Below are 57,671 nucleotides of genomic sequence, written 5' to 3' on the forward strand. Positions count from 1 at the left end.
GCCCCGCATGCCGTGCGATGGCTGGCTCGATCAATTCATGAAGGTCGCGGTTGAAACGCTCGCGCGTACCCTCCTCGTCGGTACGGCTGTGCTTGCCATAGCCAACAACATCTGCGATCAGGATTGCTGCCAGCCGACGTTCCACCGCGCGAGGCTCCGAAAATCGTGCCCAATCTAGCACAGACCGCGATGATGTCACCGCGCCCGCCAGATTGGGTTGCGGGACGGAAATTTATTAGCGGGGCTTATAACCACATGCGTCTATAACGCCTAGTTCAGCAATGTTATTGGCCTAAACTAGCAGGAATGTAGGTGCTTGCTAAAGGCCGGAACGATGCGATTTGACCAGCCTGCCTCTAACAATCCAATCGACCAACTCAAGGTGATTGGCCAGCCGATTGAACGCATTGATGGCCCCTTGAAGGCCACCGGAGCGGCCACTTATGCCTACGAATGGCATGATGCCACCACGAATGCCGCCTATGGCTATATCGTCGGTTCGGCCATCGCGAAGGGTCAAATTGCGTCGATTAACCTCGACGCGGCGTGCTCGTCGCCTGGCGTTATCTCGATCGTAACTGCCGAGACTGCAGGAGCACTCGGTCAAGGGGAGTTTTTGGTCGCCAAGCCTCTCGCGGGACCTGAAATCGAGCACTATCATCAAGCGGTTGCCTTGGTTGTGGCGGAAAGTTTCGAGCAGGCTCAAGCCGCGGCGTATCTGATCGGTATCGACTATATTGAAGAAGCTGGCGCCTTTGATCTCAGCGAAGCGATCGAGACAGCCTGCCCTTTGCAAGATGCGAACGCTGATACTGCGGTTGGCGATTTCGATCGAGCCTTTCAAGACGCCCCGTTCCGTCTGGAGGAAATCTACACAACCCCCGACCAATCGCATGCAATGATGGAGCCGCATGCCACTCTTGCGGTGTGGCAGAATGATCACCTGACCCTTTGGTCGTCCCAGCAGATGATCAATTGGGGGATGCGCGACCTGTCGAAGATATTCAATCTGCCAGAAGAAAATCTGCGTCTGATCTCTCCCTTCATCGGTGGCGGTTTTGGCGGCAAGGCAACCGTCGGTGCCGATGCGGTTCTTGCGGCGCTCGGTGCGCGCGCCTCGGGTCGGCCGGTGAAGGTTGCCCATACGCGACCAATGATGTTCAACAACACGACCCATCGCGCGGCAACCAGACAACGCATCCGGCTCGGCGCGGAACCGACGGGCAGAATTACCGCCATTTCGCACGAAAGCTGGTCAGGCAATCTATCAGGCGGCGTGCCAGAAACCGCTGTTATTGCCACTCGCCTCCTCTATGCTGGCGAAAATCGCTTCACCGCGATGCGACTTGCAACGCTTGATTTGCCTGAAGGCAGTGCCATGCGCGCACCTGGCGAGGCCTCTGGCCTGATGGCGCTCGAAATTGCCATGGATGAAATGGCGGAGAAGCTTGGGATCGATCCCGTTGCCTTTCGCATTGTGAACGATACCCAGGTCGATCCGGAGCATCCCGAGCGCCCGTTTTCCACGCGTCAGCTCGTGGAGTGTCTACGGACGGGTGCAGAGCGGTTTGGTTGGGCAAAACGCATTGCCACACCCGGTCTTGTTCGGGACGCAGGATTGCTGATCGGGATGGGCGTCGCTTCGGCTATCCGTGGAAATCGCGTCCGTGATTCTGGGGCGCGCGTGAGGCTCAACGCTGAGGGCCGCGTGACCGTTGAGACCGATATGACGGATATCGGCACCGGCACGTACACGATCATCGCCCAAACCGCAGCAGAGATGCTGGGACTGCCCATCAGCATGGTCACGGTCCGCCTTGGCGACTCTCGCTTCCCCAGGGCGTCGGGATCCGCAGGTCAACGCGGCGCAAATTCTTCGACCGCAGGCGTTTACGCAGCCTGCATCAAATTGAGGGAGGCGGTTCTCAGAGCACTCGGCTTTAACCTTGCGGCGGCTGAGTTTGCTGACGCCCATGTCCACTCCGTTGGACGACGCATCCCGCTGGCGGAGGCGGCCAAGGATGGCGACATAGTTGCAGAAGATAGGATCGAATTCGGCGATCTCGGCAAGACATATGAACAACAGACATTCGGGGCGCAATTTGCCGAGGTTTCTGTCGATCCCTATACTGCCGAGATCCGCGTCAGACGCATGCTTTCAGTGTGTGCCGCCGGCCGAATCCTCAATCCAACGACTGCGAGAAGTCAGATCCTGGGCGCGATGACCATGGGTATTGGCGCTGCCCTGACAGAGGAACTGGTCGTCGATAAACGCAGAGGGTTTTTCGTCAATCATGACCTTGCCAGCTACGAGGTCCCCGTGCATGCCGATATTGCACAACAGGACGTCATTTTCCTCGATGAACTGGATCCGCTATCCTCGCCTATGAAGGCGAAAGGCGTGAGCGAACTTGGGCACACCGGTGTCGCCGCGGCAATTGCCAATGCTGTCTACAATGCCACCGGCGTTCGCATTCGGGATTATCCGGTGACAATCGAAAAATTGCTTTCACATCTTCCGCAAGCACCGTGACGCATCAATATAGCAACTGGATCCGTTGGTTTGGCGCGAACGCCTACTTTGCCGCCGGACGCCTCATGGTCGATTCTTGGGTTCAAGATCTTGCCCAAGAGAGTAACGCGCCCGTGCCGCTCAGCTCGCCATCGCTTCTCCCGTCGCCAAGGACAATTGCTGCAAGGTCCTGTTAGCATCCCCGCACGCTGGCGCAATTCCGCGACGACCTCGGTGCCATCGATCTGTTCGAGAAAGTAGTCGCGCACGACCTGCGCGCTGCCTTCTCCGAATTCTGGGTGGATCGGCAGATCGATGCATTTGTCTCCTCATTGGATCACAGGCGGCGATAGCCCGCAAAACGACATCATCGTGCAAAGATAAGACCTTCTCATCGGGCGTAAACACATGATCCCGCGGTCGTCTTGTGGCGGTCGCAAGGCGGATCGGCCAGCCACATCGGACATGTGTTCGAGCCGTTCCGCGATCTGACTGGGAGGCCGATATCTCGTTGCAAGATAAACGCGCCAAATCGCGTTGATCCAGCCTGAACACCATTGGGTCGACAGCGTCGCCGTAGAGGTCGAATGCTTCGCGGTCCGGATCCAGGCGACCACCGCCGACCGACTAGCCGCGATCGCCACTTCAATCCAACCTGTGCACTTTCAGTCAAAACTAACTGCAGACCTGGACACGACGGCTCCACTGCTTGTGGCCATAATGGCTTCAAGGATGAGAGGAGATTTCATGCGTTTCGCGGATAAGACCGCCCTGATTACGGGTGGGGGAACAGGAATTGGGGCTGCAGTCGCGCGCCGCATTCGATTGGAGGGAGGAAATGTTGCGCTCGTTGGGCGCCGTCCTGACCCGCTTCACGCCGTCGCCGAAGAGATCGGAGCAACCGTCGTGGTTGCCGACGCTGCTGACGGCACCGACATGAAGGCAGCCGTCCTTGCCGTCGCCGAGAAGTATGGCGGCCTGGATATTCTCGTAGCCAATGCAGGCGGTCATGGTGTCGGTCCGACGGTCAGTATGTCAGACGAGACTTGGGACTTGGCGGCCCGGCTCAATCTTAACACCGCCTTTGTCAGTGCGCGCGAAGCGCTGCCACATCTGATCGAGTGCAAAGGCAACATCGTTATACTTGCCTCGATAGCCGGGCTTTTTGCGGGTCCCGATGCCGCAGGCTACGTTACCATGAAACACGCCTGTATCGGCCTGGCAAAGTCGCTTGCTCGAGATTACGGCCGCCTCGGCGTTAGGACCAACACTGTCTGCCCAGGTTGGGTGACGACAGCCATGGCCGACGAGCAGATGGAATTTATCGTGAAGAAATTCAAGTTGAAGAGCATTGAGGAAGCCTATGCGCTTGTGACGAAGGACGTGCCGCTTGGCTGCCCCGCAACGCCTGAAGATGTCGCAAATGCCGTTTGCTTCTTGGCCTCGGCGGATGCGGCGATGATCAACGGCGCTATCCTGACAGTCGACGGCGGAGCCGGAACCGTCGATCTACCCACGCTCGCATTCGCTTAAGGAGGAGACATTATGGGCCAGAATCCGAAAGACTGGAAAACCTACGATGAATTTGCATACGGCATCGATACGAACCGTTTGCCGCCGACGAATGCCTTTGCCGGCTCATCCCACCGGATTGCTTTTGACGATGGCCGCAAGCTCGAACTCGCCTTTCAAGAGGATAAGGTGCAGTGGTCGGACGGAAAAGACAGCGCAGCTGACAAGGTTGAGGTCATCGAGGTCGGGCCCGACACCTTCTTCATCGAGATTATCTTTTCGGGTCGACCCAAAGAAGCCGAGACGCTAATCCTCAATGTTTCCAGACGCCGCGCTCTGTCGATCTATTCGAAAGTGCGCGAAAGGGAAGACGCCGTCGGAGAGCCCCAGGTGGCGCAGATTTTTCGGCCCGGCATTGTCGAAGGCGGGGCGGTCAGCGGACCGGTGCCGGCCGAAAGCCGCGACCTGATCGGGCTGAGAGCGCATTTCACCTATAGCCCGAACCACGTCTACGAGCATACCTATCTCTCGTCGCAACGTTATGCTTGGCAATGCCTCGTCGGCGTGCAACGCGGGCACGGCGACGTCGACTTGACGACAACATATAAGTTCGATGAAGACCAGTACATTTTCACGTTTCGGGAATTCAAAATCGCAGTTGCCTCGACATTCTTCTACAATTTCAAAGATATGCGTTCGACCGGCAAGTTCCTCGGCATCACCGGTGATGGCCGGATCCAGAACAGCCCGGCCGGCGCCTTCATCCGCAAGGCGTCGATGACCTACTACCTTCCCGGACAGGAACCAGTTTGAAAGGCAGAATGATGCGCACAGCCTATGAGATCGTAAAGGCACACTACGACGCCAACGAGCGCCGTGACATGGACGGCATGCTAGCCGACATCGCTGCTGATTGCCGATGGACGGAAATGGATGGCTTTCCCTGTGCCGGCACTTATGTCGGTCCGCAAGAGGTTTTCAAAAATGTCTTCGTTACACTGGGAGAAGCTTTCGACGGATATACTTTCACCCTGGAACGCCTGCTGGATTCCGGCAGCGACGTCATTGGCATCGGTGATTATGCAGGGACTCACAAGCAGACCGGCAAGTCCTTCAAGGCACGTGTCGTCCACGTCTGGGGCGTCGCAGACGACAAGATTCGGCGTTTCGAACAATTTACCGACACGCTGCGTGTGGCGGATGCAATGCGGTAAATGCGGAAGCACCGCGTAACCGAATTCACGCGGCACCGATCTTTCGCCATTTGGAGGGCGAAAGCGCGTAACGGCCGCGAAACGCCCGGGAGAAATGCGCGCTCGAAGAGAACCCGAGCGCAAAGGCAATCTCGGATATTTCGCCCGGGCGGCATGTAGCGTCCCGTAACCGGGACGCGGCTTTTTCCAGCCGCAGGCTCCAGATATAGCCGGCCGGTGTCGTGCCCTCGACCTCGAAGGCGCGATAGACATAGCGTACGGAGCACCCCATACGGCGCGCGATCATGCCGACATCGAGATCGGGCCGTGAAATGTGGTCCGAGACGAAGTCCTTCACACGCCGTCGCAGCAGGTCGAGGGAATGGGCGATTGATCTTTCCCGCTGCGGATCGACGCCGATCATGGTGCGAACGAGTTCGATCATCGTCTGGCCGAGGCTGGCGCGCGCTGTGTCGTCCAACTCGCCGATCTCTCGGATTGTCGCATCCATCAGCGAAAGCAGGATCCGCTGCATCCCCGCGTGCTCGGGCATCGCGACAAACGGCTCCATCAACCGGGTGACCGCTGCAGCTGGTAGTGCGCGCCGGGGCAGTTGCAGAAGAAGCAGGCGGACAGCTGTTCTGTTGGTCAGCACGTAGGGACGGCTTGGATCATAGATGACGATCGCGTCGGCACCCACGGGGACGTGGCGGCCATTCTGGGTGAGGGAGGAACAACCGTGTGTCTGGACGACTAGTTTGATGGCATCGGGATTGTCCGAGCCGAGGGTCACACGCCCGCCAAAAACGGTATGCGTGTCCGCTTCCAGCCGCGTCAGGCGGCAGGTACCGAGCATTGCCGACACCAGCCGACTTTTGTCTTCGTCGCCACGTTGAAAATCGAGCCGCACATTGCCGAACAAACTGCGGGCAACACTTGGAAAGTCTTTCCCTTTTGCAACTTCAACGGATGAGAAAACCTGTTCCACGATCTCTCCTCATGAGGTCAGGTAGCCGCCGTCGACCGGCAGGCAGGCGCCGGTTATGTAGCGCGCCGCCTCGGACGACAGGAACACAATCGCGTCGGCGACTTCCGCCGCCTCGCCCCATCGTCCTGCCGGAATGCGATTTCTGATCGGTGTCGAGACGATCTCATCGGCAAACAATGCGCGGCTGAGTGGTGTTACGATCCAGCCCGGCGCGACAGCGTTGACGCGAATATTTTCCGCAGCAAATTCCTGCGCCAACGACTTGGTCAATTGGACGATCGCCCCTTTGCTCGCCGAATAACCTGGCCGGTCGGCCGCGCCAAACGTCGAATACATGGAGGCAATGTTGATGATGGACGATCCGGATTTCATCCGTCCACGACCCAGGCGACAACAATCCATGACCGACGTCAGGTTGATTGCGATGACCTCGTCGAATTTCTTCTTCTCCCATTCGTCACGATCACGGCTGACGCCGGTGCAGTTTACAAGGACGTCGATCTGATCGAGGGTCGCAAAGAAATCGTCGAGAGCGCCGGGCTGAAGGACATTGATTTCCCGGCTCTCGATGCGCTCGCTGCGCGGCCCGGTCATGGCGCCAAGGCCACAACAGACGACGTGGGCACCGAGCTCGGCAAAACGATCAGCCGTCGCAGCCCCGATGCCCGATGTTCCGCCGGGAATAACGACCGTGCGGCCGGCAAAAGGATCGTTGGCAAAGGTCATCATCTCTCCTTGAGATCAGCTGGCGAGATAGGCGCCATGCAGGATTTCGGGATTGGCCTTCAACGTCGCGGAGGCGCCGTCATAGACCAGCCGACCGCGCTCCATGACCATCGCGTGATCGGCAAGATCGAGAGCAAGATTGGCGAACTGTTCGATGAGAAGCACACCAATGCCGTTTTGGGCCGCCATCTTCAGCGCTTCCGCCAGCCGTTTGACGACAGTCGGCGCCAGCCCAAGCGAAAGCTCATCGACCACCATGAAGCCCGGCTTGGCGATGAATGCCTGTGCCATCGCAACCATCTGCTTCTGCCCCCCTGAGAGATCGGAAGCTAGCTGGCGTTTGCGCTGGGCAAGTTCCGGAAATATCTCATAGGCTCTTTCGAGCCCTTCGCGGCGGGCGGATGGCGAGCCGTCGAGCGCGGCAACGAGAATGTTGTCTTCCACCGAGAGCTGGCCGAGCACCCGATGCCCCTCCGGCACCAGCGCGAGACCGGCCCGGCGGATGCGATCAGGCGAAAGCCCGTTTAGTGACATCGCGTCGAGCCGCATCGCGCCGCGAGCAACAGGCAGGACGCCAGCCAGCGCCATGACTGTGCTGGACTTGCCTGCACCGTTAGCACCCAGTAACGCGGTGATTTCTCCGCTCCGTATCGCAAAGGAGAGATCGTGAATGACCCGCTTGCCACCGCGCTCGACGGCGAGGTTTTCGACGACCACGGATGAGATCGCTGCCATCTCAAAACTCCCCTAGATAGGCGCGGCGGACATTCGGGTCTGCAAGCACGATTTCCGTCGGCCCCAACGCCAGCAGTTTTCCATAGTCGAGCACCATCGTTTCGCTGCACATGGCGCGAATGAGCTCGACGTCATGATCGATCACCAGCACTTGCGCCCCGACTTCGGCGGGGATGCGCAATATGAGTTCGCGAAACATGCCGCCCTCCTCTTCGGTCAGGCCGGCTGCGGGCTCATCGAGCAGGATAAGCTTGGGATTGCCGATCACGCATTTGCCGAGCTCGACCAAACGGCGCTGGAAGAGATTGAGCGATTGGCCGAGCTTGTCGGCCACTGTTCGAAGACCAACAAAGGCAAGGGCGCCATCAATGGCCGCAGTGCGATGTAGCGGCGCGACCACGTGGTCTGCAATCGCGGCGAGATTGCCCGACACCGTAAGATCCTCGACGACCTGCTCTGTCTGGAAAGAGCGGCGCAGGCCCGCACGCACGCGCTGCAGAGGGGTAAGGTCCAGAAGTTGATCGCCATTCAGCGCAACGCTGCCTTCAGCCGGCCTGACGAAACCGGAGAGAACATTGAGGAGGGTCGTCTTCCCCGCGCCGTTCGGGCCAATCAGGCCGGCGATCGGCGCGGCGAGTGTTCCCGTCAGATCATTGATCGGCCTGACCCCACCGAACTGGACGACGAGATTGTCGATGGCGATCATCGTGCTCTCTCCTTTGCCGAACGGAATTGCAGCCGGGCAGCCAGCGATGCGATCTGCCCGGCAATGCCGGATGGTGCCGTGGCCAATGCCTGGAACAGCGCGACACCAAAAATGCCGATGGTCACATAGCCATCGACGCCGAGATCGGTCAGCAATGCCGGGACCGCTCGCAGCAGCAGCCCGGCAATCAGCGCCCCGTACCAGTTGTAGACACCGCCAACGATCGCCAGCGCGAAGAGATTCAAGCTCTCGAAAGCGCCAAAGGCACGACCATCGAGCTGACCGACGTTTCCGGCCAGAAGTGCACCGGCAACACCCGCGAGGAACCCGCTAAGCGCGAACGCCCACGCCTTGTAAGTCAGGACATCAACGCCGCTTGCAATGGCAACCGTCTCGCCCTTGCGGATCAGAGCCCAGGCGCGGCCGGGTCGTCCCAACTTGTGCCATTGGGCGATCAGCAGAGCGATCGTCGCGGCAAGACAAACATAGAGGAAATAGCCGACCGCTCCCTCGGCAATCTCGGGCCGAGGCAACATGGCGCGGCCGGAACCGTCGGCGCGGCCGAGAAAACCGTCGCCGCCGTCGGGAAAGCCCCAGGCGCTGATGATGATCTGGAATGCACCCGCCAGCATCAGAGTGACAAGGGCAAGATAAAGCCCCCTCAGGCGCAGAGCCGGCAAGCCGAAGGCGAGGCCGACCACGGAAGCGATGATCCCTCCGGCCAGAAGGCTGACTTCGAACGGCGGGTGAAAGGCGTGGCCGACGCGAAGCGTTACCCAGCCGCCAACCCCGACAAGCGCGAATTGGCAGAGTGAGACGAGGCCGAGCTGCCCATAGAGGATCGCCAGACCCGCCACCGAGAGCGACAGTGCCACCGCAGAGGTCGCCGCCGAGAGCCAATAGGAATTGGCAAAGCCCATGACCACGGCGGCAAACAGAGCCATCGTCGCGGGGACCTGGAGAAGCTGTTTGGGAAAGCGCGTCACCGGGACGCGTTCCGGTAATGCCTGTATGATCGGCTGCGAAGTCATCATCGGTCCTTCAACACGGCCTTGGCCGTACTCCCCAAAATCGTGACCGCGACGAGCGCGATAATGAAAGGCGCGGCCGCGCGATAGGGCGATATCCAGCCGAGCGGAGTAAGCGCAGCCTCGGCAATGCCGATCAGAAGCCCGGCGACAGCCGTTTGCCAAAGCGAGTGCAACTGACCGAGAATTGCGGCCGCGATCGCTGGGATCACCAGCAACGTCAGGAACGTGCCCTGCAGGCGGACGAGGTCGGCAAGTAGCAGGCCGGCGAAACCGGAGAAGACGCCAGTAATGACCCAGGCGGCCGTCTCGGTGTAGAGGATGCGAACACCGAGGATTGCGCTCAGGTCGCGGTCGTTCGCCAAGGCTCGCATGTCAAGGCCAAGGCGCGTTCGATTGAGCAGCAGCGTGATCGCGCCGACCATGACGACCGCAAGCAGGATGGCGATGATGCGCGTGTAGGTCAGGCGAACGCCGAAGAGGGAAACAAACATCTGATCGGTCGGAAACTGCAGGCGACGCGGCAGCTCACCCCAGATCACTCCCATCAAGGCGATCAGCACCAGAGCCGGCGCCAAGGTCCCGACGGCACGCACGACCGTGTCGCGATGCGACAGCATGGGTGCGAAGATGCGTCCGTAAAGGAAGCTTATTGCCGTGGACACGACGACGGCTGCCAGGATAGCAACGGCAAGCGGCATTTTCCATTCGAGAAGCTGCCAGGCGCAGTGCGCGCCGATAGCACCAAACGCACCAAAGGCGAAGTTGAGTACCCCGGTCGCGCGGAAAAGAACGACGAGGCCGACGCCTGAGAGGGCATAGACGGCCCCAATTCCGAGACCCGATATGAGAAATGGTAAGAAGGTCATGAGCGGATTCCGATGTGGCGGCCGAAGAGATAGCTGGCAAGCGTATCCCGTGGCTCAGGCCACGGGATGATGCGTGATGCCTCGATTTACGGCGCAAGTCCGGCGCTCTTTTCAAAGGCGCGGATATCGGCCAACTCCGGATCGGGTGATGGTGCGCAATCGGAAATCACCTTCCACTTGCCGCCTTCGCTGACCGCCATGCGCGTCGTTGAATTCGCATTGTGGCGCGGCTGACCATCGCCGAAATACCAGGGCGCGCAGAAAATGTCGCTGGCAAAACCCTTGACCTGCCGGACAGCGGCGCTGGTGCTTTCGCGCGTGATGTCCTTGGGATCGAGTGACATCAGTGCCTTTTCCGCAATGCGGGCGGCAAGATATCCGGCCTGGGCGAACGTGTCGCGCGGATCGGAAGGCTGGCCATATTGGTCCATGACGGCAAGCCAGTTCTGATTGTCGGGCGTCGCAGCCTCAAGATCGTTGAACTCCATATTGACATAGAAGTTTCCATCCCAGCCTGCGCCGATCGTGCCGGGCACCGAAAGATCGTAAGCCGACGCGGCACTCAGGAATTTGATGGTCTGGTTGAGCCCCTGTTCTTCGGCCGCGGTCAGAAGCGGGATTGTGACGCCCTTGGGAAGGCCGAGGATAATCACATCAGGCTTGGAAGCCGCGGCTTGCAGTATGGTCGAGGTCGAGTCGGCCGTACCGGGATCCATCAGGATCGTTTCGGCAGTAAAGCCTTTTTCCTTGGCCAGCGATGCAATACCGTCGCAGGACCAAGTACCGACGTTCGGGATGTTCGGACCGATGCAAACGACCGACTTTGCCTTGAGATGATCCAAGGCATAGCCCATGGCGCCCAGCGTGGAGACGCGCGGTCCGGCATTCGTGGCTGCGTAGTTCTCGGCAAAGAAGCATTCGCGAGGAACACCGACGCCAGCGACGACGACAATGCCGGATTTCTTGTAGAAATCGGCATTTGCGCCACATTCGACAAAGCTCGAATTGCCGACCATCAGCACCGCCTTCTCATCGTTGACGAGCTTGGCGGCCAGCTGAGCGGCCGTCTCGGGATTCCACTGATCGTCTTCCACCAGATATTTGACAGGTCGCCCCTTGATACCGCCATTGGCGTTCAAGCAGTCGAAATAAGCCTTGGCGGCCCTGGTCGAGTTCGAAAAATCATCCGGACCGGTTTTGCCGGTGATCGCACCGATGACGATCGGCTCGCCGGTCGCCGGTTTGCCGGTATTGTCGCCGCAGGACGCGGCCGAATGGGCACTGAACGCCGAAAGCAGCGTCAGGCCGAGACCGACGACCAGCCCCCTCATATCTATTCTCATCGTTTCCTCCTCCAGTTTTCGTTGCTGTCCGCACTCCCCGCGGACGTCTTCCATGGTGGAACCCCTGCCTCAGCCGGTAATCGCCTTGCCTGTCATGAAGGCGGCGGCGCGGGCTGCGATCATCATCACCGGCGCATTGGTGTTGCCCGATACCAGCGTCGGCATCACCGACGCGTCACATACCCTCAGCCCTTCGACGCCGCGCACCTTCAGATCGGCTCCGACGACCGCCATCGGATCGTCTGCGCGGCCCATACGCGCCGTGCCTGCCGGATGGAAAACGGTCTTGGCAGTCTGTCGGATATAGTCGCGCAATGCCGCAGGATCATTTTCGACCCCCGGCTTCGGCAGGATGCGTCGCTTGACCAGCTTCGCAAGTGCTGGCGCATCCAGAATGCGGATCGCTGTCTCGACGCCACGCACCAGCGTATCGAGGTCAGCCGGATCGGAGAGAAGATTGGCGTTGAAATCCGCCCTGTCGTTCGGATCAGCGCTTCTCAGGCGAATGGTGCCGCGCGAGCGCGGCCTGAGGTAGCAGGGGCCGAGACTGAGACCGTGACCGGGTTCGGGATCGCGATCGACGAAGCCCACAAGAACTGGCAGCACATGGAACTGGACATCCGGCTGGCCCGTGCCTGCAGTATCGACGAAACCACCGCATTCGACGACGTTCGACGCGAGCAGGCCGCGATGCGACAGCAGGTAGCGCGCCATATGTCCGACCGCGCGAATCCCGCTGTCATGTCCGAGAATGGAGATCGGCTCGTGCGTTTCGCCTTGAACCGGCACTTCGAGATGATCCTGATAGTTTGCGCCAACGCCTGGCAGGTCCGCCACCACATTGATGCCGTGAGAGCGGAGATGCTCGGCCTCGCCAATGCCGGAAAGCTGCAGGATCTTGGGTGTCGCGATCGCACCTGCCGTCAGGGCGATTTCCTTGGAAGCGGTGAAGACGGTCCCGTCCTGCAACGCCACACCCGTCGCCCGCCGGCCTTCGAACAGGATGCGGGCGACCTTTCGTTCGGTCAGGACCGTGACGTTCGGCCGTGTCTCCGCGTCGCGCAGAAACGCCTGCGCGGAACTCCAACGACGCCCCTTGTAAGTCGTGCTCTGGTAGAATCCGACGCCTTCCTGGTTGGCGCCGTTGAAGTCCGGATTGTATGGAATGCCGATTTCCGTTGCAGCCTGAACGAAGGCTTCGCTCAGCGGATGACGATGGCGGGGATTCGAGACGTGCAGGCCACCCTTCCGGCCATGGAACTCGCCATTGAGGCTCTCGTTGTTCTCAAGTGACCGGAAGGCAGGCAGCACATCGTCGTAGGACCAGCCGTGACACCCCATCTGCGACCAGGTATCGTAGTCATTCTTGTGGCCACGGATGTAGATCATCGCATTGACGGAACTGCCTCCGCCAAGCACATTTCCTTGCGGGGTAATGCAAGGGCGGCCGTTGAGGCCTTTCTCCGGTTCGGATGCATAGGGGTGAATGTCGACCCCCTTGCCAAGAACCTTGAAGAAGGTTGCCGGAATGTGGATCCAGGGGTCGGCGTCACGCCGGCCGGATTCGACCAGCAGTACCTTGTTGGCCGGGTTCTCGGAGAGCCGGTTTGCCAGCACGCAGCCGGACGATCCGCCACCGACGATGATATAGTCGAAGTTCGTCATGGTTCAGCTCAGCACCGTCTGGATCGTGGTAAATTCCTTCAGCCCTTCGGCGCCGAACTCGACACCGATGCCCGATTGCTTGACGCCGCCGAAGGGCGCGTTCGGCTGGATCGTGCCGTGCTTGTTGATCCATACCGAACCGCATTCGAGCTGCATTGCGTAGCGTTTGGCTTTTTCGGCGTCCGCCGACCAGACCGAACCGCCAAGCCCCGCCGGATTGGTGTTGGCGCGGGCGATGACCTCATCGATATCGGTATAGCGAATAATCGGCAGCGCCGGCCCGAACTGCTCCTCGTCGACGAGGCGTACCCCGTGGTCGACATCGGCAACAAGTGTGATCGGATAGAAATAGCCCGGCCGATCGATCGGCGTGCCGCCGACGAGAACGCGGCCGCCATTTGCGCGCGCGTCATCGACGAGTTCGCGAACTTTGTTGAACTGCATCTCGTTCTGGACCGGACCGAGAATGCTGGTTTCGTCAAGGCCGTCGCCGATGACGATCCTGCCGGCATAGTCGGCGAGCCTTGAACAAACGTCTTCGTAAATGCTGTCGTGCACATAGAGGCGCTTCAGCGCCGCACAGGTTTGGCCGTTGTTGATGAATGCGCCCCAGAACAAGCCTTCAGCGATCTGTGCGGGATCGGCATCGGGAAGCACGATACCGGCATCGTTGCCGCCAAGCTCGAGCGTCAGACGCTTCAAGGTCGCAACAGCCGAGGCCATGATCTTCTTGCCGGTCTCGGTTGAGCCCGTGAAGGTCATTTTGGCGACACCGTCATGAGACGACAGCGCCGCACCAATGCTGTTTTCGCCGGTGATGACATTGACGACGCCGGGCGGCAGCACTTCGTTCATGATCTCGACAAGGCGGATCGTCGAGAGGGGTGTCAGTGGAGAGGGTTTGATGATGACCGTATTGCCGGCACGCACCGCCGGCACGATGTGCCAGCAAGCGATCATCACCGGCCAATTCCAGGGCGTGATCGAACCGACGACGCCGATGGGTTTACGATGCAATTCGACACGGCCCTCATTGTCGTCCTGCAGGATTTCAACCGGCAGGTTCAGTTCGGCCGTGTGGCGCGTCCAGGCAAGCGCGCCGCCGATTTCGAACCGGGAACCGAGACCATTGAGAGGCTTGCCCTGCTCCAGCGTCAAAAGGCGAGCAAGCTCCTCGCCATTAGCTGCGATCTTTTCGGCAATAGCACGGCACGCTACCTGGCGCTCTTCTTCCGACACTTGACTCCAGGTCCGAAAGGCGGCCGAAGCTGTGGCGACGGCATGGTCGAGATCCGCCGGCGTCGCCAGCGGCATCTGACCGACGACTTGGCCAGTCGAAGGGTTGCGAACGTCGGCATATGTTGCGGTCTCGATACGTGTTCCGCCGATGAACAGACTGTACTGCTTCACGATTGGCACCTCCCTGAGCTTTGGAAGGAGTATGGCGGGGTAGAAGAAAACCGTCTTGGGCAGGAGCGCGCCACGACTTGGCTTGAAACGCAACAGGTCGTGGGCTCGTCAAGTATTCATGTCGCGCTATTGTGCGGTTGATGTCAGCGGTCTGAGCAGATCGGTCGGCGCGCAGTCGAACAGATCCTTGAAGCTGCGATTGAAATAGGAAATATCATTGAAGCCGGCTGAATAGGCGACTTCCGCAATCGTTCTTGCGCTCTTTTGATCTTTGATCTGTGCGATCTTTTCACGCACGAGGCGTAACCGCTTGTCACGGATGACCGTCGTGCAGGTCATGCCGATACCCTGAAAATCCTGTTGCAACGTGCGGATGGATACACCGATCCGTGTCGCCAGCCACTTGGCGCAAAGATCGCTTTCCGTCAGATGTCGGTCGATCAGTATGTCGACCATTTGCAGTCGCCGCGACGCGCTGTCGTTAAGAGCGGACATGGCGTCGCCATTTGAGACGAAGGCCTGCCGCGTCGCATTGAACATCAGGTGCCGCAGATTGGCAGAGGCAGCATCCGATGCCGACGTCGACATGATCTTCGCCACCAGCGCCTGCAGCATCATTGCCATCGGATCATAGGCTTCCAGCTTGCGGGCGATGTCGAAATCGATCGGGCTTTCGGCATACATGATCTGGCGCGGCAAATGCAGCGATAGATGATTGCTGAACTGCCCGCCGAAATGGAATGTCGTCGGTCGGGTCGAATCGACGAGAATGCAATCTCCGACATCCAGAATTGCCTGCTGGCCGACATGCTCGACGCCGCAGGATCCTTCGAGCTGCATGATGAGAAAAAGATGTTCGTTGGCGTCTCGGCGAATGTCGTCCCAATCGCGATGGACGCGGTCGAGATCATTGGAGACATGGGCAAACTCCATACCGCAGACATCGATACGCCGGGCAGCCCCCGTCACGGCCTTGCCGCTTTCCATCGCTTTCGGATTGAAGTTGCCGCAGATCGACTGGAGGTCATTGGTCCATTGATCATAGGAAACGGTTGCCCACGCGCTTTGCATCAGGGCCTGATTATTCAAGAGTTCCAACTCTGCCTCCCAACAGTGTCAGTCGACGATATTTCGTCTCGCGCAAATCTCCCATAAGCGCAAAAAGGCGGCAACCACCTGAGACTGGTAAAATGGAAGAGTGTCGAAGATCCGTCGTACTGTCAATATACTTCACATGTTAAATACAATCCGTCATTCGCGTCTATCCGCATCGACTATGTTTTGCCGCCGCCATTCGCTGGGCGGCATGCCGGTTCGCGTACGGAAGAAGCGCGAGAAATAGGCGGCATCCTTCAAACCTACCTCGTAGGCTATGTCTTCAAGCGGACGGATGGTGAAAAGCAACAGCCGCTTGGCCTCGATCAGACGGCGCTCGGCAATCATATCCTTCACGCCCCGGCCGAAAGCCATATGCGCGGCCTTGGCAAGAAGATGCGGCGTGGTGCCAAGGCTCGAAACGTAGCGCTCGACCGGCCAGTTCTCACGAAAATGCCGGTCGATCAGCCGTCGAAGTTCGGTAGAAAGCAAGCGTTGCGGCGATTGCGCCAGCATCGGCGCGTCCGAAGCCAGGCGCCCGATCTGGGTCAGCGCGGCAGCGGTCAGCGGTGGGATGATCTTGTCGGCCTGCCCTCTTTCCTCGGCATACTCCTCCAGGATCAATCGCATGGTGCTCCCCAGTCTCTGCCAGAGCGCCTCCGCGCCCTGTCCCGTCACCATCACCGGGCGATCGGTCGGCAGGGTCGTCTGACCGGCGATCGATGGCAGCAGACTGTCTGCGATCGACACGACGATCGCGTCTGAGACAAGCGGATCGACGTTGAAACCGTGAACCACGCCGCTCGGGACGAAGCTGACGGCAGGCGCCAAAAAGTCCAAACGTTGATCTTCTATAAAATAGAAACCGCTGCCGCTGGTCCAAAAAGTGACCTGCATCATCCGATCATGCTTGTGGGCTCGGACCTGGCCGGAATGGAGATTTGCTCGCGCCATCACCGTTTCCACATGAAGAAAACCGATCTCCAAAGGACGATCCGGTTCGCCATAAACAAAGAAACTTGGGACGATATCGCTCATGTCGGTCACCGAGAAAAGTACAAGTGATTTCTCTATTCTGTGCATGGTGGAGGGCGGACGCAAGGACTAGCTTTGACCGACATCATAGGAGGAGACGATGAGAGCAGAAGAGTTCCGGGCCGATACCAAGCGGCCTTTCACAGGCGAGGAATATCTAGCCAGCCTGCGCGACGGCCGCGAGGTCTACATCAATGGCGAGCGCGTCAAGGACGTGACGGCGCATCCGTCGATGCGCAATTCCGTGCGATCGCTTGCAAGGCTCTACGATGCGCTGCATGCGGAGAAGACGAAGGATCGCCTGACATCGCCGACTGACACCGGCTCTGGCGGTTACACCCACAAATATTTCCGTGTCGCAAAGTCCTCCGCCGATCTCGTTGCCCAGCAGGGTGCGATTGCCGATTGGGCTCGCATGTCCTACGGATGGATGGGTCGCACCGCCGACTACAAAGCGGCATTGATGAATACGCTGGGCGCCAATGCCGACTGGTATGGTCCCTTCAAGGACAATGCGCTTGCCTGGTACAAGCGCGCCCAGGAAGCGGCCCTGTTTATGAACCACGCGATCGTCAACCCACCGATCGACCGCCACAAGCCGGCGGATGCCGTAAAAGACGTGTTCGTGCATATCACCAAGGAAACCGATGCAGGCATCTATGTCTCGGGCGCCAAGGTAGTGGCGACGTCCTCTGCGCTGACGCACTACAATTTTCTGGCGCAAAGTTCGGCGACGGTTACAGAAGACCCGTCGCTGTCAGTGATGTTCATCGTTCCGATGAACGCGCCTGGCATCAAGATGTTTTGCCGCGTTTCTTATGAGGAAACCGCAAACCGCGTCGCCACGCCATTCGACTACCCGCTCTCTTCCCGTTTCGATGAGAACGACGCCATCCTCGTTCTAGACAATGTCTTCATCCCTTGGGAAGACGTGCTGGTTTTGCGCGATGCGCCGAAGATCCTGTCCTTCCATCCCGCTTCCGGGTTCATGCACGGCTATTGCTTTCAGGGCTGTACGCGTTTTGCCGTCAAACTCGATTTCCTGGCAGGTCTGCTCGCCAAGGCTTTGCGGGCGACCGGTGGGGATGCCTTCCGGGGCAATCAGGCTGCACTTGGCGAAGTCATCGCGTTGCGTCACATGTTCTGGAGCTTTTCCAATGCGATGGCCTACAATCCGATCCCTTGGGCGAGCGGCGCGGTGCTTCCGAATCTCGAAGCGGCCCTTGCCTATCGCACTTTCATGTCGGAAGCCTATCCCCGCGTAATCGAGACGGTTCGCAAGGTCGTCGCCTCGGGACTGATCTACCTGCCGTCCTCGGCTAAGGATTTCGGCAATCCCAACATCGATCGTTATCTCAGCCAATATGTGCGTGGCTCCAACGATATGGGCCATATCGAGCGCATCAAGATCATGAAGCTTTTGTGGGACGCAACTGGGACCGAGTTCGGCGGACGACATGCGCTCTACGAGCTGAATTATGCCGGGGCACCGGAAGAAGTCCGCCTTCAGGTGCTCAAGGGAGCCGAGCGTGGCGGTCGACTGCGCGAAATGGAGGCCTTGGTCGATACGTGCATGAGCGACTATGACGAGAACGGCTGGACCGGCGATACCTGGTTGCCGCCGATCGGCGATGCAGACACGTTCCAATCGGCAGCTGAATAGGAGGCGACCATGGAGGAGGCCGTTTCCAAGACCGAGTTCCGCAACGCTATGGCGCGCGTCTGCGCGCCGGTCAACGTCATCACCACCAACGGACCCGCCGGACGCGGCGGGTTCACGGCAACTGCCATGTGCAGCGTGACCGACGAGCCGCCGACACTGCTCGTGTGCATGAATAGTCGATCCGCCCAAGCTGCAATGTTTCTGGAAAACCACCGGTTCTGCGTGAACGTGTTAAGCCATGACCACAGAGAACTGGCAGGGAAATTTGCCGGGTCAACCGCCGATATGGAGGCGCGCTACGCCTCTGCGGACTGGATCGCAATGCCTTCAGGCACGGATGCTCTCGCCGATGCGATCGTCTCGTTTGATTGCGAACTGTCGGAGGCAAGACTCGTCGGCAGCCATCACATCTTCATCGGGCGGATCGCCGGCATCAGATCCCGCCCCGATGGGAATGCGTTGCTTTATTTTGACCGGAACTATGTCCATGTCCCGACGCAACTTGGCAGCTTCGGGGGATGAAGCGGGAGAGTTGTCTGCCGCCTTGCTTTACCAAGGCATGGGAGGCATCCGGCTACTTGTTCAGCGTCGCCAGTTCGTCGAGCATATCCAGCAGCATATCGATCCGTTCCCGACCAAACCGCTGCTCTAGCGCCGTGTAAATCATACGGCTGTCGGGGCTGACTTCATTGATGACCTTCAACCCGGCGGCTGTGATCTCGAGCAGAATGCGGCGACCGTCTTCAGCATCCTTGCTCTTGGTGATGAAGCCACGTTCCTCCAGGGACCGGATGATCCGCGTCAGGCTAGGCGCTAGAATGAAGGCTCGTTCCGATAGCTCTGAGGCATCCAATGTTCCGGCTTCCGCCAGAATGCGGATCACCCGCCATTGCTGTTCCGTTACGTCATGCAGCGCCAGCATCGGACGGAAATGCCCCATCACCGCCTCACGCGCCCGAAGCAGCGCAATGGGCAGCGAGCGGCGAGTGTCACGGGGAAGAAGAGCGTCCTGCACTATGCCATGCGTTTCAGGGGATTGTCTCGTCATAAGGGTTCTATGGATCAATTTTTTGCGGCGCGCAACGAGCCGCGTGACCGTCACCGTTGACAGGGCCACAAATATTGTTAACATGTTAAATATATAAGGCACAGTGGCGCGGGAGGAACGATGCCGCATTTCACGATGGATTATTCGGCCAATCTAGATCGGATCGTGGACTTCGACGCGCTTTGTCGCGTGGTTCATGCGGAAATCCTGAAAACGGGCCTGTTCGAGGTCGGCGCGGTGCGGGTGCGCGCCATTCGGTGTGAAGCCTATGCGATCGCGGATCTTCTTGCTGAGAACGCTTTCATCGACATGTCCTTCCGTATCGGCGAGGGGCGCAGCGACGATGATAAGCGCCGGACCGGTGAGGCGATCTTCCAGGCGGTGACGCGGCACCTGGACACTCTTTTTCAGACGCCGCACTTTGCCCTGACGTTCGAAATCCGTGAGATCAATCCCGCACTCAGCTGGAAGAAGAACGCCATTCATCCGCGCCTTCGCAAAACGAACGGCTAGGTAGCCCCAGCCGGAATCCAGACGCGACAGTCGGCGAAACAGGGCTTCAGCTGCCGCCTTTCAGGCGCTGCAAGATCAGCAATATCGGAGAAGAAAATGTCGACATTTGAAAATAACGTTGCGAAAGCAGAATCTTATTTAGCTCGCTTCCGTGAGCAAGGCGTATTGAACCATATCGATGGGGAAGCGGTTCCGGCTGCCGACGCTACGACCTTCGATGTCATTTCTCCGGTCGATCTGAAGGTGCTGGCAAAAGTTGCGCATGGTAAGGCAGCCGATGTGAACCGCGCAGCGAAGGCGGCGAAGGCAGCCTTTCCAGCTTGGGCGGCAATGCCGGGCGATGCGCGCAAGGCGCTGCTGCACAAGATAGCTGATGCCATCGTGGCGCGTGCCGAGGAAATCGCCTTCACCGAATGCATGGATACCGGCCAATCACTGAAATTCATGGCAAAGGCTGCGCTACGCGGCGCGGAAAACTTCCGTTTCTTCGCCGATCGCGCCGCAGACGCTCGCGACGGAAAGAGCTTGCGCGCCAACGGCCAAGTCAACATCACCAGCCGCGCGCCGATCGGACCGGTCGGCGTCATCACGCCCTGGAACACACCTTTCATGCTGTCGACCTGGAAGATCGCACCGGCGCTCGCGGCCGGCTGCACCATCGTCCACAAGCCGGCGGAATTCTCACCGCTCACGGCGCGGCTGCTGGTCGAGATCGCCGAAGAGGCGGGCTTGCCCAAGGGTGTCTGGAACCTCGTCAACGGCCTCGGTGAGGACGCCGGTAAGGCGCTGACCGAGCATCCTGATATCAAGGCAATCGGCTTCGTCGGCGAGAGCCGGACTGGCTCGATGATCATGAGACAGGGTGCAGATACGCTGAAGCGCGTGCATTTCGAGCTTGGCGGCAAGAACCCCGTCATCGTCTTTGCCGATGCCGATCTGGAGCGCGCGGCTGATGCCGTCGTCTTCATGATCTATTCGCTGAACGGAGAGCGCTGCACCTCCTCCTCTCGCCTGCTGGTCGAAGAGAGCATCTACGACCGGTTCACTGCAATCATCGCGCAGAAGGCCAAGCGCATCAAGGTCGGCCATCCGCTCGATCCCGAAACCGTCATCGGTCCGTTGATCCATCCCGTCCATGAACGAAAGGTGCTGGAATATATCGCGATCGGGAAACAGGACGGTGCGACAGTGGCGGCAGGTGGCGTCAAATTCGACGGGCCAGGCGGCGGATGCTACGTCGCGCCGACCCTGTTCACTCGGGCAAATAACCAGATGCGCATCGCCCAGGAGGAAATTTTTGGGCCCGTGTTGACCGCGATCCCCTTCAAGGACGAGACTGATGCGCTAGCGCTCGCCAACGACGTGCAATACGGGCTCACCGGCTACGTCTGGACCTCGGACGTCACCCGCGCTTTCCGTTTCACCGAGGCGCTGGAGGCCGGAATGATCTGGGTGAACTCGGAAAATGTGCGCCATCTGCCGACGCCCTTCGGCGGCGTCAAGAATTCCGGCATCGGACGAGACGGCGGCGACTGGTCCTTCGATTTCTACATGGAAACCAAAAATGTTGCCTTTGCCACTACGGCGCATCCGATCCAGAAGCTCGGCGGCTGACCGCGCGGTGCACACTTAAACTACGGAGGAACCTTCATGCCCCTGCCCACACCCAATCTCTACCCGCCCTTCAACATCGTGCGCCTCAGCCATGTCGAGCTTGCCGTCACCGATCTTGCGAGGTCTCGTGCCTTTTACGTCGATACGCTCGGCCTGCAGGTGACCGATGAGACGGCGGACACGATCTATCTGCGCGCACTCGAAGAGCGTGGCCATCATTGTCTCATCCTGAAGAAGGCTGGCATTGCCGAAGCAGGCGACCTTGGTTTCAAGGTGTTTTCCGACGAGGACCTCGATAAGGCGGAACATTTTTTCAAGGCCAAGGGCTTGCCGGTCGAATGGATCGAACGACCCTACCAGTCGCGCACCTTCCGGACCCGCGATCCGCATGGCATCCCGCTGGAATTCTATTCGAAAATGGACCGGCTTGCGCCGATCCATCAGAAATACGCCCTCTATAAGGGGGTAAAGCCGCTCAGGATCGACCATTTCAACTGCTTTTCGCCTGACGTCGACGAGAGCGTTGCCTTCTATAATGAGATCGGTTTCCGAGTGACGGAATTTACTGCCGACGAAGAGACGGGCAGGCTCTGGGCCGCCTGGACACACCGGAAGGGTGGCGTTCACGACATCGCGTTCACCAACGGCCGCGGCCCGCGCCTGCATCACACCGCGTTCTGGGTACCGACGCCGCTCAATATCATCGACCTGCTCGACCTGATGGCGACGACAGGTTGGCTTTCGAATATCGAGCGTGGGCCAGGCCGGCACGGCATATCCAACGCCTTTTTCCTCTACATTCGCGACCCGGATGGCCATCGTATCGAGATCTATTGCTCCGATTATCAAACGGTCGATCCCGATCTGGAGCCGATCAAGTGGGACCTCAAGGACCCCCAGCGCCAGACGCTTTGGGGTGCGCCGGCGCCAAAGTCCTGGTTCGAGGAAGGCAGCCTTTTTGCGGGAGCGCCCGTGGTAGATTCCGTCCTGAAGGCTCAGCCCATCGTCGCGCCGTAACGACCTGACGGTTTCGCCGCAAACCCGGCGAAGCCAAGCCGCCTATCGGCTCACCATAACAGATCGGACCTGGATAATGATCTTGAAAGACCCTTCACTGTTCCATCAGGCGGCACTCGTCGCCGGCGAATGGATTGCAGCCGATCCCTCCAATGCAATCGAGGTGAACAATCCGGCGACCGGTGAGATCATTGGATATGTGCCGAAGCTGGGTGCCGTCGAGGCCAGGACAGCCATCGAGGCTGCCCGCGTGGCGCAGAAAGGCTGGGCTGCCCGCACGGCCAACGACCGCTGTGCGGTGCTTCGCAAGTGGTTCAATCTGATGATCGAGAACAAGGAAGACCTCGCTCGCATCCTGACGCTGGAGCAGGGTAAGCCCTTGGCGGAAGCAACCGGCGAGATCGTCTATGGCGCAAGCTTCCTCGATTGGTTCGCCGAAGAGGGCCGCCGCATCTATGGCGACTTGATCCCCGGCCACCAGCCCGACAAGCGCATCATGGTTATGAAGCAGCCGGTCGGCGTCGTCGCAGCGATCACGCCTTGGAACTTCCCAAATGCGATGATCACTCGAAAAGCCGGTCCCGCCTTCGCAGCCGGCTGCGCCATGGTGTTGAAGCCCGCCTCGCAGACGCCGTTCTCGGCGCTCGCGATTGCGATCCTGGCCGAACGTGCCGGCCTGCCGAAGGGCCTCTTCAGCATCGTCACCGGCTCTGCCGCTGCGATCGGTGCCGAGATGACCTCCAACCCCGTCGTACGCAAGCTGACCTTCACGGGCTCGACCGAAATCGGCACCGAACTCTACAAGCAGAGCGCGCCAACCCTCAAGAAGCTCGGCCTTGAGCTCGGCGGCAATGCGCCATTCATCGTCTTCGACGATGCCGATCTCGACGCTGCGGTCGAAGGAGCACTGATCGCCAAATATCGCAACAACGGCCAGACCTGCGTCTGCGCCAACCGCATCTATGTGCAGGAAAACGTCTACGACGCTTTTGCAGCAAAGCTGGCGGCCGCCGTCGCCAAGCTGAAGACCGGTAATGGCTTTGACGAGGGCGTCATCCTCGGCCCGCTGATCGACAAGGCCGCCCTTGCCAAGGTCGAAGAGCATATCGCCGATGCTTTGGGCAAGGGAGCGCGCATCCTGCAGGGCGGCAAGCCACATGCGCTCGGCGGGACCTTCTTCGAAGCAACCATTCTGACGGATGTCACCAAGGATATGGCGATCGCACGAGAAGAGACTTTCGGTCCGCTGGCGCCGCTCTTCCGCTTCAAGGATGAGGACGACGTCGTTGAGCAGGCAAACGACACCGAGTTTGGCCTCGCTTCCTACTTCTACGCCAAGGATCTCGCCCGGGTATTTCGTGTGGCCGAGGCACTGGAATACGGGATGGTCGGCGTCAACACTGGGCTGATCTCGACGGCCGAAGCTCCTTTTGGCGGCGTCAAACTGTCGGGTCTCGGACGCGAGGGCTCGAAATACGGCATCGAGGAATTCACCGAGATCAAATATGTCTGCCTCGGCGGCATCGGCTGAACTAAATAGGGAGACAACGATGTCCCACTCAAAATTTGTCAACTTTACCCGTGGCGGACAGGCCGGATATGGCTTTCTTGCTGGAGACGGTATTGTCGACCTTTTCGCACGCCATGGCACAAGGTGGCAAACGCTGCGCGAGGTGATCGCCGACGGCGCGCTGCTGGCGCTCGCTGACGAAGCGGCGGGCTTGCAGCCGGATTTTCCGGTCTCGGAGATCTCGTTCGAAATCCCCGTTCCCGCGCCGGAAAAGATCATCTGCGTCGGGGTGAACTTCCCCGACCGCAACGAAGAATACAAGGATGGGCAGGCCGCCCCTTCCAATCCCTCCCTGTTCATCCGCTTTCCGCGCTCGTTCACTGGCCACGGCCAGCCGCTGATCCGCCCGCCGGAAAGCCCGCAGCTCGACTACGAAGGCGAGATCGTCATCATCATCGGCAAGGCCGGCCGGCGCATCCGCGAGGTTGACGCATTGACCCACATTGCGGCGCTGTCTCTGTGTAATGAAGGCACCATCCGCGACTGGGTCCGCCATGCCAAGTTCAACGTCACCCAAGGAAAGAATTTCGACCGCACCGGCTCGATCGGCCCTTGGCTCGTCCCTTATCGTCACGAGAGTCAGCTTGCCGACATCAAGCTTCAGACACGAGTTAACGGCGATGTCCGTCAAAACGACCGCACCAGCCGAATGATCTTCTCGTTTCGCAAGATCATCAGTTACATCTCGACCTTTACCACGCTTGTTCCGGGCGATGTGATCGTCACCGGCACACCGACAGGTGCGGGTGCCCGCTTCGATCCGCCGGTCTGGCTCAAGCCCGGCGACATCGTCGAGGTCGAGGCCGACGGCATCGGCATCTTGCGCAACACGATCGCTGACGAGGTATGAAATGCTGACATCCGACGAGATCAGACAGGCGGCCGAGCGTCTCGATATTGCTGAGCGGACGCGTGAACAGACCGAGCTTCTGTCGCTACGGCATCCGCATATGACGATGGACGACGCCTATGCCGTGCAATCGGCCTGGGTGAAGAAGAAGGTCGCTGCCGGGCGCAAGGTGATCGGTTGGAAAATCGGACTCACGTCAAAGGCGATGCAATATGCGCTCAACATCGACACGCCGGATTCCGGCGTACTGCTCGACGACATGCTGTTCGAGGACGGAGCCACCGTGGCTGCCGACCGTTTCATTCAGCCTCGCATCGAGGCGGAGATCGCCTTCATCATGAAAGGCCCAATGAAAGGCCCCGGCGTCACCGTATTCGACGTGTTGAACGCCACAGATTACATTATCCCAGCCCTCGAAATTCTCGATACGCGCATCCTCAGGGCCGATCCGGCAACAAAGAAGGCCCGCACCATCGTTGACACGATTTCTGACAATGCGGCCAATGCCGGTATCGTGCTCGGTGGTCGCATGGCTCGGCCCGACACCGTCGACATGCGGTGGATCGGAGCAATCGTCAGCCGCAATGCTGAGGTTGAGGAGACCGGTCTGGGTGCCGGTGTCTTGAACCAGCCGGCGCGCGGAATTGCCTGGCTTGCCAATCGGCTGGCCCAGTATGGCGACGGTATCGAGGCGGGACAGATTGTCCTTGCGGGCTCCTTCATCCGACCGATCGAGGCGCGTCACGGCGACACCATCGTTGCTGATTTCGGACAATTCGGAACGGTCAGCAGCCATTTCGCATAGGAGAATTACCATGCCCGCGCCCAGAAACGCCTTCAAGAGGGCCTTGGCCGAAAAGCGCCCGCAACTTGGACTCTGGCTGGCGCTTGCAAATCCCTATACGGCGGAGATCTGTGCTGGTGCCGGCTATGACTGGCTGCTGATCGACGGAGAACATGCTCCGAACGACCTGCCGCTGATGACCGCGCAATTGCAGGCGCTCAAGGGATCGCTGAGCCACCCGGTCATCCGTGCACCTGTTGGCGAGACCTGGATCCTCAAACAGATCCTCGATATCGGCGCGCAGACGGTCCTGGTCCCAATGATCGAGAGCGGCGAACAGGCAAAGGCGATGGTGCGCTCGGTGCGCTACCCGCCACACGGCGTGCGAGGCGTCGGGGCAGCGCTTGCCCGTGCTTCTGAATTCAATCGTATTCCAGATTACCTGCAGACCGCCAATAATGAGGTCTGCCTATTGCTGCAGATTGAGAGCCGTGCCGGGTTGGACGCAATCGATGAGATTGCTACCGCCGACGGCGTGGATGGGGTCTTTATCGGTCCGGCCGATCTCGCCGCCGATATGGGTCACCTCGGCAAACCTGGCGATGCAGAGGTTCAACAAGCGGTGGAAGCGGCGTTGATCCGTATCCAATCGCATGGCAAGGCCGCCGGCATCCTGACCGCCGATCAGTCTCTTGCCAAACACTATCTCGCACTAGGCGCCACATTCGTGGCCATCGGAAACGATGTCAGCTTACTGGCGAGCAGCGCCTCGCGCCTGCTGTCAAACTTTCGCAACGCGCGTCCCGATGGCGGCGGAAGCGCGGCCACGGCCGGCATCTACTGAAGCAGGTGGCGAACTCGCCCACTGCTAAAGACGCGGCCCGATCGAGCCAATGCGCAAGCTTGAACGTTTCGAGGCATCAAAGCGGCCGGGCTTCATGGAAAAAGACCGGAAAAGCTGGTGTCATCAGCTTCGCGCAATTATTGAACGCCTCGGGACGAATTGAGGGCAGTCGCCCAAATCTGACTGAAGATGGGCCGGCGAATTGAAGAGCCTTTTGAAAGATTAGAACTGGCGCTGATCAGACTCGCGCACGGACAGATCACCGCATCTGAAGAATGATGACCTCGCTAGTTGCTGCATCACTATGCTCACGCATCGCGCCGACTGCTTGGGCGGCAACAGGGGGCGCCTCGTTGCCCCAAGAGGATCGGATATATGTCATGAGATCGGCGATCTGCTGGTCCGACAATTGTTCGCGGAAAGAAGGCATCCTGTATAAGTCCGGGGTGCCGCCGCTGACGACACGGAGCGACCCGTTCAGGGTTATATTGATCATCGATGCGGGGTCCTTGGAGAGGACTGCACTGGTCCCGGCAAGCGGCGGCATCCAAGGGCTCCTTCCCTTGCCGTCTGGTCCGTGGCAAAAACCGCACCGGGCTGCGTAGGCTTGCGCGCCCGGTAGAACGGACATTGCTCCGGTGGTGGAGGAAGATTGCAACAGGCCGGGTTTGTAGACCCATGGCTTCCCGTCCCGCTCGGGGTCGCCCTCAAACGACTTCAGATAATGGGCAATGGCTGAAAGATCCTCGTCTGAGACGAAGGCTGTCGAATTGTTGACGACTTCGGCCATCGGACCGAACACGACACCATGCTGGTTACGGCCATCCTTGAGATAGGCGACAATGTCCTGCTCGCTCCAGCGCCCGAGACCGGTATTGTGATCATTTCGCAGGCTTGGCACGTACCAGCCATCAAGATTGGTGCCAGACAGGAATTGCGGTTTGCCACCGTCTAGCGACACTTCCTGCATTGCCAGGCCGCGCGGCGTGTGGCATGCACCGCAATGACCGGGACCTTGGACCAGATAGGCTCCCCGATTCCACGACGCGTCCTTCGTCCGATCGGACCGGTATGCCCCATCTGTGAACAGGCTGTTCCAGAAGGCCAACGGCCAACGCATGTTCAATGGCGGGGGAATGCGCGAAGGGCGGTTCGCCTGATGGACCGGCTCAACGTGATTCATGAAATAATTATAAAGTGCCAGGACGTCACCATCGCTTAGCTTTTCATATGACGGGTATGGCATTGCGGGGTAGAGCCGGCGACCATCTGGAGCAACACCTCGACGTACGGCATTGTCGAAATCGGCAAGCGTATAGTTGCCGATGCCGGTCTGCTTGTCGGGCGTGATGTTCGTGGAAAAGATCGACCCGAGCGGCGTGCCCATTTCAAGTCCGCCGGCGAACGCAGGCCCGTCCTTGATGCTGTGACAGGCAACGCAATCGCCCAGGCGCGCGGCATATTCTCCCTGTTGCAGGGTGATGGGTGGCCTCTCGATCGCGGCTCCGTCAAATGGAGAAGAGGGAATGCGTGTTGCAAACCAATAGAGCCAGGCTGCAACGACGATTACAGCGATGGCGAGAAACGCAGGAATTTTTTTCAAGATCGTCTATCCGTATCGAGCCGCATGTTTGGTAGATGGGTGAGATCGTGATCGACGCGGAGACCGAGGATCGACGCGCCAATCAGTTCGCACAGGCTACCGGAGCGATGTCTGCTCGGATTGGCCTGGCACCCTCAGCTTGTGATTTGACAAGGGAAGGCTGCGTATGCGCGCACCAGTGAGTGTCGAAACAGCGTTTGCTATGGCAGCGGGAACACCTGGAAGCCCCGGCTCGCCGATACCCCCCATTTTGGCGCCGCTTTCTATAATTCGCACGTGGACTCGCGGCATATCCGCTAATCGAAGGATCGGATAACCGTCGTAGTTGCGCGCTCTTGGACGGCCATCCTCGTAGACAACCTGCTCGAAGAGCGCAGTCGATACTCCCAATCCGACCGCCGAATTGACCTGCGCTTCGATAATCGCGGGATTGACGATGCTGCCGGGATCAATTGCCACCCAGACATCGTGGACGACGGCCCGCTCGTCCCTGACAGAAACCTCGGCGATGGTCGCAACTTCGGAACCAAAAGGAGAGGCCATGGCAATACCGCGGGCTCTGCGCGTGCCGTCGCCAGCGTCAAATGGTCCGCGACGCCAGCCGCCGGAAAGCTCACCGACAGCGGTGAGTAGCGTCGTCAGACGTTGATTGCCTTTGAGCAATTCCAAACGCCACTCATAAGGGTCTCGTCTTCCCGCATCCGCCATCTCGTCGAAGAACCCCTCGGAGAAGAAGTCCGTCATGGAATGGGCGACCGATCGGAAATGTCCAAGCGACACAGGGTGCGGCACAACCACATGGGCGACGCGCTTGTTGGGAATGGTGTAGGCCTTTTCTGTCAGGCCCTCGACGATCGTCGGGTCGAAAGCCCCCGGTTTGAGGCCGCTCAGATGCCCCCGCGATCCCATGCCGATGGACTCGGCTTCATATGCGAGCGGCAACCCCTCGGCATCCAAGCAACCCCGGAAGCGAACCACACCCATCGGCCGCATCGCATCTCGCAGGAACTCGTCTTCCCGCGTCCAAATCAGCTTGATCGGCTGTCCTGCTGCCTTCGACATCAAGATGGCGTGCTGGAACGGATTGCCGGGTCCATAGAGAAAATGGCGGCCGAAGAATCCTCCGAGCATCGGCGAATTGATTTTCACCATTGCAGGCTCGATCCCAGCGACCTTAGCGGCCGCTGTCTGAAACGCATCCGGAACCTGGTTCGGAAGCCAGAGCTCGAGCGTGCCATCTTCGTTCCATCGCGCCACAGTCGATGAAGGCTCGAGCTGCCCATGCACTAGGTAGGGCGCGGTGTAGGTGGCCTCTATGACGGCGGCAGCACCGTCGAGGATGGTCGTTGCGTCACCAATCTTTTCAGCGTTAATTCCCGGGCCAGGCGTTGCAGCAAGCTTTGCTCGAAACGCGTCCGTGGAAAAATCCGCGGGCAGTGCGCCTGCCGTGCCGGGCGCTGCCTCGTTCCATTCGATTTGCAGCGTTTCGGCCGCCCTGCGCGCGCGCCACCAGCGATCAGCCACGACACCAACTGCGCCCGGCAGGATGTGAATGGAGTGCACGCCGGGCATCGCTCGGACCTGGGCCTCATTGCGGATTGAACGCGGCTCTTGACCGAGCCGCGGCGCATGTTGCACGGCAGCAAGCAGCATGCCGTCCACTTTTATATCGATCGAATAAACGGTTTTGCCGGTGGATTTGGCATACACGTCCAAGCGTGGGATTGGTTTGCCGATCCAACGGAAATTCTTCGGATCCTTCAACTGTGCGTCTGTTGGAATCGGCAATCGCGCGGCATCGACGGCGAGATCGCCGTAGGCCAGTCGCCGGCCAGTCGAAAGGTGGAGGACTTCGCCGGGTTCGGTCGTCAGCTCACCGGAGGGGACGTCGAAGCGGACTGCCGCCGCCTGCAAGAACATCTGGCGCGCAAGAGCGCCAAGGCGTCGCATAGTCGGATAACTGGTCTGTACCGACAGACTGCCACCTGTCACACGCGCGCCGTTCATAACGCGGTAATCTGGGCCGGGAGGAGCGCATTCGACGATGAAACGTGCTGGATCGACGTCGAGTTCTTCGCCGACGATCTGGGCCATCGCCGTGAAAATCCCCTGCCCGCCTTCGATGAACGGGCTTTTCAGCATGACAGTGCCATCCTGGCGGATTTCCAGAAAAGCCGGGATGCGCGTTCCGGGGGCGGCATTCGTCGCGCTTGCGGCACCCTGCGCACGCGCCGCGCCGGGTGGAAGCATGACACCAAGCACCAGGGCGCTCAGCGTCCCACCGAGAAGCGATCGCCGCGAAAGCTGCAGGGGGAAATCGTGCGCGACATCGGAGATGTGGGCTGTCAGCATGTCGAGCGTATTCACGGCGCATCCTCCTTGCGGTCGGATGCCCGGAGGACGGCAGCCTTTATGGCGTTATAGGTTGCGCAGCGACAGAGATTGATCATCGCGTCTGCAATGTCCTGCTCGCTTGGGACAGGATTATGCTTGAGCAGGGCGGTCGCGGCCAGCACTTGTCCAGATTGGCAATAACCGCATTGGGGTACCTGATTGGCAACCCATGCCTCCACCACGCGCTTGCCGATCGCATCCGCTTCGACGCCTTCGATCGTGGTGATCGCTGCGCCGCGAACGCTGTCGAGCGGCGTGACGCAGGAGCGCACCGGCAGACCATCAATGAGCACCGTGCAGGCACCGCATTGCGCAAGCCCACAGCCGAACTTCGTGCCGGTCAGCCCAAGTTCTTCCCGAAGCACCCACAACAGGGGCGTATCCGGTTCCGCATCGATATCATATCGAGCGTTGTTTACGGTGATGTCCATCGACCTTTTCCATTGAAATATCGGTGTGGGATTTTCGCGCCGAAGGCCACGCACGCCGAGACAGGATTATGGATCCGATTTCCAAAACGGCATCCATGTCTCGCAAGTCGATCGGTTCGTCGCAGGAATATGTTCTGGCAATCCTCAAGGCCGCGTGGATCAGTCGCGCTGCGTGCCGTTTGTCCGCACCAGGTGCCGATCCGCGACCCGGGTTTGGTGAAAGCCTTTGCGTTGTAACCAAGGTGGTTTGATTGTGCCGCCAAGGGCGCTGCGGGTGATGCGATTTGGGCGAGCGCAAGGCCTTTGGCGCGAGGCGTGGCGTTCACAAAAATCAAGACAACATTTGTCGACAGCACTGGCCCGCCTCATTGAATTCAGCGATAGGATACGCGGGCAGACGGGGGTGGATTAGATGCAAACTTCTAATTGAGGCCATAAGGGACGCTTATTAATCCCGTTGCTTGATTGACGGTCTTGGCGGTGATGATGCCGCGACGCGCATCACAATAATTTTTCACCTTGACCGTCCGGCCCCGAGGCGGGACCCTCGTTGCGTGGCCGCAGGTTCGTTTAGGCGTCAGTGCAATTCCGGTCGATCCGCAAAAACCATGTCACGCAGAGGTTGGAATTGGAAGAAAAAGCAAAGCCCATAACACCAGTCGACGTGGCGCTCGCGGACGCGGAGAGGAGAGGGTTCTTGTTTGCGGTGTACGGGCGAGCTTTGGCAATCGGCGTCGTGGCGTTATTTTCTCTTTGGGGATATTATTTCCCGACCAATATCGTTGTGTCGCTTGCCACTTTCTTTGTGGCGCTGCTTGGACTTGTGCCGCTCATATTTTCCGGACGACGTCCTGAACGGATCGCAAGGCTTGCGTTATTTGCCTTCGACCCCCTTCTGATCTCGGCCCTCTTGGCATTTGCCCCACTCAGCAGCGGTGGTGACGTGCCCCAAAATCTTGTTTTTCTGACGAGCCGCGTTCAGAATTACTATTTGGTGATCGCCGCAGCGGTGCTGACGCTTTCGCCCCTCGTTGTACTATGGACCGGTTTCTGGTCACTAGCTGGCCTCGGGTTGGCTACCCTTTCCATTACCCAGGGTGTGGGAGATTATCTGACCTTCAACGACCTTCCTCCCGGGCCATCGCGTGACGTGTTCATCGCGGTTGTTCTCAATCCGAAGTTCATCGGTCTATCGTCGCGGTTCCAGGAAATGTTGATGATCGGTGCCGTAACCGGAATTACGGCATTCGCCGTTCATCGCGCAAAGTTGGTCGTTAGGGCACATGCGAGCGCCGAAGCGAGAACGCGTCATGTTCGAAGCCTATTCGGGCAATACGTACCAGCCCCCGTCGTGGAAGCGCTCTTGGACGAGGGCCACCTTGCGCCGCAACTCAGGGAAGCGACGGTAGTTTTCGTCGATATCGAAGGCTTTACCCGGATCACGGAGAGCATGCCGCCCACAAAGCTGATCCCGCTTCTCAATGAGATCTTCACGACTATTACCGATCTCGTCGGACAAGAAGGCGGTATCGTCATCGGCTATATCGGCGATGCGGTCGTTGCTACGTTCAATGCTCCCGTTTCGTTGGCCGATCATGCTGCGCGAGCCATCCACGCAACGAAGTCTCTTCTTCAGAGCGTCAATGGTAAGCAGTTCCGGGGCGAAACGATCCATCTCCGGATTGGAGTTGCAACGGGGCCTGTCGCGGGTGGCACCGTGGGTAGTCCTGATCGCCAGACATATACGGTCTACGGCGACGCGGTAAATCTGTCTCAAAGACTGGAAGCGCTCAACAAGGAGCTAGGAACCAGATGCCTAATCGGCGCGACGACTGTCGAAGCCGCAGGAGATCGGGCAGGCAACCTCCGATCGCTTGGCACCGTTCCCATACGCAATCGCACGAAACCAACGGCCGTATATACGCACGCCGATCGTCCGGCAGAACGCCCCGGTATATGACGATCAGCCTTCTGGCACCGATTGCGCTCTAGTGGCGCCAGTTTAAGACGCCACGGACACGCGCTCGACCGCGATTTTCCTAAGAAGTGCGCTCCAGCGTCGCACTGCGTCACCCCCGGCATCTGTTTTATGGCAATCGGGCTCAAGGCAGCCATAAAGACACCGGCAGCAGCCGTCGAGCGATCGCGGTGCCCAAATCCACGGAGACAGTAACGATCAGGATCGACAGCGATGTACTGGCAGTTTCCAGAAAAATGGACCCTGACCGGATCGATGCTGTCCCGCGACGGGTTATGGATGGTTCGGAAATTTGTAACTGCGTCAACGGGCGCGTTTTTTGTCGGCCTCTCGGTACTGGCGAGTTCGCGCTGTGAGCGCTCGATCCCAAGAGCCGTGCACGGACTGACCCCGTTACCTTCGCCGACGCGGTAGCGTCTTACGCTTCGCCCCTTCTGGTTATCACTGGCAGTGTCTCGTGATCGAATGGGCCCTGACGAGGGCCGTCTGCTGCCCCGCAACGAACACCATGGGGTTGACGAGCCCACAGACGGTCGGGCATCGAATTTTCCGACGCGCCGCTCACAGCAACAGGTGCTTGATTGACATGTCGTCAACAGGGAAAGGCGGCGCTGCCCCTTTGCGATAACCCACCAATCTGAACATAGGCTGGTAGGGATCAGGCTGCCAAATTCAATGCAGCACGAGGATCAGCACCAAGCTTTCGCTAGGCGCCCCATCTTTGCCACGACGGTCCCGCCAACTCATGCGTCGTCACATGCCAGTATCCCCCGGCGAATGGAACTTCCCCGGTCACGCTGGTTTCTTCGAGGCAGCGCCCAAACGCGGTAGGCGATCGGTAATGACAGCCCCCAAAAGATGCATTCGGCTCATAAATTCGACGGAATTGACCTCTAACTCCGTCGCCGTTTTCCAATTATTAACCAAAACAGACTGTAATGCTTGTTGACACAACTTAAAAGTTTCCTCTCTATGTAGCCCGGTCTACCACTTGAGAGGTTCGGCCAGATGATGTCTCATCAAGGCATGACGAAGGCCGGGTTCGTGATGTTTGACGAGCTGGAGTTTGGGTAAACCCCATGTATGAGAACCATCGCCAATTGGGATTGAACATCAACGCGTTCTTTTCCGCGCTCTATTCGCGATACAAGGAAACCGGATCGATCTCCGCCACGATCGGCATGTCATCGCTGACCGCCGACGATCTCGGCCTGTACGTAGACTTCGGCTTCTACATCGCAAGCCTTGAGGGCGAGCGTGCGGCAATCGCCTATTGCGACCTGCTTCATGAGTTCCTGCTTGCAACGGAACAAGAAAAATATGTCGGAAATGTCCTCGTGGCGCAGGCGAAACTCTTCGACCAGATCGGCAAGGGGATGAGCCGCGACATGTATGCCTTGGAAGCGGCCGAGGCGTTCGCGCATTTCGGCCAGTTCGGGGCAGCAGAACGCGCTCTGGCGCTGGTGCAGGCGTAATAGTCCATGGCCGCCGACGTTCATCACGATACCGGCCGGCCAGAGAGCGACATGCAGCCAAATCAGGTGCTCGAGGAAATCGTGCGTAAGCGAGTGGCGGTCTACAAGCGCCTCAACTCTGCAGTCATCAACGCCATTCCGCACGAACTGGCTGCGACCGAAGTGATCTTCGGTGACGCCGAGGTCATTCCGACCCCGTTCAGGTCCGACCTCAAGGTTCGCTATGTGACCCTCCAGGACAAGGTCGGCAACGATATCTATGTCGCAATCGCAGGCACGACGGGCCAGGGAATAGCGCAGGCCGCGGCAGCCACCGCACGTGTCGTTGCTAAGTGCCATTTTCTGAAGCGCGTGGTGCTCATCGGCATTGCGGCCGGACAGCCCAATCTTTCCGACAAGGAAAAGGACGTACGGCTCGGTGACGTCGTGGTCGGCGACAGGCTGATTCAATACGACCACGTTAAACGAAGCGACGGCAAGTTCTCGCTTCGCGGCGACAATATCGCGCCTGGGGATCGCGAACTGCTCGACGCCGTCGATCGCCTCCGCTCGCTGCAGGAGCGAACGGGGCCCGAGGTCGCCGAAAAGCCCTGGGACGGCTATATACGCCGGGGCAGCGATAAAGTCCGCAGTTCCACCCGCCCGAACGGCGATCGCGATCCGAATTCCGCCGGTCGCAACTATACCAAGGGATTGACCTATCAACGCCCCGTCGATGCACCCTTCCTCCATGTCGGCACGATCGGTTCGGCAAGCACGCTGCTCAAGGACGAGAAGTATCGCGATAAGTTGAACCATGCCTACGGCATGATCGCATATGAGATGGAGGGCGCAGGCGTTGCGATCGCGGCCGCGTCGGCCGGTCTCGCCTATCTGAATGTCAGGGGTATATGCGACTACGGCGACGTTAGAAAGAATGACGACTGGCAGACCTATGCTAGCGTCTGTGCCGCCGCGGTCGCGCGGGCGATCCTCGAAGAATTTTAACTGATGCCGTGCAAAGAGATGGCTGACTGCGCCTTTCGGCCGAAAGCTTCTGGCGGAGCGTAGCGCGTGAGGACTACGCCCTCCTCGGGATCAAGTTTACCTCGACTACCTCATTGACGAGATCCTGCTCGACGATCCGCAGCATCAGGTCCCAGTCGGTTTCCCCGCTCAGGCCCAGCCAATTGACATGAAGACCATCGTGTGGCCGTGCTCCTGCGCGACGGCCACGAGCGACGTGCGAGGCATTCACTGCTTTCCAGGACCAATGACGTGACGGATGGCCTCGACGGCGAGCTTATGGTCAGCGTATTGCGTGAGACCGCTCACTGTAACCGCACCGACGCTTCCGACGCCGGTAACGACGATCGGAACGCTTCCGCCACTTGCGGCGTAGTCGTCAGCAGAAAGCATATACCGCTCGAGCAACGGGCGTCCGTCCCGATCCGCGAGAAGCTTCATCAACAGGGAGCTTCGATAAAAGCGCTCGACGATTGCGCGCTTGCGCCTGATCCAGTGGCTATTGTCGGGAACTGCACCCGGCATGGCGAAGTAAAAAAGTTGCTGGCCGAATGTTGCGATCTCGAAGGCAATCGGCATGTTTTCTGAAGCTGCTCGCCCTTGTATATAACTTCCGATATTCCAGGCAACCATTGGATCGAAAGCAACAAATTGCAGGTCCTTAGCCTCGACCTGCAATTCCTCGATTGTCTGTATTTCACCCAAGATTCTATCTCCTTTCGGATCACTGATCAGTATATATCCGCAGTGAGTTCATCTGACGGGCGATACCCAGCGGTGTTCCGCCGCGCTTTGGCGGGCAGCATCCAGCACGGCCATGACATCACGCGCTTGTTTCGCCGTCACTGCCGGTTTCTGCCCCTCCAAAATGGCTTCGGCGATTGAGCGATAGTATTGTTCGTAGGCTCCCGGAACGACCGGGACGTCGTGCCGTCCCGACTCATCGATGACGAATACAGACACGGCGTCGGTTGTTCCCCATGATGGGTCACCTGGCCGTGCGCCGGCCGCCAGTGCCGCCTCCTGTCCATCCAACCCATGGACGACAAGGCTGCCCTTGTTACCGTGCGCGACCAGACGGGGGCCATCGTGGAAGACAAGGCACGATGCGTGCAGGACGACACGAAGGCTGTGCTTGTAAATCAGCTGCAGGTGGAAGTAGTCGTCAGCCACGACGCCATCACGCTGCGCGGCTACGTCCGCAATGACGGCCTCGGGCACCCCGAAAAGGCATAGAGCTTGGTCGATGAGGTGTGGCCCAAGATCATAGAGAACCCCCGAACCAGGCTGGTTCGTCTCCCGCCAACCGGTCTTGGCTACCGGTCGAAAGCGGTCGAAGTGAATTTCGCAGTAGTTGATCTCGCCGATATCGCCGCGGGCCAAGGCGGCGCGGGCGGTCAGAAAATTGCCGTCCCATCGGCGATTGTGAAAGACGGAAAGCAGCCTCTCCTGCCGGGTGGCAAGCGCCATCAATTTGTCAGCGTCCTTCACGTCAATCGCGAAAGGCTTGTCGATCACCACATGTTTGCCCGCCTCGAGCGCGGCTTCGGCCAGTGGCGCGTGTGTTTCGTTCGGAGTGGCAATAACAATCAGATCGACTTCATCGGACGCGATCAAATGCTTGGGATTGGGATAAGCGCGCAAGGAGGCATAGTCGGTGGGAAGCGCCCTGGAGGTGGCAATTGCCGTGAGCCGCATACGCGGCTCTGCCATGAGCAGCGGAGCATGGAACACCGAACCCGCCAGGCCGAAGCCAATCAAACCCACCTTAACCCTATCCATCGCCATTCCTTTCACTGCTTTTTGTTCACAATCTTGCCAGTCGGCCAGATCAGAGCCTTCTGCCCGTCTCTTTGTCGAAGAGGTGAATGGCCGACATGTCGATCGCGAATTTGTTGAGGGCGCCCTTATGGACCACGTCCTTGGGGCGTGCCTTTGCCGTCACGTCGACGCCGCCGAGCCTGAAGACAACCAGGGTTTCAGCTCCCGTGGGCTCGATGACGTCCACGCGGCCCTCCACGATCATCCTGTCAGCAGGCCCCGGCCCCTCCTCGGTCTTCGTGACATGTTCTGGGCGAATGCCGAGTACAACGCTCTTGCGATCGACAAGTTGGCCGGGTCTGCCGTGGTGGTTGAGCGGCAGCCGGATCTGCCGCTCGTCGCCTTGCAACAAAAGCTCGGGGCCGGAGCTGCCGGAAACGACAAGCGCCGGAATGAAGTTCATCGGGGGGGAGCCGATGAAATCGGCCACGAAGAGATTCTCGGGCTGCTCATAGATCGTTTGCGGATCGGCAAATTGCTGCACCGCCCCGTCCTTCATGACGGCGATCCGTGTTGCAAGCGTCATCGCTTCGATCTGGTCATGGGTGACATAGACCACGGTGGTGCCAAGACGCTCATGCAACTTCTTGATCTCGGTGCGCATTTCGATGCGAAGCTTGGCATCCAGGTTGGAAAGCGGCTCGTCAAACAGAAAGATGCTGGGATTGCGCACCAGAGCTCGGCCCATGGCGACACGCTGACGCTGCCCACCGGACAAACGCGCCGGCTTCCGATCGAGCAGATGTCCAATCTGAAGCAGATCGGCGACCTGAGCCACGGCCTCTTGTCGTTCAGCAACAGAAACGCCACGCAGTTTCAGAGAAAATGCCATATTTTGCGCGACGGTCATATTCGGATAGAGCGCGTAGCTCTGGAAGACCATCGCAATGTTGCGGTCCTTTGGGTGCACGGTGTTGATGACGCGCCCGTCGACCCGGATCTCTCCATCGGTGATCATGTCCAAGCCGGCGATCATATTGAGGAGGGTGGATTTTCCGCATCCAGAAGGCCCGAGAAGAACCAGGAATTCTCCATCGGTAAGGGAAAGATCGATCCCTTTCAGGACATCGAGCTCGCCGTACCTCTTGCGGATGTTTTTGATATCCAACGTTGCCATTTTTCTAGCCTTTCACGGAGCCGGACATCAAACCGCGGACGAAATACTTTCCCGCTAGCGCGTAGACGACGATCGTCGGTGATGCTGCCAGAAGGGATGCGGCAAAATCGACATTGTAATATTTGACGCCTGTCGTGGTGTTGACGAGGTTGTTGAGCGCGACAATGACCGGCTGGGAGGCACCCGTCGCACTAAAGGAGGCACCAAACAGGAAGTCGTTCCAGATACCGGTGAACTGCCAGATGACCGTCACCACGAATATCGGTGCCGAGATCGGGAGGATCACGTACCAGAAAGTCTGGAAGAAACCCGCGCCGTCCACGGTGGCGGCCCGCACGATTTCGTCCGGCACGGTAACATAGTAGTTGCGGAAAAATAGCGTCGTGAACGGCAGACCATAAAGGGTGCTGACAAGGACGAGCCCCGCAGGACTTCCCGCCAGCTTCAGGAAACCGAGCGTAATGGCCATCGGCAGAATAACGACCTGATACGGGATGAAGCATCCGAACAGAAGCAGGCCGAAGACGAGGTTGGCGCCTTTGAAACGCCATTTCGTCAGCGCGTAGCCATTGATGGCGCCGATCATGGTCGAGATGATGACGGCGGGCGTCACGACGGAAACCGAGACGAAAAAATGCGGTTTCAAGCCCGAGCAGGTCGTGCCAATACAGGCTTCGCTCCAGGCGATTTTCCAGGCATCCAAAGTCGGTGCCGCTGGGAGAGCGAGTATCGAGCCGGCCTTGATTTCCTCGATCGTTCGAAGCGAATTCGACAGCATCACCAAAAGCGGCAGAAGGCTGTAGCAAGCAAACAAGACGAGAAGCAGGTAGATCGAAAGGCGCGCCAATTGTTGGCTAAAGCGTCCGCTCGAAACGGCTGCGACGTTAGCCATCCTTTCCGCCTCCGAGTTCGGAGTAGAGATAGGGAACGATGACGGCCACGATCACGCATAACATCATCATGGCGCTGGCGGCGCCGGTCCCGAGCTGGTTCTTCTGGAAAATCATCGAGAACATGAAGGTTGCCGGAAGATCCGAGGCGGTGCCTGGGCCTCCCGCCGTCATCGCTACGACCAGGTCAAAGCTTTTAACCGAGAGGTGAATGAGGATGACAATGGCGCTCATGAACACCGGTTTCAGCGACGGAATGATGATGCTCCAATAGATCCGGGGAGCACCGGCGCCATCCAGATGGGCGGCTTTGACGATTTCCTGGTCAACGCCGCGCAATCCGGCAAGAAAGAGCGCCATTACGAAGCCTGACGCCTGCCAAACAGCCGCGATGACGAGCGTGTAGATCGCCATGTTCCTGTCGGTGATCCAGTCGAAGGTGAAATTGCTCCAGCCGAGGTCGCGCATGAATTTCTGGATGCCGATGCCGGGATTGAGGATCCACTTCCAGGCCGTTCCCGCAACGATGAACGAGATCGCCATCGGATAGAGATATATGGTTCGAAGCGCGCCTTCGATCCGGATGTGTTGGTCGAGCAAAATGGCAAGCAGCAAGCCGACGGCAATGCAGATCACCACGTAAAGGCTGGTGAAAACCAGCATGTTTCCGACCGCGGTGTACCATCTCGGACTTGACCAAAGCCGCACATATTCCTCGAAACCGGCAAAACTATAGTCCGGTGTCATGCGCGACTTGGAGAAGGAGATGTAAAGCGTCCAGAGAATAAAGCCGTAGACGACCAATAGCGTCGACGCCACAGTTGGCGACAACACCAGTTGCGATAGATTTCTACGCGTGAAATCTCGAACCGTTCGTGCTGCTGCATCGCCGGCCGATATTTTTGGCTCGCTGATAAAGGAGGCTGTCATCGGTGCTGACCAGACTTTGAGGGATGTCGATCTTTCCAAGGAGCAAGGGCGTGGATCTTCGAAACTTCCACGCCCTGCCCGTTTCTCCGGCGGATCATTTTGCCTGTTCGACTGCCGCCACGAGCTGCTTGACGGCGTCTTCGGAGCTCATGTCCGAGTTGAAATGTTCCGTCACCACGTCGACGATTGCGCCGCGCATCGCGCCGCTGGTCGCCATTTCATGGGCCATGCTCGGCACAAGTTTTTCGGTCTTGATCGACGCCTCGAGATCATCCATCGAACGAGTGGCGCAACTGTCATAGCCGTCGCGCGACACGCCCAACCGCGCCGGGATCGATCCCTTGAAGCGAGTATAGTCGATCTCAACCTTTTCGCTGAGCATCGTGTGCGCAAGCAATTCCCGTCCCGCTGCCTTGTCCGCTCCATCGGAATCGAAGAAAGCAAAACTGTTGGAGTTGAGGATATAGCCGCCGTCGCTTGGCGTTGGAACGCACAGAAAATCCTTGCCCGGCACCTTGCCAGCGGCGAGAAACTCTCCCTTGGCCCAGTCGCCCATGATCTGCATCGCCGCCTGGCCGTTCATGACCATCGCCGTTGCCAGATTCCAGTCTCGGCCCGCGAAGGATGGATCCACGTAACCGCGGATTTTTCGCATTTGATCGAAGACCTTGACCATCGTGTCGCTGCCAAGTGCATCGAGGTCCTGTTCGACCATGGTCTTGCGATAGAAATCGATCCCACCGATGCCGAGGACAACCGTCTCGAATACGGTGGCGTCCTGCCAGGGCTGACCACCATGGGCAAGCGGCGTTATGCCGGCTGCGAGGAACTTCTCGGCAACCGCATTGAACTCGTCCCAGTTCTTCGGCGGGGTCGCGCCGATTTTCGCGAAGAGCGCGGGATTTACCCACATCCAGTCGACGCGATGGACATCGACCGGGATCGCGACATAATGGCCATCGTATTTGACAATATCGTTCAGAAGAGGCGGAAGGATTTTCTGCCAGTCGTCCTTGGCGGCGACGTCATCGAGGAAAGCGAGTTTCCCCTGCTCTGCCCACTCGGTCACGTTCGGCCCCTTCAGGACCGCCATGCCCGGCGGATTGCCGGCCAATACGCGAGAACGCAATACTTGATTCATCGCATCGCCGCCGCCGCCCGCAACTGGTGAATCGATCCACTTGCCGCCCGCAGCCTCAAAGGCGCTCTTGAATACGTTGATCGCCTTGGATTCGCCGCCCGATGTCCAGTAGTGCAGGACCTCGACCGTCGGATCGCCGGCCGCTGCCGGATTTGCCGTAAGTCCCCATGCAGCCGTCAGCGCCAGCGCAACAGCGTATCGCATTTTCTTCCTCCCATTGAGCATGATCATTGGCCTCCCAGCCCAAGTGCGAGTACCGCACGATAACCGCACCATACCCGCAAAACCGCAGTTGTCAAACCGAAAATACCGCACATAGCCGCACGATATCGACCGAGTCTTGCGTTTTTTGCGGAGCTATCCTAGGAATAGCCGCATGGTTATGGAAAAACGTCGTCAAACAATCCTTTCAATCCTGATCGAGGACGGGCATGTCCGGGTCAGCGATCTCGCCGAGCGTTTTCGTGTCTCCGACGACACGATACGACGGGACCTTTCGGCGCTGTCCGACGAAGGCTACCTTCAGAAAACCCATGGCGGTGCGGTCAATCTCGATGTTCCGAGCATGCGACGGGATATGCGACGCGGCATCGCGCAAGAAGCAAAAGAGCAGATCGGCGAACAGGCGGTTGCTCATCTCACGATCGGGGACACGATTTTTCTCGATGCGGGCCAAACCGTCTTGGAGGTCGCAAAGCGCCTGCCCGCCGGAAGTTTCACCGTCATCACGCCGTCCCTGGACGTCGCAAATGCTTTAAGTGTCAGGACGGATATCCGGCTGATTATACTTGGTGGCGAGTGGGATCACGCCCAGCGGCTGTTCAGGGGGCAGGCGACGATTGAGGCGATCAAGAATTTCCGGGCGAACACCATGGTGACTGGCGCATGCGCCATCGATCGTACATTCGGTGTCACTGCCTCAGAAGAGTGGGATGCAGCAGCCAAGCGTGCGATGCTTGCCGTCAGCGAGCGGAAAATGCTGGTCGCGGACCACACGAAAATGGGTCGACGCGAACCCTTTTTTGTCTCGCCGCTGGAAGATTATGATTTCTTCATCACCGATCGGCCCGCTGCCGAGAATCTGAGTGTCCAGCAGAATGCCGAGGATGCTGTGACACACTTTTCAATTCCTGGCATACGCTCGGCCTAGGGCCGTTCAAGAGACCGGGGGCCGCCTGGCAAACCTCTGCCGACTTTGTTGTCGCGCTTTCTGGCCCGGCCCTCCATAGCCTCCCAGACGGTTGGCGGGGAGCCCCATCGCGGGAGATAAATTGCAGCAGGACGGTTCAATCGAACGTCCGACCGGAAAAGGATCCCGCGACATGCTCCGACGCTTTCATCACATAGCTATCCTCTGCAGCGACTATCGTCTGTCGAAAGAGTTTTATGTCGATCGACTTGGTTTTGACGTCCTCGCGGAAAACTGGCGCGAGGAAAGTCGGTCCTGGAAATGCGACCTCAAATGCGACGCTGCGCAAATTGAGCTTTTCCATTTTCCCTCATCGCCGCGTCGCCTTTCTCGGCCAGAGGCATGCGGCCTGCGCCATCTGGCTTTTGCTGTCGACAGCGTGCCGGCGACGGTCGTCTGGCTAAGCGAGCGCGGGATCGAGGCGGAAGCGGTAAGAACAGATCCATTCACCGGTAAAGCATTCACCTTCTTCTCGGATCCTGACGGTCTTCCAATTGAAATCTATGAATCGTAAGGGTCAAGCGAGAAGGTTCGCGCATCGGTCGCCGATCGCATCGCTCATATCGAATGTGAGTACATCGCTTCCATTCCCAGCTTAAGTAACATCCGGAGCAATGACCTGTCTGCTGCTGTCGTACGCAAGCGCTTGGCGCTTGGCCGCGTCTCGCGCGTCCTGATCGACCTCTTCCGAAACGAAGAGATGCGCTTCGACCAGCTGAGTGCCTCTACCGTCAGCGACGACCACGGCGAATAGGAGCGCGTCTGGTCCGCCCTGCCGCCTGGCACCGGCATCCATCCGAGTTGCAAGCCGCCGACGGATCGAAATCCCTGCATCATCCGCTCTCGTTTTCGAAGCGGCACGTACCAATTCTCCGCGCGATTGTTCGGGCCCTTGTGTGATCGATGTTCGACGCCGGGCATGACATCGCGCCTTGCCGCTCCGTATGAGCGCAGTTTGTCGCTGACGATGCGCTTCGGCGACAGGCCTTGCTTCTTCAGCAGCCTGACGAGCAATCGCTTGGCAGCCTTGGTATCGCGGTGGGCCTAAACGATCTCGTCGAGAACGTAGCCGTCCTGGTCAATGGCGCGCCAAAGCCAATGTTTCCGGCCGCAGATGGACATCACCACCTCGTCCAAATGCCAGATATCCTTTTGCGACGGCTTCTTTCTGCGCAACTGCTTGGCATAAGCCGCCTCGAATTTACGGCCCCATCGCCGGATCGTTTCGTAAGATACGACAACGCCCCGTTCCAACAGCATTTCCTCGACCAACCGCAGGCTCAACAGAAACCGGAAATACCGCCACACCGCATGGGCGATGATCTGCGGTGGAAAGCGGTGGTTCTTGTAACTGATCGTCTTCGGGCTCATCCCCGCCCAATTATCCCTCAACCGTTAAGCTGCAGACAACGTGACATCGCCCGATTGAGAATTCCTGCACCATCATGACGGCCCGCACCGCCCATAGGCGGAGCTTGTAATTTACAACAGACATAGCAGCTATTCACGCTTCCTTGGCTGCCCGTGACATCACAAGGCATAATTCCTCACAGTCGGCGTGATCCATGATCACGTCCGAACACTTTCAGACCGCGTCACAAAAATTCGTAACCCTCGTGCTGCAGCGGCCAGCGTCTGGTTAATGTTTTCGGGGGCTTGGTGACCGGTGCGTGCAGCAATGCTCGATACGTTTCGCGATTTCTCACCCTTCGCCAGGGTATCGAAGACCGATTTGTCTGCGCACCTCGTCCAACGAGGCCATGATATCGACGGATTGCGACGGTGGCATGATCTGGCTTGCGAGCAGCCCGGCAGAAATCAGGCGCTCTGCCTCATCGGCTTGAAACTGCATACCGCGGGTTTCAACCGAGCCGTCGAAAGTTTCAAGAACGTTGTTTTCATTGTCATATACTCGGAATGTGGTTGGCGAATACCAAACCCGGTCAATCTCGATCCGCCCCCTCGTTCCAACCACACTCGCCCTATTTGTCCCTGCACTGTCGCTTGAGGACAGGGTGGTGACGATTGCGCCCGATGCATAGTGAAAGAGCGTCGCGACCTGCGCGTCCGCGCCCGTATCGCGGAACGTCGCTGTCGCCTTGATGGACGCAGGTTTGCCCAGAATGTCCCAGGCGAACGAGATGGGATAGATACCCAAGTCCAGCAAAGCGCCGCCACCCAGTTCGAGCGCGTTCAGACGATGCTTCGGATCATCCGGAAGCTTCTGGCGATGATCAGCGGTGATGGAACGGATCTCCCCGAGCGTGCCGTCAGCGATGATCTCACGGACGCGGCGCATGTGTGGAAGAAAGCGTGTCCACATCGCCTCAAGCACGACCAGACCTTTGGCGCGGGCCAGGTCGACGATTTCAGCGGCTTCCCTGGCATTGAGAGCGAAGGGCTTCTCGACAAGAATGTGTTTGCCAGCATTAAGCGCGAGTTTCGCCGCAGAGACATGCTGGGGATGTGGGGTAGCAATGTAGATGATATCGACATTGGGATCGGCCACCAGTGCCTCATAACTGCCATGCGCCGTCGCGATGCCGAAAGTCCTTGCAAAGCGATCCGCACGTGCCTGGGCACGGGATCCCACCGCCGCCACCGAATGACCTGTCTGGATCAGGTCCTTGACGAACAGATCGGCTATCCAGCCCGTCGCCAGTATTCCCCACCGTATCGTCTTAGCCAATTGCCTTCTCCTATGAATTGTTTTGAACCCTGTCGGGGTGCTTCTTGCGCGTACTGATGAAGGGAATCACGCGCCAATTTGCGTTGGCGATCGGCATGGGTCTTGACCCAATGCCGCTCAATGATCCAAGACCAATAGCTCCCGCAGCGCATTTATCACAAGCAGATGATCTTCCAGGTCCGGAAGCCCGCTGACGCCCACCGTTCCGATCAGTGTGCCGCCCCGCAACATTAGGGGAAACCCGCCCCCGCTCGCCACGAAGTCGGATTCGGGCAGTCGAAAACGGCTATTGAAATTATATCCCCCCTGTTCAGCTTCAAGTCGCATCGCCAGGGAACTGCGATGAAATCGATGGGCAACGGAACGCTTTCGGGCCGCCCAGTCCGTATTGTCCGGGGTCGCCCCGGGCATCAACAGGGCGAACACGACATCGGTCCCGTGCGCCACGGTAATCGCTGCCGGCAACGACCGGGCCGCCGCCTGCGCCTGCATGAGGCAGCCAAGTTTCCAGGCGAAATCATAGTCAAATGTCGCAAGTTGCAGGTCCTTTAGTTCCTCGGCGAGTGTGTCGAGCGTGTAGATCATCTGGGGTGTCTCCCGGGTCTTTTTCATGAATGTCGGGCCATGCCCGAAGTGAACTCAATCCATCGGGTAGGCAACGAAAGCAAATCGCCTGCTGTCGGGTGACCAGCTGTTGACGTTGATCGTGCCCTGACCGCCGAAGATCCGCGCCACCGGGACTGCAGCGGACCAATCGCCGTCACGCACCAGTTTCAACTCGACCCAGAGATCGGCCGGATGTCCTTTAGTCCCGGGCGGATAGGCCAAATAGGCCGCAAGCCCACCATCAGGCGAAAAATGCGGGAACCAGTCGACCGTGGGCGCATGGGTCAGCCTTTCGATCTCCGATCCGTCAGGCCGCATGCGCGCGATCTGAGCGTGGCTCGAAAAGGCTTCGGTGTTGAAATAGATCCAGGCACCGTCGGGGCTGTATTCCGGCCCGTCAGTTGGCGCGCCACCCGAGGTGATCTGGCGAAACCCGCTCCCATCCGATCCGATGGTGCAAATCTCGGCCGACAGGAAGGTGACGCTGTCATCGGTGATGAGCGCCCGGACGCCGACAAAGGCAAGTTGCCGCCCGTCAGGCGAAACTCCATGCAGAAAGTGCAAAAGTCCATCAGGTCCTTCCTTGCCCGAGAGCTGAACCGCCACCCCACCCGCTAGCGGCGCCCGATATAGCTGCCAGTCGTCGTAGGCCGAAACGAAGATATGCGCCCCGTCCGGATCCAGGACATGATCGTTGTTCAACGGAGGCACGCCCTGCAAGTCGATCACCTGCAGGCCCGGTTCGTCAAGCGGCAGGCGCCAGAGCAGCCCTTTGCCGTTCAGGATCAGCGCATCGCCCTGACGGGTCCAGTTCGGCGCTTCCAGCAGGAGGTCCGCCGTCTCCAGGATCATGCGATTCTCGCCGCTGGCCGTGTCGTGAATCCATACCTGGCACCGCTGGCCTTTGGCCAATTCACGCGGTGGGATCTTCATGGCAACACCTCTCCTCTGGTCTGTACCATTGCCTGATCCAGAAGGCGCATCACCCCCAGCGTCAGATCATGCGACACCAGTGCGCTTTCGCCTTGGCCCGCCCGCAGGCAGCGGCCGGCCTCTTCGATTTCCCAGCGGTAGCGTTCTGTACTGGAAGGCTCAGTAACCTCCTCCATCTCGCGGCCTCGGGCGCTGATCAGGGCGCGCCCGGGGTTGAAGAGATTGTCGGTGACCGCAAGCCAGCCCTCATCGCCGATCAGCTTAAAACTTGACGAACCGCTACCTTTCGCACCCAGCACGAAGCCGCCCGACATCGTGGCATGGCCATCCGCATTCTTCAGTTGGATCGCCGAGCCGCTATCGACGCCGCGCTCGGTGAAAAGCGCCGAGGCGGTGACCTCCGCCCCCACCGTCAGGTTGGGTGCAAGGCCGGCCAGGATGTTCATCGGGTAGACCATGCATTCCAATGTGAAGCTGCCACCCAGATCAGGGTCTTCGATCCGATGTCCCTTGGTCGCGCCCATCGGCCCGATCGAGGCCGAAAAGGCCCGCGGCGTGCCGATATCCCCTGCTGCAATTACGTCCGCCAATCGACGAAACAGGGGATTGCACAGCGTCCACATCGCGTCCATCACGAAAAGGCCCCGTGCTCGCGCAAGCGCGACGATATCTGCGGCTTCCGTTGCATTCATCGCGAAGGGCTTCTCGACGAGCACCGGCTTGCCTCCTTCCAGCATCATCCGTGCATGGGCGTGGTGGTGGTTGTGCGGCGTCGCAATATAGACGATGTCGACCTGCGGATCGGCGGCCATCGCAGCATAGTCGCCATAGGCCGTGGCAATGCCGTGGCGTTCGGCAAAGGCCCTGGCCCTGCCGAGATCGCGCGAGGCAACCGCCACGCAACGCGCACCGGGGGTGCGGGCGAGATCCTCGGCGAACAACTCGGCGATCCACCCGGGGCCGACGATGCCCCAGCGGATGTCAGGAGTATCCGGCATGGCTCAAAGTTCCTTGATGCGGATGTTGCGCCAGCGGCAAGCTGCCGTTCGGCCCCAGCGGCCCTCACCCAGCCTTTTGTCGTTGTCGTGCACCTCGAAGGCGATGTGCCCCCTTGGCCCAAGGAAGTTGGCCACAGCATCGGCGTCGTAGTTCGGGAATTCGATCGCGGCGAGGTCGATAGAGGCGATCAGCAACCCGTTAATCCATACCGAAGCCTTGGGTTTGGCTCCGACGATCCGGACGCGGAAGGCGTTCCAGTCGCCAAACTTCCATGTCGCGAGGAAGTCCTCGACGGAGCAGGCCTCAGTCAGAAGACCACGTTTGGCCTGGGCGAAGGGCTCGATCGAGGTCTTGGGATCATCCTGACGAAGGCCGACAGGTTTTCCATCGGCGCCGAGCACGACGTCGAGCGCAAAGGGCACGGCGTGGAAACCGCTGATGCCATTGCCATAGAAGCCGCCGATCGAGCCAGACTTCCGGTGATCCAGAAGTACCTGGAAGCCGTGGAACGTATATGGCTTCTTGCGCAGCATGATTCCCGTGTCGGCAGGCCAGTCGGGATTGGCCTCGAAGGTCAATTCAAAATCGCCATAAGTTTTTTCCGTCACCAGATAACCACCCCAGCCGCTACCGGGGCTGTCTTGACGGCCGACGATGGCACCATCCTCCACCGTCCACACCGCAGGGTGCTTTGCGGTCTGCTCGTCGTAATCCGCCGGGAAGAGATCGGGATGGGCTTCTTGCACCGTGGGGCCGCCCGGCCACATCTCGCCATATGTTCGCGGCGTAGCGAACCAGCCGTTCAGTGTCTTGCCGTCGAAAAGCGATACGAAACCTTCCGCGTCAGTCATTTGCGTTCTCCTTTCGGGGGTGTGAAGTGAATTCAGGGTGGTCATAGCCGCTGACCGGTTGCCGCGTCGAAGAGCGAGACCAAGGCGGGGTCGATTTCGAAGGTGATATGAGGCGCCTCGTCCAAGCCTTGAAGCGTGTCCACCCGGATCGAGAGGGGATCCTCGCCAAGGCGGCCCCAGAGGAGCGTCTCTGCGCCCATGGGTTCGACCGAGACGATAGGGCTGGACGCCTGAAAGGGTGTTTGGCCAGTAAGGCGCGTTCCGACATGTTCGGGCCGCAGCCCCAATACGGCCTTCCCGCGAACGGGCGTCTCCGTCGCAAAGTCGTAGCCGGTCAGGGGTAGTTCGAACCCGCGCCCGACAAACCTCGCCTCTGCGCCCCGTACCTGTATCTCGCCATCGAAGAAGTTCATGCCGGGTGAACCAATGAAGCCCGCCACGAAGCGGTTTTGTGGGTGCCGGTATATCTCCTTTGGTGTGCCGATCTGGCGGATCACGCCGCCTTCCATCACGGCGATGCGGTCGGCAAGGGTGAGCGCCTCGATCTGGTCGTGCGTCACGAAAATCATCGTCGTGCCCAGCTGCTTGTGAAGCCGCTTCAGCTCTCCGCGCAACTCGGTCCGCAGCTTTGCGTCGAGGTTGGACAGCGGCTCATCGAAGAGGAAGACCCCCGCATGCCGCACCAAGGCGCGTCCGATCGCCACCCGCTGCCGCTGGCCGCCTGAAAGCTGGCGCGGCTTGCGTTCCAGAAGCGCCGTCAGCTGCAGGATCTCGGCCGCCTCAGTCACCCGCTTGTCGATCACAGTCTTGTCGGCGCCGGTCATGCGCAGGCCGAAGGACAGGTTGCCGCGCACCGTCATCTGCGGATAAAGCGCATAGGATTGAAACACCATGCCGATGTCGCGATCCTTGGGCTCGTGCCAAGTAACGTTTTCGTCGCCGATCCAGATCTGCCCGCCAGAGACGTCCCGAAGCCCCGCGATGACGCTGAGCAGCGTAGACTTGCCGCAGCCCGAGGCCCCCAGAAGCACGATGAACTCCCCCGGCGCAATCTCGAAATCCAACTCGCGGATCACGTGAACAGCCCCGTAGGAGACGCGGACCTTACGGACCGAAACGCCCTTGGCCTTTGTCTTTTTAAAACTATTGTCCATGTCTTATCCCTTCAACGCGCCATCGGAAATTCCACGGACGAACCATCGGCCCGAGGCGAAATAGACGATAAGTGGAACGATGGCGGCGAGCATCGTGGCGGCCATATTTACGTTGTATTCCTTCTCGCCGTATTGGCTGGTGACGATGGAGTTAAGCTGCACTGTCATGGGCAAGTTTTCTCGCCCGGCGAAGATCAGTCCGAAGAGGTAGTCGTTCCACGACCCGGTGAACTGTAATATGACGGCAACGATGATGATCGGAGTGGAAATCGGCAGGAGGACGTAAAAGAAGATCGACCAGAATCCACCTCCGTCAACGCGCGCCGCGCTGAACATCTCCTCCGGCACCGCAGCGTAGAAATTGCGGAACAGCAGCGTGGTGAGGGGGAGAGTGAAGCCCGTATGGATCAAGATGATGCCGGTAAGGGTTCCAAAGAGGCCCACCGCGTTCAACATGCGGACCAGCGGGAAAATGAACACCTGGAGCGGCACGAAGGTGCTAATCATCAGTATCGAGAATACGAGTGTTGCGCCGCGAAACCGCCAGAACGACAGCGCATAGCCGTTTATGGCGCCGATCATCACTGGAAAGATCGTGCCGGGGATGGCGATCTTGAAGGAGTTGACAAAGCCGGGGCTGATCCCATTGCACACCCGTCCAGTGCAGGCGTCAGACCATGCCTTGACCCAGGGAGCGAACGTAGCTGCCTTGGGCAGCGCGAACAGATTTCCGGTTCTGATTTCCGACATCGGCTTCAGCGAAGTGATGATCATCACGTAGACCGGCATTAGGAAGAAGGCAGCCGAGATGCCAAGGAAAACATAGATCGCGATACGTGACGGCGAAATCTTTCTAGGCTTTGGTCCGTCGGGAGTGATGGCGGTTGTCATGCTCATTGCCCCTTCGCGGTTCTGAGTTGGTAGAGTCGGAGAACGCACCATGGCAGTCCGACCAGCACGACGATTGTCAGCAACATGATCGTCGCGGCAGCCGTCGCCTGACCCAGGTTCGAGCGCTGGAACAGCATGTCCATCACGTACAAGGCTGGCACTTCAGTGGATATTCCCGGGCCACCCCCCGTCATCACGACGACGAGATCGTAGATTTTGATCGCGGTCAGCGATAGCAGAACTGCAGCGGTCAGGATCATCGGCCGGATCATGCCCGGGATGACGTAGACATAGACACGCCATTTCGCGACACCATCAATCTTAGTGGCGTTCCAGATGTCCTGGTCGATCCCCCTGAGCCCAGCCAGCATGATGACCATGCCAAGTCCGGTGGCTTGCCAGATGCCGGCCCCGACCAACGCATAGATCGCGGTTTGTTCTTTTGTAAGCCAGTCGAACCTGAAATTGCTGATGCCGAAATGGCGAACCGCGGCTTGGATTCCGAAAGTGGGATCGAACAGCCACTGCCAGACGATTCCGGTCACCACGAAGCTCAGCGAGGCTGACATTAAAAAGATGGTTCGGAATCCATCCTCGAAGCGGATGTTCTGATCCAAAAGCACCGCAAGAACATAGCCGAGCGTCAGGCACCCGCCGATGAACAATAGACCGAATATGGCGATGTTGGCGATGGCCATTTGCCACAGGTCGGAATCGAACAGGCGGGCATATTGCTGAAGGCCGACGAAGTCGTTGTTTGGCAATAGCTTGGAGGAGGTAAACGACGTCCAGACTGTCCATGCCAAGCCAAAGCAAATCACAACAGAGACGAAGAAGATCGTCGGTGTCATTGCAATGACGGCAGGCAGTCTCCTCAATCTGACAGGGCGGGCCATAGCGTCTTCCAGTGATATGTGATGGATCATGCCACTCGCGAAAGAGTTGGCGGAGGGCGCCGACGGGTCTGGGAGTACACCCGCCGGCAGGAACTAGGCTTCGGCCTAGTTCGTGGAGTGGAACGTATCGAGCATCGCATTGGCGAGACTGTCCGGCTTAGCCGCCTCGTCACTCCAGTATTTCGAGACAGCATCCTGCATGCCCTGCCGCCGATCCGCGGACAGGGCATAGGGGATCCCTGGAAGCCGCTTGGCCGGATCCTGCAGCACCGCCATGGCCTTCTGCGTACATTCGTCCATCTTGCTCACGTCGGCGTCGAGAATGCTCGGCATCGAACCCTTGGCATTGTTGAAGGCAACCTGCGTGTCTTGTTGCAGCATCACGGAAGCCAGCAAAAGCTGTCCCGGGCGCTGCTTATCAAACTTCGGGAAGATAAAAGCGTCCCCGGTCAGGATGATGCCGTCATTCTCAGGCCCGAGCACGCAACCATAGTCCACACCCGGCTTCTGACCGGCCGCCGTGAATTCACCCTTGGCCCAATCGCCCATCACCATCATGGCTGCCTGACCGGTAGCCACCATATTGACTGCGACGTTCCACTGGCGACCCGGGCTGCCCTCGTCATCATAGGCGCGCAGGCGGCCGAAGATCTCGGCGGCGCGCTTGAAGCCGTCGGACTTGATCGCTGCCTCGTAATCCGCCGTCTGCATCTGCAGGTAGACATCGGGCGCAACACCGGCGAGGATCTTGTTGAACAGGATAATCAGTTGCCAGTCCTGGCCCCCCACCGCAAACGGGATAATGCCCGCCGCTTTGATCTTGTCGAGATCGGCGAACAACTCGTCATAGGTCTTGGGTTCGGTCAATCCCAGCTTGGCGAAGACCGGCTTGGAATACCAAAGCCAGACCTCAGACTGCGCGTTGATCGGCACGGCATAGACATGGCCGTCGCGCGTGATCGCCTTCCACACGAAATCAGGAAGCCGCTGTTGCCACTTCTGCTCGGCAGCAACGGAATCTATGTCAGAGAGCAGGCCCGCTTTGTAAAGCTCGTCCAGATCGGTGCCGGTGCTGAACTTCGCCGCACCCATCGGGTCCCCCGCAACAATGCGCGTCACTGCAGGTGCGAGCGAGTCGCCCGGAACGGCAAAGTCGATCCATTTCCCCCCTTTGGCCTCGTAGGCCGATGCGATGGCGTTCAGGGCCACCGACTCACCGCCCGACACCCAATTGGTATAGACCTCGATACTGAGATCCTGCGCCTGCGCCGACGTTGTCAGAAACAGTGCAGCCAAGCCGCCGAGAGCGGCTTTCTTGCCGTTAAACATTATGATTTCCTCCTCCAAGGTTGCAATTCTTCAGCGGTCCGCCCGGGCGACGGCATCCAGGCAATCAACGCCACCTCTCGCCCTGTGCCTTCTGGCACGCCACTCCTCAATGGCGCCTCATTCGCATGCTCATGTAGTAAGGTTACGTCATTTTCATGTAGTAACGCTACTACATTCCCTTTGCAAGTCATTTGTTGTGCGGTAAGCACATCGTGTGTGACTGACATCCCGGCACGGAGATAGCATTTGACGCGGCAGCGGAAATCGACATTGGCAGATATCGCTGCGAAGACCGGATATGGCACCAATACGGTGTCTCTGGCCTTGCGGGGCAGCACGCGGATATCTCAGGCAGCCCGCGACACGATCCTCAAAGCGGCCGAGGCGCTGGACTACGTGCCGAACAATTCAGCCAAGTCGCTCGTGCTGAAACGCAGTAACACGGTGGGGATGTTGGTCGAGTATTTGACCAACCCGCAGCCGACGGCGGTGGCCACCGCCTTGCAGCGAGAAATGTCAGATCGCGGCTATGGCGTGCTCTTTGCAAGCAGCAGCACACCGCAACAGGAAACCGCCGCAATCGAGATGTTTCGGCGGCACATGGTGGATGGGCTGCTGATCTATCCGGTGGACCACACCAAACTTGGCCATTTGCGCCGGCTGCGAGAGCGGAACTTCCCGATCGTTATGTTGGTCGGTGCACGGGACACGGGCCTCGATGCCGTCGGCGTCGATGAATTTCAGGCCTCTTACGACGCCACGACCCACTTGATCGCACTTGGGCACAAGAGGATTGGCGCGCTCGGGCCCATCAAAGACAAGCCCCTAAAAATTGAGGGATTCCGACATGCGCATCGTGTGCATGGCCTTCCTCTAGACGAACGGCAGATCTACGAGCCCATAGGCTTCAGCATAGCGGCGGGTTTTGAAGGCATGGGCGCGTTGGCTGCGCGCAATCTCGGGCTGACAGCGCTTTTTGCCACATCGGATATGTTCGCACTCGGGGCGATGCGCTGGGCGAAGGTCAATGGCGTGTCCGTTCCCGAACAACTATCCATCGTGGGCTATGATAACATTGAGTTCGGAGAGTTCTCCGATACGACCCTCACCAGCGTGCGCAACGACGGCGCCACTCTGGCCAAAGCTGCGGTCGAACGTCTGATCGCCCTGATGGAGACCGATGCGCCACTACCTCCTCCAACCCTGACGCTCCTTCCAGGTGAACTCGTCATCCGCGAAAGCTCGTCTCGACCGGGGCAACGCGCCTGGGCGTCGCGGCACGCGAGCAAGCGATAAGTGCGCCGGAATGCTGGGGAAAAACTAAGTGATGCCGCACCCCCAGCAATGGGTAGGCTCCCTTCCCTCCAGTTCTGCGCGATGGCCGATTCCACGGTGCGACACTGCCTGTGGAGGGGAGTTCGCGGAAAATCGACGGCGCAGGATCGGTCAGAAAAGAACGAAGCGTATCAGAGCTTTCAGCAAAGCGATCGCGCGGACACGCGGGAGAAAGCGGGAATTCACGTCACACACGAGTGTGTAAGGAAGGACAGCCGCAGTCGCGCCAGCGTTGCGCTGCAGAAGCGGGACCGACTGTCCCGCGACCGAGTGTCCGCTTTCAGGTCGGAATCGCCATCAGTCGCCCCCTCGCAATCGACGACCGGCCTCCAGTCCCTCGTAAAACGCGCCACGGCTACCAGTTCGTATAGGACCCATCCCTCCTCCGCATGTGCGGTGCCTCCCAGTACTCGAAGCGCTGCTGGGAGATGAGCTCCTCATTGACCTCGGCGCCAAAGCCCCAGCATCGGAGACCATGTAATGGGCGCTGCTGCCTCAAGGAGGATATCCTGGCCCGGCGTGAATATGAATCGAATAAATAGATACTCTCAGTCCAAACCTGCGACATCGGGTCCAAAAATCATGATGTAAAATCCGGAGTGTTGAAAGCCTGGACCGGCGGCGGCGGGTCGGAATCGAGTCTACGGATAGCGACCAGACATGTTTGGGCGCTGCAGCCTTGTGACAGCGAGGACGCCGGGATGTCGAGCGTTACGGTATTCGGATTGCCATGCCGCTCAATATTGCTATCACGGTCCATATCGAACCAGGCGCCGGTGGAAAGCCTTAACACACCCGGCATAATCGCGTCTGAAACGACGGCCGCGGAGATCAGCCGGCCGCGGGTGTTGAAGACTTCGACCAGATCACCATCAGCGATGCCACGATCAGCCGCATCGGCCGGACTGATATGGATCGGCTCGCGCCCTGCCACCTTGCCTGCCTTGCTGTGCGGACTGGCATCAAGCTGGCTGTGCAGTCGGCGCACCGGCTGGTCCGAGATCAAATGCAGTTCCTGTTCGCCGCGCGATGCCGCCCCCAGCCATTCCGGCGGTTCGAACCAGATCGGGTGGCCGGGGCAATCGGCGAGTGCGAAGCTATCGACCGTCTCGGAAAAGATCTCGATCAGACCAGACGGCGTCGGAACTGGGTTCGCACCAGGCGCGTGGCGAAACGCTTCTAACATGACGACCGGGCCTGCCTCGGGGCCGAGATCGAAGAGGCCTGCCTTCCAGAATGTCTCGAAATCCGGCATGGCTATGCCTCTGGCGGCTGCATTGTCTCGGCTCACGGCATAGATGCGCCGCAGCCACCCATCCTCGTCGAGGCCTTCGGAGAAATTGATCTCGAGCCGTTTGGCCAGCGCGTCGAAAATGTCGAAATCGTTGCGCGATTGGCCAAAAGGTTCTTCGACCTTCTTCATTGCGACGACCAGATCCTCGCCGCCGGCAGCGGCGATGTCATTGCGTTCCAGCGAGGTCGTAACTGGAAGGACGATATCGGCGAGCTTTGCCGTCGACGTCCAATAGGGCTCATTGACGACGATCGTCTCCGGCTTTTCCCAGGCTTTCAGGAGGCGGTTAAGATCCTGATGATGATGGAACGGATTGCCACCCGCCCAATAGACGAGACGGATATCTGGATAGCTGTAGTTTTTTCCATTGTAGGTGAAGCTGGCGCCCGGATTGAGCAGCATGTCGGCGACGCGCGCAACCGGAATGAAGGTCGAGACCGGGTTCCGGCCCTGCGGGAAAGTGCCGAACTTGAACCGGGCATTATCGTGCCCTACGGAATTCAGTGCGCCATAGCCAACACCGAAACCGCCTCCGGGAAGTCCGATCTGACCGAGCATCGCTGCCAGCGTCACCGTCATCCAGAAAGGCTGTTCCCCATGCACGGCGCGCTGCAGCGACCAGGAGACATTGATCATCGTCCGGCTTGCAGCCATTTCCCTGGCAAGCGAGGCTATCCGGTCGGCATCGATGCCGCAGATTGCGGATGCCCATTCCGGCGTCTTGGCAATGCCATCCGTGTGCCCGAGCAGATAGGGCCTGAACCGGCCATAGCCGGTACAGTGGCTGTTGAGGAAGACGCGGTCTGCAAGGTTCTCGGTCTCCAGCACAAAGGCGAGCGCCAGCATCAACGCCACGTCCGTATTGGGGCGGACCGCCAGCCACTCGCTATCGACCGGCATATTGTCGCAGACCGGGCTGATATTGACGAAGCGGGTTCCGGCCTTTTCCATGGCCCGCATGCCTGCCGTCACCCGGTGGCGGCCAGCCCCTCCCGGCGACATCTGGGCATTCTTCACAGGCACGCCGCCGAAGGTGACGAACAGCGTCGTGTGCCTCGCCATCACGTCGAAAGACGTATGCTGGTCGAGCAGGATTTCGGTCGAGGCAACCGCATGCGGCAGGATCACCCGACCGGCCGCGAGGCTGTAATTGTCAACATGGCTCACATAGCCGCCGATCAGATTAAGAAACCGGTGAACCTGGCTTTGCGCATGATGGAACCGTCCGGCGCTTGCCCATCCGTAGGAGCCACCGAAGATCGCCTCATTGCCGAAGGTCGAGCAGACCCGCTCGAACTCACGGGCGAGAAGATCAAGCGCCACATCCCATTCTACTTCGACGAAGGGCTCACGTCCTCGTAAGTGAGGGCTCGAACCGGGTCCGTTTTCCAGCCAACTCCTGCGGACAGACGGTCTTGCTATGCGCACCTTCTTCAGATCGCCCGACGCCATATGAAGGCCGATCGGCGACGGATCGGAATCCTCTGCGGCGCCCCTTATTGAGGGGCTGCCCACCGGCTGGGGCACGACCTCGTAGACACCCCAATGAGCGGCAGTGCGAATCTTGCTGTTCGATGCCTTGCCGAGGCCCGTCACTTCACGGTCACCCGTTGCGCTTCGCGCTGCTGCAGGGCTTCGATGACGATGCGCGCACCATCCTCTATCGCATGCTCGATCGCCGCGCGGGCTGCATCGGCCCGCTTATGCTGTAGCGCCTGCATTAGGTCGTCGTAGTTGTGATGATCGCCGGATCCCGACTGAGCCTCCGGATAGAGATAATTGAAGCCCGGTCCGGCCCTCAGCCAAAGCATTTCGATAACGCCGAGAAGGGTCGGCATGCGAGCCGCCGCGTAAAGGACGAAGCGGAATTCCTTATTCAGCGTCAGCGCCAGATGCTGGTTCTTTTCTGCCTTCGCGGCGAGGTATTTCTTCAGCAACCCTCGCATCTCGGCGATTTCCGAGCCGTTAATTTTGCCTGCAGCATTATAGGCCGCAAGCCC

51 protein-coding genes and 2 pseudogenes (1 of these 53 running past the window's edge) are annotated in these 57,671 nt (G+C 59.1%); 19 read left to right on the top strand and 34 right to left on the bottom strand.

Going from position 1 to position 57,671, the window contains the following annotated elements; translation table 11 throughout:
* The first annotated feature begins 334 nt into the window (after positions 1–334).
* The 4 genes from paoC (at position 335) to PMI11_RS22770 (ending at position 5,238) form a co-directional block, all read left to right on the top strand.
* The gene (paoC, locus tag PMI11_RS22755; RefSeq protein ID WP_037071938.1) at positions 335–2,533 is read left to right on the top strand and encodes an aldehyde oxidoreductase molybdenum-binding subunit PaoC; all 2,199 of its coding nucleotides are present in this window, start codon (positions 335–337) and stop codon (positions 2,531–2,533) included.
* 726 nt (positions 2,534–3,259) lie between these two features.
* On the top strand, positions 3,260–4,045 hold the full coding sequence (locus PMI11_RS22760) for an SDR family NAD(P)-dependent oxidoreductase (protein WP_007821754.1): 786 nt from the start codon (positions 3,260–3,262) through the stop codon (positions 4,043–4,045).
* 12 nt (positions 4,046–4,057) lie between these two features.
* Positions 4,058–4,837 carry a MoaF C-terminal domain-containing protein gene (locus tag PMI11_RS22765; protein ID WP_007821756.1) on the top strand — a complete coding sequence of 260 codons (780 nt, stop codon included), beginning with the start codon at positions 4,058–4,060 and terminating at the stop codon, positions 4,835–4,837.
* Positions 4,838–4,848: 11 nt separating this feature from the next.
* Positions 4,849–5,238, top strand: a complete 390-nt coding sequence (locus PMI11_RS22770; RefSeq protein ID WP_007821759.1) for a nuclear transport factor 2 family protein — start codon at positions 4,849–4,851, stop codon at positions 5,236–5,238.
* Positions 5,239–5,263: 25 nt separating this feature from the next.
* On the opposite strand, the gene PMI11_RS22775 is transcribed toward PMI11_RS22770, so the two are convergent.
* The 11 genes from PMI11_RS22775 to PMI11_RS22825 form a co-directional block, all read right to left on the bottom strand.
* The gene (locus PMI11_RS22775) at positions 5,264–6,205 is read right to left on the bottom strand and encodes an AraC-like ligand-binding domain-containing protein (RefSeq protein ID WP_007821761.1); all 942 of its coding nucleotides are present in this window, start codon (positions 6,203–6,205) and stop codon (positions 5,264–5,266) included.
* A gap of 9 nt (positions 6,206–6,214) precedes the next feature.
* On the bottom strand, positions 6,215–6,931 hold the full coding sequence (locus PMI11_RS22780) for an SDR family NAD(P)-dependent oxidoreductase (protein WP_007821763.1): 717 nt from the start codon (positions 6,929–6,931) through the stop codon (positions 6,215–6,217).
* Positions 6,932–6,946: 15 nt separating this feature from the next.
* The gene (locus PMI11_RS22785; protein ID WP_007821765.1) at positions 6,947–7,666 is read right to left on the bottom strand and encodes an ABC transporter ATP-binding protein; all 720 of its coding nucleotides are present in this window, start codon (positions 7,664–7,666) and stop codon (positions 6,947–6,949) included.
* A 1-nt stretch (position 7,667) separates the two neighbouring features.
* Positions 7,668–8,372, bottom strand: a complete 705-nt coding sequence (locus PMI11_RS22790) for an ABC transporter ATP-binding protein (protein WP_007821767.1) — start codon at positions 8,370–8,372, stop codon at positions 7,668–7,670.
* On the bottom strand, positions 8,369–9,406 hold the full coding sequence (locus PMI11_RS22795; RefSeq protein WP_193385625.1) for a branched-chain amino acid ABC transporter permease: 1,038 nt from the start codon (positions 9,404–9,406) through the stop codon (positions 8,369–8,371). Before PMI11_RS22795 ends, PMI11_RS22790 begins: the two co-directional genes overlap by 4 nt.
* Positions 9,403–10,269 carry a branched-chain amino acid ABC transporter permease gene (locus PMI11_RS22800; RefSeq protein ID WP_007821771.1) on the bottom strand — a complete coding sequence of 289 codons (867 nt, stop codon included), beginning with the start codon at positions 10,267–10,269 and terminating at the stop codon, positions 9,403–9,405. The genes PMI11_RS22795 and PMI11_RS22800 overlap by 4 nt, the downstream gene beginning before the upstream one ends.
* A gap of 86 nt (positions 10,270–10,355) precedes the next feature.
* Positions 10,356–11,612: an ABC transporter substrate-binding protein gene (locus PMI11_RS22805; protein ID WP_007821773.1), complete on the bottom strand. Its 1,257-nt coding sequence runs from the start codon at positions 11,610–11,612 to the stop codon at positions 10,356–10,358.
* Positions 11,613–11,681: 69 nt separating this feature from the next.
* Positions 11,682–13,277, bottom strand: a complete 1,596-nt coding sequence (locus tag PMI11_RS22810; protein ID WP_007821775.1) for a GMC family oxidoreductase — start codon at positions 13,275–13,277, stop codon at positions 11,682–11,684.
* 3 nt (positions 13,278–13,280) lie between these two features.
* Complete coding sequence (locus PMI11_RS22815) at positions 13,281–14,687, bottom strand: aldehyde dehydrogenase family protein (protein ID WP_007821776.1); 1,407 nt, start codon at positions 14,685–14,687, stop codon at positions 13,281–13,283.
* Between the two features lie 126 nt (positions 14,688–14,813).
* A complete protein-coding gene (locus tag PMI11_RS22820; protein WP_007821777.1) occupies positions 14,814–15,785 on the bottom strand; it encodes a helix-turn-helix domain-containing protein in 972 nt (323 codons plus the stop codon).
* A 153-nt stretch (positions 15,786–15,938) separates the two neighbouring features.
* Positions 15,939–16,865 carry a helix-turn-helix domain-containing protein gene (locus PMI11_RS22825; RefSeq protein ID WP_007821779.1) on the bottom strand — a complete coding sequence of 309 codons (927 nt, stop codon included), beginning with the start codon at positions 16,863–16,865 and terminating at the stop codon, positions 15,939–15,941.
* Between the two features lie 52 nt (positions 16,866–16,917).
* On the opposite strand from PMI11_RS22825, the gene PMI11_RS22830 reads away from it, so the two are divergent.
* Both PMI11_RS22830 and PMI11_RS22835 read left to right on the top strand, forming a co-directional pair.
* Positions 16,918–18,480, top strand: a complete 1,563-nt coding sequence (locus tag PMI11_RS22830) for a 4-hydroxyphenylacetate 3-hydroxylase N-terminal domain-containing protein (protein ID WP_007821782.1) — start codon at positions 16,918–16,920, stop codon at positions 18,478–18,480.
* Between the two features lie 9 nt (positions 18,481–18,489).
* The gene (locus PMI11_RS22835; protein ID WP_007821784.1) at positions 18,490–19,002 is read left to right on the top strand and encodes a flavin reductase; all 513 of its coding nucleotides are present in this window, start codon (positions 18,490–18,492) and stop codon (positions 19,000–19,002) included.
* Positions 19,003–19,054: 52 nt separating this feature from the next.
* Here PMI11_RS22835 and hpaR read toward each other — a convergent pair whose 3' ends face one another.
* Positions 19,055–19,528, bottom strand: a complete 474-nt coding sequence (gene hpaR, locus PMI11_RS22840) for a homoprotocatechuate degradation operon regulator HpaR (protein WP_037071949.1) — start codon at positions 19,526–19,528, stop codon at positions 19,055–19,057.
* A gap of 120 nt (positions 19,529–19,648) precedes the next feature.
* On the opposite strand from hpaR, the gene PMI11_RS22845 reads away from it, so the two are divergent.
* From PMI11_RS22845 to hpaI, 7 genes are all read left to right on the top strand, one after another.
* The gene (locus PMI11_RS22845; RefSeq protein WP_007821788.1) at positions 19,649–20,041 is read left to right on the top strand and encodes a 5-carboxymethyl-2-hydroxymuconate Delta-isomerase; all 393 of its coding nucleotides are present in this window, start codon (positions 19,649–19,651) and stop codon (positions 20,039–20,041) included.
* 96 nt (positions 20,042–20,137) lie between these two features.
* The gene (gene hpaE, locus PMI11_RS22850) at positions 20,138–21,655 is read left to right on the top strand and encodes a 5-carboxymethyl-2-hydroxymuconate semialdehyde dehydrogenase (protein WP_007821791.1); all 1,518 of its coding nucleotides are present in this window, start codon (positions 20,138–20,140) and stop codon (positions 21,653–21,655) included.
* Between the two features lie 36 nt (positions 21,656–21,691).
* Positions 21,692–22,672, top strand: coding sequence for a 3,4-dihydroxyphenylacetate 2,3-dioxygenase (hpaD, locus tag PMI11_RS22855; RefSeq protein WP_007821793.1), 981 nt, complete (start codon positions 21,692–21,694; stop codon positions 22,670–22,672).
* A gap of 76 nt (positions 22,673–22,748) precedes the next feature.
* Positions 22,749–24,203 (top strand): NADP-dependent succinate-semialdehyde dehydrogenase, encoded by a 1,455-nt coding sequence (gene gabD / locus PMI11_RS22860; RefSeq protein ID WP_007821796.1) that lies wholly within the window; start codon positions 22,749–22,751, stop codon positions 24,201–24,203.
* Positions 24,204–24,222: 19 nt separating this feature from the next.
* Positions 24,223–25,092, top strand: coding sequence for a fumarylacetoacetate hydrolase family protein (locus PMI11_RS22865; protein WP_007821798.1), 870 nt, complete (start codon positions 24,223–24,225; stop codon positions 25,090–25,092).
* Position 25,093: 1 nt separating this feature from the next.
* A complete protein-coding gene (gene hpaH / locus PMI11_RS22870) occupies positions 25,094–25,897 on the top strand; it encodes a 2-oxo-hept-4-ene-1,7-dioate hydratase (RefSeq protein WP_007821799.1) in 804 nt (267 codons plus the stop codon).
* Positions 25,898–25,907: 10 nt separating this feature from the next.
* Positions 25,908–26,720, top strand: a complete 813-nt coding sequence (hpaI, locus tag PMI11_RS22875; protein WP_007821801.1) for a 4-hydroxy-2-oxoheptanedioate aldolase — start codon at positions 25,908–25,910, stop codon at positions 26,718–26,720.
* Between the two features lie 259 nt (positions 26,721–26,979).
* Here hpaI and PMI11_RS22880 read toward each other — a convergent pair whose 3' ends face one another.
* The 3 genes from PMI11_RS22880 to PMI11_RS22890 form a co-directional block, all read right to left on the bottom strand.
* Complete coding sequence (locus tag PMI11_RS22880; protein ID WP_007821803.1) at positions 26,980–28,323, bottom strand: cytochrome c; 1,344 nt, start codon at positions 28,321–28,323, stop codon at positions 26,980–26,982.
* Positions 28,324–28,419: 96 nt separating this feature from the next.
* Entirely contained in the window at positions 28,420–30,675 is a 2,256-nt protein-coding gene (locus PMI11_RS22885; RefSeq protein ID WP_081493293.1) for a xanthine dehydrogenase family protein molybdopterin-binding subunit, read from the bottom strand.
* An 11-nt stretch (positions 30,676–30,686) separates the two neighbouring features.
* Positions 30,687–31,148 (bottom strand): (2Fe-2S)-binding protein, encoded by a 462-nt coding sequence (locus PMI11_RS22890; protein ID WP_007821807.1) that lies wholly within the window; start codon positions 31,146–31,148, stop codon positions 30,687–30,689.
* 628 nt (positions 31,149–31,776) lie between these two features.
* On the opposite strand from PMI11_RS22890, the gene PMI11_RS22895 reads away from it, so the two are divergent.
* The 3 genes from PMI11_RS22895 to PMI11_RS22905 all read left to right on the top strand — a co-directional run bounded on the left by PMI11_RS22895 (position 31,777) and on the right by PMI11_RS22905 (position 35,588).
* Complete coding sequence (locus PMI11_RS22895) at positions 31,777–33,108, top strand: adenylate/guanylate cyclase domain-containing protein (RefSeq protein WP_007821809.1); 1,332 nt, start codon at positions 31,777–31,779, stop codon at positions 33,106–33,108.
* A gap of 1,097 nt (positions 33,109–34,205) precedes the next feature.
* On the top strand, positions 34,206–34,601 hold the full coding sequence (locus PMI11_RS22900) for a hypothetical protein (protein WP_007821813.1): 396 nt from the start codon (positions 34,206–34,208) through the stop codon (positions 34,599–34,601).
* A 6-nt stretch (positions 34,602–34,607) separates the two neighbouring features.
* Positions 34,608–35,588 (top strand): phosphorylase family protein, encoded by a 981-nt coding sequence (locus PMI11_RS22905; RefSeq protein WP_157179673.1) that lies wholly within the window; start codon positions 34,608–34,610, stop codon positions 35,586–35,588.
* A 121-nt stretch (positions 35,589–35,709) separates the two neighbouring features.
* Here PMI11_RS22905 and PMI11_RS38530 read toward each other — a convergent pair.
* From PMI11_RS38530 to PMI11_RS22935, 7 genes and pseudogenes are all read right to left on the bottom strand, one after another.
* A pseudogene (locus PMI11_RS38530) lies at positions 35,710–35,834 on the bottom strand (toxin-antitoxin system, toxin component, PIN family protein); the annotation flags it as partial.
* Positions 35,835–36,311 (bottom strand): heme-degrading domain-containing protein, encoded by a 477-nt coding sequence (locus tag PMI11_RS22910; protein ID WP_007821817.1) that lies wholly within the window; start codon positions 36,309–36,311, stop codon positions 35,835–35,837.
* 48 nt (positions 36,312–36,359) lie between these two features.
* Positions 36,360–37,394: an oxidoreductase gene (locus tag PMI11_RS22915; RefSeq protein WP_037071942.1), complete on the bottom strand. Its 1,035-nt coding sequence runs from the start codon at positions 37,392–37,394 to the stop codon at positions 36,360–36,362.
* Positions 37,395–37,437: 43 nt separating this feature from the next.
* The gene (gene ugpC / locus PMI11_RS22920) at positions 37,438–38,544 is read right to left on the bottom strand and encodes an ABC transporter ATP-binding protein (protein ID WP_007821821.1); all 1,107 of its coding nucleotides are present in this window, start codon (positions 38,542–38,544) and stop codon (positions 37,438–37,440) included.
* Positions 38,545–38,548: 4 nt separating this feature from the next.
* The gene (locus tag PMI11_RS22925; protein WP_007821823.1) at positions 38,549–39,436 is read right to left on the bottom strand and encodes a carbohydrate ABC transporter permease; all 888 of its coding nucleotides are present in this window, start codon (positions 39,434–39,436) and stop codon (positions 38,549–38,551) included.
* A complete protein-coding gene (locus PMI11_RS22930) occupies positions 39,429–40,364 on the bottom strand; it encodes a carbohydrate ABC transporter permease (RefSeq protein ID WP_007821825.1) in 936 nt (311 codons plus the stop codon). The genes PMI11_RS22925 and PMI11_RS22930 overlap by 8 nt, the downstream gene beginning before the upstream one ends.
* 94 nt (positions 40,365–40,458) lie before the next feature.
* Complete coding sequence (locus tag PMI11_RS22935; protein ID WP_037071943.1) at positions 40,459–41,709, bottom strand: ABC transporter substrate-binding protein; 1,251 nt, start codon at positions 41,707–41,709, stop codon at positions 40,459–40,461.
* A gap of 172 nt (positions 41,710–41,881) precedes the next feature.
* Between PMI11_RS22935 and PMI11_RS22940 the strand changes: the two genes are divergently transcribed.
* Positions 41,882–42,655 carry a DeoR/GlpR family DNA-binding transcription regulator gene (locus PMI11_RS22940; RefSeq protein WP_007821829.1) on the top strand — a complete coding sequence of 258 codons (774 nt, stop codon included), beginning with the start codon at positions 41,882–41,884 and terminating at the stop codon, positions 42,653–42,655.
* Positions 42,656–42,827: 172 nt separating this feature from the next.
* Positions 42,828–43,208 carry an SMU1112c/YaeR family gloxylase I-like metalloprotein gene (locus tag PMI11_RS22945; protein WP_007821831.1) on the top strand — a complete coding sequence of 127 codons (381 nt, stop codon included), beginning with the start codon at positions 42,828–42,830 and terminating at the stop codon, positions 43,206–43,208.
* Between the two features lie 287 nt (positions 43,209–43,495).
* Here the strand turns inward: PMI11_RS22945 and PMI11_RS22950 are convergent.
* From PMI11_RS22950 to PMI11_RS22995, 10 genes and pseudogenes are all read right to left on the bottom strand, one after another.
* Positions 43,496–44,079, bottom strand: a pseudogene (locus PMI11_RS22950) (IS6 family transposase); the annotation flags it as partial.
* Positions 44,080–44,396: 317 nt separating this feature from the next.
* Positions 44,397–45,383 carry a Gfo/Idh/MocA family protein gene (locus PMI11_RS22955; protein ID WP_007821836.1) on the bottom strand — a complete coding sequence of 329 codons (987 nt, stop codon included), beginning with the start codon at positions 45,381–45,383 and terminating at the stop codon, positions 44,397–44,399.
* Positions 45,384–45,500: 117 nt separating this feature from the next.
* A complete protein-coding gene (locus PMI11_RS22960; RefSeq protein ID WP_007821838.1) occupies positions 45,501–45,968 on the bottom strand; it encodes a heme-degrading domain-containing protein in 468 nt (155 codons plus the stop codon).
* Positions 45,969–46,022: 54 nt separating this feature from the next.
* Positions 46,023–46,841 carry a TolB family protein gene (locus PMI11_RS22965; RefSeq protein WP_202803160.1) on the bottom strand — a complete coding sequence of 273 codons (819 nt, stop codon included), beginning with the start codon at positions 46,839–46,841 and terminating at the stop codon, positions 46,023–46,025.
* Between the two features lie 77 nt (positions 46,842–46,918).
* Positions 46,919–47,920: a Gfo/Idh/MocA family protein gene (locus PMI11_RS22970; protein ID WP_007821843.1), complete on the bottom strand. Its 1,002-nt coding sequence runs from the start codon at positions 47,918–47,920 to the stop codon at positions 46,919–46,921.
* Positions 47,921–47,923: 3 nt separating this feature from the next.
* On the bottom strand, positions 47,924–48,772 hold the full coding sequence (locus tag PMI11_RS22975; protein WP_007821846.1) for a 3-keto-disaccharide hydrolase: 849 nt from the start codon (positions 48,770–48,772) through the stop codon (positions 47,924–47,926).
* A 41-nt stretch (positions 48,773–48,813) separates the two neighbouring features.
* A complete protein-coding gene (gene ugpC / locus PMI11_RS22980) occupies positions 48,814–49,926 on the bottom strand; it encodes an ABC transporter ATP-binding protein (protein ID WP_007821848.1) in 1,113 nt (370 codons plus the stop codon).
* 3 nt (positions 49,927–49,929) lie between these two features.
* Complete coding sequence (locus PMI11_RS22985; RefSeq protein ID WP_007821849.1) at positions 49,930–50,817, bottom strand: carbohydrate ABC transporter permease; 888 nt, start codon at positions 50,815–50,817, stop codon at positions 49,930–49,932.
* A gap of 2 nt (positions 50,818–50,819) precedes the next feature.
* A complete protein-coding gene (locus tag PMI11_RS22990) occupies positions 50,820–51,713 on the bottom strand; it encodes a carbohydrate ABC transporter permease (RefSeq protein ID WP_007821850.1) in 894 nt (297 codons plus the stop codon).
* A gap of 105 nt (positions 51,714–51,818) precedes the next feature.
* Complete coding sequence (locus PMI11_RS22995; protein ID WP_007821851.1) at positions 51,819–53,042, bottom strand: ABC transporter substrate-binding protein; 1,224 nt, start codon at positions 53,040–53,042, stop codon at positions 51,819–51,821.
* Positions 53,043–53,312: 270 nt separating this feature from the next.
* On the opposite strand from PMI11_RS22995, the gene PMI11_RS23000 reads away from it, so the two are divergent.
* Positions 53,313–54,338 carry a LacI family DNA-binding transcriptional regulator gene (locus PMI11_RS23000; protein WP_244430653.1) on the top strand — a complete coding sequence of 342 codons (1,026 nt, stop codon included), beginning with the start codon at positions 53,313–53,315 and terminating at the stop codon, positions 54,336–54,338.
* A 619-nt stretch (positions 54,339–54,957) separates the two neighbouring features.
* Here the strand turns inward: PMI11_RS23000 and PMI11_RS23005 are convergent.
* Together PMI11_RS23005 and PMI11_RS23010 are read right to left on the bottom strand one after the other, a co-directional pair.
* A complete protein-coding gene (locus PMI11_RS23005) occupies positions 54,958–57,267 on the bottom strand; it encodes a molybdopterin guanine dinucleotide-containing S/N-oxide reductase (RefSeq protein WP_007821853.1) in 2,310 nt (769 codons plus the stop codon).
* Positions 57,264–57,671, bottom strand: partial view of an FCD domain-containing protein gene (locus PMI11_RS23010; protein WP_007821855.1) — the 3' portion only. 285 nt of this gene lie beyond the right edge of the window; the window shows 408 of its 693 coding nt (coding positions 286–693); its start codon lies beyond the right edge, outside the window; the stop codon is at positions 57,264–57,266. The genes PMI11_RS23005 and PMI11_RS23010 overlap by 4 nt, the downstream gene beginning before the upstream one ends.

It is taken from the genome of Rhizobium sp. CF142, assembly GCF_000281145.1.
Lineage (GTDB): Bacteria > Pseudomonadota > Alphaproteobacteria > Rhizobiales > Rhizobiaceae > Rhizobium.

Excerpts from the sequence above, each read along its gene's own strand:
- paoC (WP_037071938.1), top strand. The coding sequence starts at position 335 with ATGCGATTTGACCAGCCTGCCTCTAACAATCCAATCGACCAACTCAAG.
- PMI11_RS22760 (WP_007821754.1), top strand. The coding sequence starts at position 3,260 with ATGCGTTTCGCGGATAAGACCGCCCTGATTACGGGTGGGGGAACAGGA.
- PMI11_RS22765 (WP_007821756.1), top strand. The coding sequence starts at position 4,058 with ATGGGCCAGAATCCGAAAGACTGGAAAACCTACGATGAATTTGCATAC.
- PMI11_RS22770 (WP_007821759.1), top strand. The coding sequence starts at position 4,849 with ATGCGCACAGCCTATGAGATCGTAAAGGCACACTACGACGCCAACGAG.
- PMI11_RS22780 (WP_007821763.1), bottom strand. The coding sequence starts at position 6,931 with ATGACCTTTGCCAACGATCCTTTTGCCGGCCGCACGGTCGTTATTCCC.
- PMI11_RS22785 (WP_007821765.1), bottom strand. The coding sequence starts at position 7,666 with ATGGCAGCGATCTCATCCGTGGTCGTCGAAAACCTCGCCGTCGAGCGC.
- PMI11_RS22790 (WP_007821767.1), bottom strand. The coding sequence starts at position 8,372 with ATGATCGCCATCGACAATCTCGTCGTCCAGTTCGGTGGGGTCAGGCCG.
- PMI11_RS22795 (WP_193385625.1), bottom strand. The coding sequence starts at position 9,406 with ATGATGACTTCGCAGCCGATCATACAGGCATTACCGGAACGCGTCCCG.
- PMI11_RS22800 (WP_007821771.1), bottom strand. The coding sequence starts at position 10,269 with ATGACCTTCTTACCATTTCTCATATCGGGTCTCGGAATTGGGGCCGTC.
- PMI11_RS22805 (WP_007821773.1), bottom strand. The coding sequence starts at position 11,612 with ATGAGAATAGATATGAGGGGGCTGGTCGTCGGTCTCGGCCTGACGCTG.
- PMI11_RS22810 (WP_007821775.1), bottom strand. The coding sequence starts at position 13,277 with ATGACGAACTTCGACTATATCATCGTCGGTGGCGGATCGTCCGGCTGC.
- PMI11_RS22825 (WP_007821779.1), bottom strand. The coding sequence starts at position 16,865 with ATGCACAGAATAGAGAAATCACTTGTACTTTTCTCGGTGACCGACATG.
- PMI11_RS22830 (WP_007821782.1), top strand. The coding sequence starts at position 16,918 with ATGAGAGCAGAAGAGTTCCGGGCCGATACCAAGCGGCCTTTCACAGGC.
- PMI11_RS22835 (WP_007821784.1), top strand. The coding sequence starts at position 18,490 with ATGGAGGAGGCCGTTTCCAAGACCGAGTTCCGCAACGCTATGGCGCGC.
- hpaR (WP_037071949.1), bottom strand. The coding sequence starts at position 19,528 with ATGACGAGACAATCCCCTGAAACGCATGGCATAGTGCAGGACGCTCTT.
- PMI11_RS22845 (WP_007821788.1), top strand. The coding sequence starts at position 19,649 with ATGCCGCATTTCACGATGGATTATTCGGCCAATCTAGATCGGATCGTG.
- hpaE (WP_007821791.1), top strand. The coding sequence starts at position 20,138 with ATGTCGACATTTGAAAATAACGTTGCGAAAGCAGAATCTTATTTAGCT.
- hpaD (WP_007821793.1), top strand. The coding sequence starts at position 21,692 with ATGCCCCTGCCCACACCCAATCTCTACCCGCCCTTCAACATCGTGCGC.
- gabD (WP_007821796.1), top strand. The coding sequence starts at position 22,749 with ATGATCTTGAAAGACCCTTCACTGTTCCATCAGGCGGCACTCGTCGCC.
- PMI11_RS22865 (WP_007821798.1), top strand. The coding sequence starts at position 24,223 with ATGTCCCACTCAAAATTTGTCAACTTTACCCGTGGCGGACAGGCCGGA.
- hpaH (WP_007821799.1), top strand. The coding sequence starts at position 25,094 with ATGCTGACATCCGACGAGATCAGACAGGCGGCCGAGCGTCTCGATATT.
- hpaI (WP_007821801.1), top strand. The coding sequence starts at position 25,908 with ATGCCCGCGCCCAGAAACGCCTTCAAGAGGGCCTTGGCCGAAAAGCGC.
- PMI11_RS22885 (WP_081493293.1), bottom strand. The coding sequence starts at position 30,675 with ATGCTGACAGCCCACATCTCCGATGTCGCGCACGATTTCCCCCTGCAG.
- PMI11_RS22890 (WP_007821807.1), bottom strand. The coding sequence starts at position 31,148 with ATGGACATCACCGTAAACAACGCTCGATATGATATCGATGCGGAACCG.
- PMI11_RS22900 (WP_007821813.1), top strand. The coding sequence starts at position 34,206 with ATGTATGAGAACCATCGCCAATTGGGATTGAACATCAACGCGTTCTTT.
- PMI11_RS22905 (WP_157179673.1), top strand. The coding sequence starts at position 34,608 with ATGGCCGCCGACGTTCATCACGATACCGGCCGGCCAGAGAGCGACATG.
- PMI11_RS22915 (WP_037071942.1), bottom strand. The coding sequence starts at position 37,394 with ATGGCGATGGATAGGGTTAAGGTGGGTTTGATTGGCTTCGGCCTGGCG.
- ugpC (WP_007821821.1), bottom strand. The coding sequence starts at position 38,544 with ATGGCAACGTTGGATATCAAAAACATCCGCAAGAGGTACGGCGAGCTC.
- PMI11_RS22925 (WP_007821823.1), bottom strand. The coding sequence starts at position 39,436 with ATGGCTAACGTCGCAGCCGTTTCGAGCGGACGCTTTAGCCAACAATTG.
- PMI11_RS22930 (WP_007821825.1), bottom strand. The coding sequence starts at position 40,364 with ATGACAGCCTCCTTTATCAGCGAGCCAAAAATATCGGCCGGCGATGCA.
- PMI11_RS22935 (WP_037071943.1), bottom strand. The coding sequence starts at position 41,709 with ATGCGATACGCTGTTGCGCTGGCGCTGACGGCTGCATGGGGACTTACG.
- PMI11_RS22940 (WP_007821829.1), top strand. The coding sequence starts at position 41,882 with ATGGTTATGGAAAAACGTCGTCAAACAATCCTTTCAATCCTGATCGAG.
- PMI11_RS22945 (WP_007821831.1), top strand. The coding sequence starts at position 42,828 with ATGCTCCGACGCTTTCATCACATAGCTATCCTCTGCAGCGACTATCGT.
- PMI11_RS22960 (WP_007821838.1), bottom strand. The coding sequence starts at position 45,968 with ATGATCTACACGCTCGACACACTCGCCGAGGAACTAAAGGACCTGCAA.
- PMI11_RS22965 (WP_202803160.1), bottom strand. The coding sequence starts at position 46,841 with ATGATCCTGGAGACGGCGGACCTCCTGCTGGAAGCGCCGAACTGGACC.
- PMI11_RS22970 (WP_007821843.1), bottom strand. The coding sequence starts at position 47,920 with ATGCCGGATACTCCTGACATCCGCTGGGGCATCGTCGGCCCCGGGTGG.
- PMI11_RS22975 (WP_007821846.1), bottom strand. The coding sequence starts at position 48,772 with ATGACTGACGCGGAAGGTTTCGTATCGCTTTTCGACGGCAAGACACTG.
- ugpC (WP_007821848.1), bottom strand. The coding sequence starts at position 49,926 with ATGGACAATAGTTTTAAAAAGACAAAGGCCAAGGGCGTTTCGGTCCGT.
- PMI11_RS22985 (WP_007821849.1), bottom strand. The coding sequence starts at position 50,817 with ATGACAACCGCCATCACTCCCGACGGACCAAAGCCTAGAAAGATTTCG.
- PMI11_RS22990 (WP_007821850.1), bottom strand. The coding sequence starts at position 51,713 with ATGGCCCGCCCTGTCAGATTGAGGAGACTGCCTGCCGTCATTGCAATG.
- PMI11_RS22995 (WP_007821851.1), bottom strand. The coding sequence starts at position 53,042 with ATGTTTAACGGCAAGAAAGCCGCTCTCGGCGGCTTGGCTGCACTGTTT.